The sequence below is a fragment of the Defluviitalea raffinosedens genome (genome assembly GCF_016908775.1).
Taxonomy (GTDB): Bacteria; Bacillota; Clostridia; order Lachnospirales; family Defluviitaleaceae; genus Defluviitalea; species Defluviitalea raffinosedens.
This window is the reverse complement of sequence record NZ_JAFBEP010000015.1, coordinates 1-57671: the sequence shown is the minus strand read 5'-3', so window position 1 is coordinate 57671 and position 57671 is coordinate 1. Positions and strand designations below refer to the sequence as shown.

Annotated in this window: 52 protein-coding genes and 1 tRNA gene (1 of these 53 running past the window's edge); 12 read left to right on the top strand and 41 right to left on the bottom strand. The window is 34.3% G+C overall.

What is annotated here, in order from left to right:
* The 7 genes from JOD07_RS10855 to JOD07_RS10825 all read right to left on the bottom strand — a co-directional run.
* Positions 1–519, bottom strand: the 5' portion of a protein-coding gene (locus JOD07_RS10855; RefSeq protein ID WP_158738819.1) for a lytic transglycosylase domain-containing protein. Its footprint begins 57 nt before the window's first position; only the first 519 of its 576 coding nucleotides appear in the window; the start codon lies at positions 517–519; its stop codon lies beyond the left edge, outside the window.
* 12 nt (positions 520–531) lie between these two features.
* A complete protein-coding gene (gene coaE, locus JOD07_RS10850; RefSeq protein WP_158738818.1) occupies positions 532–1137 on the bottom strand; it encodes a dephospho-CoA kinase in 606 nt (201 codons plus the stop codon).
* Between the two features lie 12 nt (positions 1138–1149).
* The gene (gene polA, locus JOD07_RS10845; protein ID WP_204613962.1) at positions 1150–3828 is read right to left on the bottom strand and encodes a DNA polymerase I; all 2679 of its coding nucleotides are present in this window, start codon (positions 3826–3828) and stop codon (positions 1150–1152) included.
* Between the two features lie 15 nt (positions 3829–3843).
* Positions 3844–4695 (bottom strand): ComEC/Rec2 family competence protein, encoded by an 852-nt coding sequence (locus tag JOD07_RS10840; RefSeq protein WP_158738816.1) that lies wholly within the window; start codon positions 4693–4695, stop codon positions 3844–3846.
* An 82-nt stretch (positions 4696–4777) separates the two neighbouring features.
* Positions 4778–5518, bottom strand: a complete 741-nt coding sequence (locus tag JOD07_RS10835; RefSeq protein WP_158738815.1) for an SIMPL domain-containing protein — start codon at positions 5516–5518, stop codon at positions 4778–4780.
* 1 nt (position 5519) lies between these two features.
* A complete protein-coding gene (locus JOD07_RS10830; protein ID WP_158739257.1) occupies positions 5520–6794 on the bottom strand; it encodes a DUF4349 domain-containing protein in 1275 nt (424 codons plus the stop codon).
* A complete protein-coding gene (locus JOD07_RS10825) occupies positions 6791–7411 on the bottom strand; it encodes an RNA polymerase sigma factor (protein WP_204613961.1) in 621 nt (206 codons plus the stop codon). The genes JOD07_RS10830 and JOD07_RS10825 overlap by 4 nt, the downstream gene beginning before the upstream one ends.
* A gap of 174 nt (positions 7412–7585) precedes the next feature.
* On the opposite strand from JOD07_RS10825, the gene JOD07_RS10820 reads away from it, so the two are divergent.
* Positions 7586–7669: transfer RNA gene (locus tag JOD07_RS10820), tRNA-Leu, on the top strand.
* Positions 7670–7913: 244 nt separating this feature from the next.
* Here JOD07_RS10820 and JOD07_RS10815 read toward each other — a convergent pair.
* The 14 genes from JOD07_RS10815 to JOD07_RS10750 all read right to left on the bottom strand — a co-directional run bounded on the left by JOD07_RS10815 (position 7914) and on the right by JOD07_RS10750 (position 20940).
* Entirely contained in the window at positions 7914–8381 is a 468-nt protein-coding gene (locus tag JOD07_RS10815; RefSeq protein ID WP_158738813.1) for an NUDIX hydrolase, read from the bottom strand.
* 158 nt (positions 8382–8539) lie between these two features.
* Positions 8540–9223 carry a PrsW family glutamic-type intramembrane protease gene (locus JOD07_RS10810; RefSeq protein ID WP_158738812.1) on the bottom strand — a complete coding sequence of 228 codons (684 nt, stop codon included), beginning with the start codon at positions 9221–9223 and terminating at the stop codon, positions 8540–8542.
* Between the two features lie 17 nt (positions 9224–9240).
* The gene (locus tag JOD07_RS10805; protein WP_158738811.1) at positions 9241–10638 is read right to left on the bottom strand and encodes a peptidoglycan D,D-transpeptidase FtsI family protein; all 1398 of its coding nucleotides are present in this window, start codon (positions 10636–10638) and stop codon (positions 9241–9243) included.
* Position 10639: 1 nt separating this feature from the next.
* Positions 10640–11992: an FtsW/RodA/SpoVE family cell cycle protein gene (locus JOD07_RS10800; protein WP_204613959.1), complete on the bottom strand. Its 1353-nt coding sequence runs from the start codon at positions 11990–11992 to the stop codon at positions 10640–10642.
* Positions 11993–12000: 8 nt separating this feature from the next.
* On the bottom strand, positions 12001–14397 hold the full coding sequence (locus tag JOD07_RS10795; protein WP_204613957.1) for a U32 family peptidase: 2397 nt from the start codon (positions 14395–14397) through the stop codon (positions 12001–12003).
* Positions 14398–14488: 91 nt separating this feature from the next.
* Positions 14489–14941, bottom strand: coding sequence for a cell division protein ZapA (locus tag JOD07_RS10790; RefSeq protein WP_158738808.1), 453 nt, complete (start codon positions 14939–14941; stop codon positions 14489–14491).
* Positions 14942–15012: 71 nt separating this feature from the next.
* Positions 15013–15606: a DUF1836 domain-containing protein gene (locus JOD07_RS10785; protein WP_204613955.1), complete on the bottom strand. Its 594-nt coding sequence runs from the start codon at positions 15604–15606 to the stop codon at positions 15013–15015.
* A 128-nt stretch (positions 15607–15734) separates the two neighbouring features.
* Positions 15735–16742, bottom strand: a complete 1008-nt coding sequence (gene ruvB, locus JOD07_RS10780; RefSeq protein WP_158739256.1) for a Holliday junction branch migration DNA helicase RuvB — start codon at positions 16740–16742, stop codon at positions 15735–15737.
* Positions 16743–16760: 18 nt separating this feature from the next.
* Entirely contained in the window at positions 16761–17369 is a 609-nt protein-coding gene (ruvA, locus tag JOD07_RS10775; RefSeq protein WP_334299658.1) for a Holliday junction branch migration protein RuvA, read from the bottom strand.
* 221 nt (positions 17370–17590) lie between these two features.
* Complete coding sequence (locus tag JOD07_RS10770) at positions 17591–18838, bottom strand: glutamate-5-semialdehyde dehydrogenase (RefSeq protein ID WP_158738805.1); 1248 nt, start codon at positions 18836–18838, stop codon at positions 17591–17593.
* 63 nt (positions 18839–18901) lie between these two features.
* Positions 18902–19468 (bottom strand): 5-formyltetrahydrofolate cyclo-ligase, encoded by a 567-nt coding sequence (locus JOD07_RS10765; RefSeq protein WP_158738804.1) that lies wholly within the window; start codon positions 19466–19468, stop codon positions 18902–18904.
* Positions 19469–19501: 33 nt separating this feature from the next.
* On the bottom strand, positions 19502–20152 hold the full coding sequence (locus tag JOD07_RS10760; RefSeq protein WP_204613949.1) for a DUF2085 domain-containing protein: 651 nt from the start codon (positions 20150–20152) through the stop codon (positions 19502–19504).
* A 21-nt stretch (positions 20153–20173) separates the two neighbouring features.
* Entirely contained in the window at positions 20174–20716 is a 543-nt protein-coding gene (locus tag JOD07_RS10755; protein ID WP_158738803.1) for a zinc-ribbon domain-containing protein, read from the bottom strand.
* Positions 20717–20739: 23 nt separating this feature from the next.
* Positions 20740–20940 (bottom strand): DUF896 domain-containing protein, encoded by a 201-nt coding sequence (locus JOD07_RS10750; RefSeq protein WP_158738802.1) that lies wholly within the window; start codon positions 20938–20940, stop codon positions 20740–20742.
* A 168-nt stretch (positions 20941–21108) separates the two neighbouring features.
* Here JOD07_RS10750 and JOD07_RS10745 point away from each other — a divergent pair, with 168 nt between their 5' ends.
* Positions 21109–22104: a hypothetical protein gene (locus JOD07_RS10745; RefSeq protein WP_158738801.1), complete on the top strand. Its 996-nt coding sequence runs from the start codon at positions 21109–21111 to the stop codon at positions 22102–22104.
* Positions 22105–22119: 15 nt separating this feature from the next.
* On the opposite strand, the gene proB is transcribed toward JOD07_RS10745, so the two are convergent.
* The 3 genes from proB to JOD07_RS10730 form a co-directional block, all read right to left on the bottom strand.
* Positions 22120–22932 carry a glutamate 5-kinase gene (gene proB / locus JOD07_RS10740; protein WP_158738800.1) on the bottom strand — a complete coding sequence of 271 codons (813 nt, stop codon included), beginning with the start codon at positions 22930–22932 and terminating at the stop codon, positions 22120–22122.
* A gap of 44 nt (positions 22933–22976) precedes the next feature.
* Positions 22977–23714 carry an HAD-IB family hydrolase gene (locus JOD07_RS10735; RefSeq protein WP_330576486.1) on the bottom strand — a complete coding sequence of 246 codons (738 nt, stop codon included), beginning with the start codon at positions 23712–23714 and terminating at the stop codon, positions 22977–22979.
* A gap of 113 nt (positions 23715–23827) precedes the next feature.
* Positions 23828–24691, bottom strand: a complete 864-nt coding sequence (locus tag JOD07_RS10730; RefSeq protein WP_158738799.1) for a DegV family protein — start codon at positions 24689–24691, stop codon at positions 23828–23830.
* Positions 24692–24977: 286 nt separating this feature from the next.
* On the opposite strand from JOD07_RS10730, the gene safA reads away from it, so the two are divergent.
* Entirely contained in the window at positions 24978–25586 is a 609-nt protein-coding gene (gene safA, locus JOD07_RS10725) for a SafA/ExsA family spore coat assembly protein (RefSeq protein ID WP_158738798.1), read from the top strand.
* A gap of 43 nt (positions 25587–25629) precedes the next feature.
* On the opposite strand, the gene JOD07_RS10720 is transcribed toward safA, so the two are convergent.
* Complete coding sequence (locus JOD07_RS10720) at positions 25630–26013, bottom strand: DUF1292 domain-containing protein (protein ID WP_204613948.1); 384 nt, start codon at positions 26011–26013, stop codon at positions 25630–25632.
* Positions 26014–26199: 186 nt separating this feature from the next.
* Here JOD07_RS10720 and JOD07_RS10715 point away from each other — a divergent pair, with 186 nt between their 5' ends.
* The gene (locus JOD07_RS10715) at positions 26200–27003 is read left to right on the top strand and encodes a histidinol-phosphatase HisJ family protein (RefSeq protein ID WP_204613947.1); all 804 of its coding nucleotides are present in this window, start codon (positions 26200–26202) and stop codon (positions 27001–27003) included.
* Positions 27004–27034: 31 nt separating this feature from the next.
* On the opposite strand, the gene JOD07_RS10710 is transcribed toward JOD07_RS10715, so the two are convergent.
* From JOD07_RS10710 to JOD07_RS10670, 9 genes are all read right to left on the bottom strand, one after another.
* Positions 27035–27862, bottom strand: coding sequence for a hypothetical protein (locus JOD07_RS10710; protein WP_204613946.1), 828 nt, complete (start codon positions 27860–27862; stop codon positions 27035–27037).
* A gap of 15 nt (positions 27863–27877) precedes the next feature.
* Positions 27878–28750, bottom strand: a complete 873-nt coding sequence (locus JOD07_RS10705) for a hypothetical protein (protein ID WP_158738794.1) — start codon at positions 28748–28750, stop codon at positions 27878–27880.
* Positions 28751–28820: 70 nt separating this feature from the next.
* Positions 28821–30518 carry an NAD(P)/FAD-dependent oxidoreductase gene (locus tag JOD07_RS10700; RefSeq protein WP_330636270.1) on the bottom strand — a complete coding sequence of 566 codons (1698 nt, stop codon included), beginning with the start codon at positions 30516–30518 and terminating at the stop codon, positions 28821–28823.
* Positions 30448–31689 (bottom strand): BaiN/RdsA family NAD(P)/FAD-dependent oxidoreductase, encoded by a 1242-nt coding sequence (locus JOD07_RS10695; RefSeq protein ID WP_158738792.1) that lies wholly within the window; start codon positions 31687–31689, stop codon positions 30448–30450. The genes JOD07_RS10700 and JOD07_RS10695 overlap by 71 nt, the downstream gene beginning before the upstream one ends.
* Before the next feature lie 238 nt (positions 31690–31927).
* Positions 31928–32557 (bottom strand): hypothetical protein, encoded by a 630-nt coding sequence (locus JOD07_RS10690; RefSeq protein ID WP_204613944.1) that lies wholly within the window; start codon positions 32555–32557, stop codon positions 31928–31930.
* Positions 32558–32637: 80 nt separating this feature from the next.
* Positions 32638–34251 (bottom strand): putative polysaccharide biosynthesis protein, encoded by a 1614-nt coding sequence (locus JOD07_RS10685; protein WP_204613942.1) that lies wholly within the window; start codon positions 34249–34251, stop codon positions 32638–32640.
* A 26-nt stretch (positions 34252–34277) separates the two neighbouring features.
* The gene (gene typA / locus JOD07_RS10680) at positions 34278–36107 is read right to left on the bottom strand and encodes a translational GTPase TypA (protein WP_204613940.1); all 1830 of its coding nucleotides are present in this window, start codon (positions 36105–36107) and stop codon (positions 34278–34280) included.
* A gap of 202 nt (positions 36108–36309) precedes the next feature.
* Entirely contained in the window at positions 36310–40620 is a 4311-nt protein-coding gene (locus JOD07_RS10675) for an acyl-CoA dehydratase activase (RefSeq protein ID WP_204613935.1), read from the bottom strand.
* Positions 40621–40720: 100 nt separating this feature from the next.
* Positions 40721–41209 (bottom strand): GAF domain-containing protein, encoded by a 489-nt coding sequence (locus JOD07_RS10670; RefSeq protein WP_158738787.1) that lies wholly within the window; start codon positions 41207–41209, stop codon positions 40721–40723.
* 154 nt (positions 41210–41363) lie between these two features.
* Between JOD07_RS10670 and JOD07_RS10665 the strand changes: the two genes are divergently transcribed.
* Complete coding sequence (locus tag JOD07_RS10665) at positions 41364–41603, top strand: hypothetical protein (protein ID WP_180322417.1); 240 nt, start codon at positions 41364–41366, stop codon at positions 41601–41603.
* 266 nt (positions 41604–41869) lie between these two features.
* On the top strand, positions 41870–42490 hold the full coding sequence (locus JOD07_RS10660) for an undecaprenyl diphosphate synthase family protein (RefSeq protein ID WP_158738786.1): 621 nt from the start codon (positions 41870–41872) through the stop codon (positions 42488–42490).
* Here the strand turns inward: JOD07_RS10660 and JOD07_RS10655 are convergent.
* Positions 42479–43609 carry a hypothetical protein gene (locus tag JOD07_RS10655; RefSeq protein ID WP_158738785.1) on the bottom strand — a complete coding sequence of 377 codons (1131 nt, stop codon included), beginning with the start codon at positions 43607–43609 and terminating at the stop codon, positions 42479–42481. The two genes, JOD07_RS10660 and JOD07_RS10655, sit on opposite strands and share 12 nt — an antisense overlap.
* 234 nt (positions 43610–43843) lie before the next feature.
* Between JOD07_RS10655 and JOD07_RS10650 the strand changes: the two genes are divergently transcribed.
* Both JOD07_RS10650 and JOD07_RS10645 read left to right on the top strand, forming a co-directional pair.
* Positions 43844–46150, top strand: coding sequence for an ATP-dependent Clp protease ATP-binding subunit (locus JOD07_RS10650; protein ID WP_204613934.1), 2307 nt, complete (start codon positions 43844–43846; stop codon positions 46148–46150).
* Between the two features lie 166 nt (positions 46151–46316).
* On the top strand, positions 46317–46763 hold the full coding sequence (locus JOD07_RS10645) for a hypothetical protein (protein ID WP_158738783.1): 447 nt from the start codon (positions 46317–46319) through the stop codon (positions 46761–46763).
* 81 nt (positions 46764–46844) lie between these two features.
* Here the strand turns inward: JOD07_RS10645 and JOD07_RS10640 are convergent, their stop codons facing one another.
* The 3 genes from JOD07_RS10640 to JOD07_RS10630 all read right to left on the bottom strand — a co-directional run bounded on the left by JOD07_RS10640 (position 46845) and on the right by JOD07_RS10630 (position 48883).
* On the bottom strand, positions 46845–47834 hold the full coding sequence (locus tag JOD07_RS10640) for a diaminopimelate dehydrogenase (RefSeq protein ID WP_204613933.1): 990 nt from the start codon (positions 47832–47834) through the stop codon (positions 46845–46847).
* 94 nt (positions 47835–47928) lie between these two features.
* Positions 47929–48399 (bottom strand): peptide-methionine (S)-S-oxide reductase MsrA, encoded by a 471-nt coding sequence (msrA, locus tag JOD07_RS10635; protein ID WP_158738781.1) that lies wholly within the window; start codon positions 48397–48399, stop codon positions 47929–47931.
* A gap of 58 nt (positions 48400–48457) precedes the next feature.
* Positions 48458–48883 carry a putative ABC transporter permease gene (locus JOD07_RS10630; protein ID WP_158738780.1) on the bottom strand — a complete coding sequence of 142 codons (426 nt, stop codon included), beginning with the start codon at positions 48881–48883 and terminating at the stop codon, positions 48458–48460.
* 205 nt (positions 48884–49088) lie between these two features.
* Between JOD07_RS10630 and JOD07_RS10625 the strand changes: the two genes are divergently transcribed.
* Positions 49089–49532, top strand: coding sequence for a hypothetical protein (locus JOD07_RS10625; protein WP_243144503.1), 444 nt, complete (start codon positions 49089–49091; stop codon positions 49530–49532).
* A gap of 142 nt (positions 49533–49674) precedes the next feature.
* Here JOD07_RS10625 and JOD07_RS10620 read toward each other — a convergent pair whose 3' ends face one another.
* Complete coding sequence (locus JOD07_RS10620) at positions 49675–50481, bottom strand: glycosyltransferase family 8 protein (protein WP_158738779.1); 807 nt, start codon at positions 50479–50481, stop codon at positions 49675–49677.
* 276 nt (positions 50482–50757) lie between these two features.
* Here JOD07_RS10620 and JOD07_RS10615 point away from each other — a divergent pair, with 276 nt between their 5' ends.
* From JOD07_RS10615 to JOD07_RS10605, 3 genes are all read left to right on the top strand, one after another.
* A complete protein-coding gene (locus JOD07_RS10615; RefSeq protein WP_158738778.1) occupies positions 50758–52263 on the top strand; it encodes a spore germination protein in 1506 nt (501 codons plus the stop codon).
* Between the two features lie 5 nt (positions 52264–52268).
* Complete coding sequence (locus tag JOD07_RS10610) at positions 52269–53375, top strand: Ger(x)C family spore germination protein (RefSeq protein WP_204613932.1); 1107 nt, start codon at positions 52269–52271, stop codon at positions 53373–53375.
* Positions 53376–53656: 281 nt separating this feature from the next.
* Positions 53657–54760, top strand: a complete 1104-nt coding sequence (locus JOD07_RS10605) for a GerAB/ArcD/ProY family transporter (protein ID WP_204613930.1) — start codon at positions 53657–53659, stop codon at positions 54758–54760.
* A gap of 34 nt (positions 54761–54794) precedes the next feature.
* On the opposite strand, the gene JOD07_RS10600 is transcribed toward JOD07_RS10605, so the two are convergent.
* On the bottom strand, positions 54795–56171 hold the full coding sequence (locus JOD07_RS10600) for a GntP family permease (RefSeq protein ID WP_158738775.1): 1377 nt from the start codon (positions 56169–56171) through the stop codon (positions 54795–54797).
* Between the two features lie 85 nt (positions 56172–56256).
* Positions 56257–57396 carry a glycerate kinase family protein gene (locus JOD07_RS10595; RefSeq protein WP_158738774.1) on the bottom strand — a complete coding sequence of 380 codons (1140 nt, stop codon included), beginning with the start codon at positions 57394–57396 and terminating at the stop codon, positions 56257–56259.
* Between the last annotated feature and the right edge of the window lie 275 nt (positions 57397–57671).

Below are 57671 nucleotides of genomic sequence, written 5' to 3'. Positions count from 1 at the left end.
TTCCCTTGTTTCCTTAAAAGGTATAAAACTGAGATTTTTCGCATCTTTGCTATATTTCTCATCTCCCAGCCATTTGGATACATTTCCACTTCCAGCATTATATGCTGCCAAGCTTGTTTCAAGATTATTTTTATACTGATGAATGAGTTTGCTAATATACCAACATCCTATTTGAATATTAATCTCTGGTTCATAAAGTCTGTCACTGTGATAATTTTCTATTCCTATCTCTTTTGCAGCCCATTCTCCTGTCTGGTCAGTAATCTGCATTAATCCTTTTGCACCTTTATGAGATGTGGCTTGGGGATTAAATTTACTTTCAGTCTTTATAATAGAAAACACCAAATATGCATCTAAGTTGTATCTCTCAGAATATTTGGTCACCAAATCTGCATATTTGATCGGAAACAGAAAAGTACGAAAGATAGTTAATGTAATCATATATGCAATAATACAAATGGCAATCACAGAGATCAGTAATCGTAATTTTCTCCCTCGAAGATCAATAACATAAAACATAGATTATCCCCTTTAGAAATTTATATCCTTTGACACAATGCATTTTAGCTGCTTAAGAGTAAATTCTTCATCTTTTCCATTGTCTATGATTTGATCTGCATATTTTTTCATTTCTTCCCATGGCATTTGAGCTTTGATACGATTTGCTGCTTGCTCCATGTTCAATCCGTCTCTTTTCATAATCCTTTGTATTCTTTTTTCTTCTTCCGCATAAACCACCCAAACTTCATCCACAATTTTATGAAGTTGTGCTTCAATTAAAAGTGCAGCATCAATAACTATATAATTATATGAAGAATAGCTCTTTTTTATTTGCTCGATTTTCTTAAGGATTTCTTCCTTAATCCGTGGATGGGTAATTTGATTCAGAATTTTCAAAGAGTTTTTATCAGAAAAGACAATTTTCCCTAAACACTTCCTATTGATTTCTCCGTCTTCTTTTAAAATTTCTCTCCCAAAATGTTGAATAATGTCATAATATGCAGGTTGTCCTTTTAAAATGATTTGATGTCCAATTTTATCTGCATCTATAATATATGCTTTTGTCAATTGAGACAGCAAAAGTACCACCGTACTTTTGCCGCTACCAGTGCCTCCTGTTAAGCCGATTATTTTCATGGGCGTCCTCCATTATTTAGTATCGAACCAAGTTTTACCAAGATGCATATCCACATCCAGAGGAACATCTAAACTTACTGCATGTTCCATTTCGTATTTTAGAATTTGCTTTACTTCCTCTATTTCATCTTTATGAACTTCTATGAGAAGTTCATCATGTACTTGAAGGATCAGACGAGATTTAAGATTTTTCTCTTTTAACTTATTGAAAACTTTAATCATAGCGATTTTAATAATGTCTGCTGCTGTTCCTTGAATCGGTGTATTCATTGCAACTCTTTCTCCAAAGGAACGTCGTGCAAAATTAGTAGAATTAATATCAGGAATCACTCTTCTTCTCCCAAATAAGGTAGTGACATATCCCAGCTCTCGCGCTTGTTTAATAGTTTCATCCATGTATTTTCTTACATTCGGATATTTTTCAAAATATCCTTCTATATAAGCTTCTGCTTCTTTTCTTGAAATATTTAAATCTTGGCTTAAACTAAATGCGCCAATGCCATAGACGATTCCAAAATTGACTGCTTTAGCATTGCTTCTTTGTCTGGGCGTAACCTCATCAAGAGGTACTTTAAATACTTGTGATGCAGTAAGTTTGTGTATATCTTCTCCAGTACGAAATGCACGAATCAAAGTTTCATCCTTGGCAATGTGTGCCAGTACGCGAAGTTCTATTTGTGAGTAATCTGCATCCAGCAATAAATACTCCTCATCACTGGGAATAAATACTTTTCTTATTTTTCTCCCCATCTCTAACTTAATAGGGATATTTTGAAGATTTGGTTCAGTACTACTGATTCTGCCGGTGGCAGTAATCGTTTGATTAAATGTTGAATGGATTTTCTGAGTCTCTTGATTGACCACAGCAAATAACCCATCTCCATAAGTAGTCTTTAATTTTACCAGTTGGCGGTATTCCAATATTTTTTCAATTATAATGTGTTCAGCCCTCAGCTTTTCTAGTACTTCCGCGGCAGTTGAGTAGCCGGTCTTTGTCTTTTTTCCCATGGGAAGCATAAGCTTTTCAAAAAGAATAACTCCCAATTGCTTCGGAGAATTAATATTAAACTCTTCTCCTGCGATTTCATATATTTCCTTTGTGAGAAGTTCAATTTTTTCTTCCAGCTCATCTACATATTCTTTTAACCTCTGAGTATCTATTTTAAATCCATATTCCTCCATGCTAAACAAAACTTCAATAAGCGGATGTTCTATTTCATAATAAAGCTGTTCTTGATTATTCTCTTTAAGTTTCTGCTTTATTTGCTTTTCCGCATGATATATGATATAGGCCTGTCCTGCAGTAAAGCTTGTTCTGTCTTTTTCTTCTAAATTCATAATGGACTTTTTGCTCTTACCTTTGCCTAAGATTTCTTCTTCGCTCGGAAAAGTCTGACCTAAGAATTCTTGAGCCAAGTCATCATATTCATAAGTTTCTTTAGTAGGATTTAAGACATATCCTCCAATCATTGTATCAAATACTAAATTCCTAAGGGTGATTCCAAAATGTTTTAGAATATGCATGGCATTTTTGGCATGATGAGCTATTTTTTCTGTTTCAATAGATTCAAAAAGAGGCTTTGCCAGAGCCATAATTTCTTCAATTGAAAACTCATCAGATGAACCAACCCATACGCCCTTGGTATCTGCGTAGCAAAAGCTTATTCCTATAGGCTTATGATTCCCAGAGAATATTATAAAAGAAAATTTTCCTGCTTCAAATATTTCTTCCACTACTTTTTCAAAGGCTTCTTTGGAATCAACAGCCCTGTATAAAACCTCGGACAAATGGGTGTTCATGGATACGCTATTGGTTTCCTGTAGCATACTAAATCTGTCTAAAAAACTCTTGAATTCTAATTGCTTAAAGATCTCATACACCCTGGGATTCATGATTGAATCAAGTTTGAATTGCTCCCAGTCAAATTCAATTGGTACTTGGGTACAGATGGTTGCAAGAAATTTACTTTGTCTGGCCTGCTCTTGATATGTCTTTAAATTCTCTGAAGCACGGCTTGGCTTAATTTCATCTGCATGGGCGATGGCATTTTCAATATTGTGATACTGCTGAATGATCTTGATCGCTGTTTTTTCTCCGATTCCAGGAACTCCGGGAATATTATCAGAAGAATCTCCCATAAGAGCTTTAACGTCAATATATTCAAGAGGAGTAACTCCTATTTTTTCTATTAAATCTTTTGCATAATAATCTTCAATTTCTGTTCCACCTTTTTTTGTTTTTGGAATTCTGATTTTGATCTGTTCTGTCGCTAATTGCAGCAAGTCTCTGTCTCCTGAAACGATAATAGGCTGCATTCCTTGTTCTTCTGCTCTTTTTGCAACAGTGCCCAGAATATCATCTGCTTCATATCCTTCTTTTTCAAGCCTCTTAATTCCCATTGCATCCAATATATCTTTTAATAATGGAATTTGTGGCTTAAGTTCTTCAGGCATTCCTTTTCTGTTTCCTTTATATTCTTGAAATACCTCATGTCTAAAGGTAGGTGCTTTTAAATCAAAGGCAACAGCTATGTAATCTGGTTGATCTTCCTCTAATAATTTAAATAGAATGTTTAAAAATCCATATACCCCATTCGTATAAATTCCCTCCGAATTGGATAACAAAGGTACGCCGTAAAATGCTCTATTTATAATGCTGTTACCATCCACTAACATGATCTTTTTTGACATACACATTCTCCTCTTTTACTGAATCCTTATATTCATCTTGCGTTTTGTCGTGATATTATATTTATTCCCTTTTCCATAAAACATAATATCCCCTTCCTTCTCAACAGAAAGAACCTCGGTATCAACATTCCATTCATAAATTCTCCTGAGCTCATTTTCATTAATTTTCCCTGAGTCCCCAAATATAATTGTCTTTGGCTGAACCACATCCAAAAAATCTTTGGCTAAAAAAATTTCCCTGTTATGACCTGAAACTTTGAGTATATCTGCTTTTAAAGCTTTGGAATCAAGCAATATATCCTTTTTATCCACTTCATTAAGATCTGGAAGCCATAAAACAGAATTTTGGGGGAAGTTAAACTTTATAATGGCTTTTCGCTCTGACTCAGGAATTGAACTATTTATTAAAGGTCTTAAAAACAAAAGAGTCCAGTGATTGATCTCCCATTTTTCTTTCCCATTGATTGGATAGATTGAAATATTTTTGTCTTTTGCTATTTTTAAAAATTCTTTTGTATCCACATCTAAATCCTCTGTCTGAGGAAAGTAAAGTTTATCTATTGATAGATCGTGCAGAACAGGGAAAAAACCAATGACATTATCTTTATCAGGATAAGTAATAATCAGTTCTGAAATATGATCTACTTTTTGATTAATTAAATAGTGTCTGATATGCTTCGAGTCCTTTTTACCTGCTTTTCCAATTATTATGTTTCGATCCAATGATTTAATTAAAGTACAATCTCCCGTGGGAAGTTTTAAAAAATGAATTTCTGTATAATATTTGCTTTTTAATATATTATTTATATAAACATAAATAATAAAAAAAATAAATACTAATAGAATAAATCGTCTCCGATTTTTCATTTTTACCCCCCTATCTTTAATATTATAACACAAAAAAGTTCCGAATCTGATTCGGAACTTCGAAATATTTTAAAGATATTATTTAGTATTGAAAACTTACTTCTACGATTGCGGTAATATCCAATTCTCCTGTGGAAATCGGTGTAGATGCCATCTGCAGAGATTCTTTCACGGCTGCTCGATCTGCATATATAATATTACCGCCACCACTGCTTTGTTCCACTATAGAGCTGGGATTTTTAAGAGTTACGCCAATGGCTTCTCCCATGGCTTCTGCTTTTCCCCTGGCATTTTTAACTGCTTGTTTTAATGCTTCCTGATAATATTTTTCCGTATCAGCAACGCTGAATTGTATTCCATTGGATACATTTGCTCCTTGTTCTACACCAATATCTAAAACATCTCCTACCTTCAATATATCTCTCACTGTAATTCTAACAGTGTTTTCAACAGTGTATCCAACAATCTTTTCGCCACCTTTGGCTTCATAATCATATTGAGGATAAACCGAGTAGTTTGAAGTTTGAATATCTTTTTCCTCAATACCCATCTTTTTTAAAGCGGCAATTACTTGATCCATCTTTTCAGCATTACTTGTTTGAGCCACTTTAGCATCTTTATTTTCTGTACGAACTCCCATTGTAATATATGCGATATCTGGTTTAACCTTAACAATACCTTCCCCCATTGCTGTAATGGTATTTACTTTAACAGAATCAGCCATTACGGGTTCTGCTTTAAATAACTCTCTTCCTGTAAACCCTATGGTCAATAATCCTGCAACAATAAGTGTGGTAGATAAAATTTTAGTAAATTTTTTCATATTATTTTTCCCTCCAGTTTTTTACTTTAATTAGTATTTTTTTCAATAAAGGTCGTCCGAGCAAAAACAGAATACCTAAAAAACATATAAAAAGGATAAATGGTATGATCCCATAAGCCAAAGCCACAGCTAATCTTTCAAATCCTTCTCGTAAATCATTTAATGATCTTATAAAGCTGGATTGAATCTTTGTCTTAAAGTTCGGATCAGGACTTTTTATATGTTCTACTTCTCTTACTTCTCGTATTTCTATTGTAAAAGTGGAGAAAGAAACAAGTTGATCCCAATTCTTTATTTTACTTTTATAAATTTCCAAATCTGTTCGTACTTCATTAAGATGTTCCTCTAGTTTAATTAAATCTTCTACTTTTTCAGCCTGCTTCATAATATCAAAAAGTCTTTCCTGTTCGACTTCCAGCATACGAATTCGGCTCTCTGTTTCAATATACTCTTCTGTAACATTCGTGCTTGTTTCTTCTTGATGAATCAAATGGCCCAAGTTACTGATTTGCCCTTGTATCTGACCATATTGCTCTACTGGAATACGAATTTTTATGGTCCCCTGTTTCAAATAAATATCCCGTTCAGGTTCAGAATAGTAAATATAGCTGGAAGAATTCTCAACATATCCACCACTTTGATTGGTCATTTCTTTAATTCGATCAATTGTATCATCAAATTCATCCACTTCTATGGACATAAAAGATTCGTAAATTATTTTTCTTTGATCAATAGTATTTTTCTCTGCCATCATAAGACTTTGACTATTTTCTTTAGAAAGAAATTCATCTCTATTTCTGGCGACTTCATTTACCAATGCAGATTCTTCGGTTAATGCCAATGATTTAGCTTCTGGTTCCTCAGATACTTCTGTATTATATATTTCTGCACTACCAGCGTTGGGCATTGCTGACTGTGTAGCAAAATCCTTTGAATCCATTCCCATATTCACAAGATTTCCAAGAACAAACATTAATACTATAAATCCTGCTGCTAAGGTTGAAAATACTTTCCAATTTTGAGAAAATCCTTTTCTATGCTGCTTTTTTTCTTCACTCTTTTGATAGAGCTTTAATAATAATTCTTGATGATAATAATCTGGTAACTCCATTTGCGGCAGATGATGAATCTCGTTCATTATAACTTTAAACTGTTCAAATTCCTCATTACAGTCTGGACAAGATTTTAAATGATCTTCAAACAACACTTTTTTATCATCTTCCAATAGTCCATCTATATAAGGAGACATTGCTTCTCTAAATTGTTCACAACTCATTTGCTCCCCTCCTTTCTGTTTTTTAGACGATGTTTATATTCAAATGGTTCCTGCTTTACAAGTAATTCTATTAATTGCCTTCTTGCTCTTGAAATTCTCGATTTAACCGTTCCAAGAGAGCATTCCAGTATTTCAGAAATCTCATTATATTCAAGTCCCTGTAAATCTCTTAAAATGATTGCTGTTTTATGTTCTTCTGACAAATGGTCCATAGCGTTTTGAATCTGTATACTTACTTCTTTATTGATTGCCATTTCTTCAGGATTAGGTTTTAGATCAGAGTACTCACGTTTCATATTTCCTTCATCTGTTTCCACTTCTGCATCGATGGAATAAGTTTCTTTCCCTTTACGCCGCCTTAATTCATCAATACATGTATTGGTTGCAATACGATACAACCATGTGGAAAAACTTGAATTGCCTTTGAATTTCCCAATGTTCTCAAACACTTTTATAAATATTTCCTGAGATAAGTCCTTGGCGTCTTCTTCATTGTGAAACATCCTGTATGCAATATTATATATTTTAACTTCATGGGCTGTAATTAATTCTTCAAAAGCAGCAATATTCCCATTTTTAGCCTTATTCACAAGTCTTTTTTCATCCTTGTTCTCCACCTGATTCACTCCTCCCCATAACCATTATCATTTGAATATATTTTAAAATGACACTACACTTTTTGACGATACAACTATTCAAATTGTTCCCAATTTATTTAAAGATTTTTGCTTGATTTTTAAAATGATTTATGTTAATATGATTAAGCGTTACACATTAAAATTAAATATTGGGCGGATGTGGCGGAATAGGCAGACGCAGCAGACTCAAAATCTGCCGATGGCAACATCGTGGGGGTTCGACTCCCTTCATCCGCATTAGTAAACAAAGAAACATGGATTTTTTCCATGTTTTTTTATTATATAAGATTTCTCTGAATTTCTTATATAGTAAAAAGTCTCTGTGGGATGCGCACTAGCGCGTATTACATTTTATCGACTTTGTCGACCGCGGTCCGCGCCAAAGTTTTGGGAGTGAAACTCTTTCTTGTTTATCCCAATCAATTTTACACGTCAATGATTTTGATTTATAAAAAAATCCAGCCATTGGGCTGAATTTTATTTAATAGAAATCATTTTTTGCTTTAGAGGGTCTAATCCATTGTTTATTCTTTCTAAGCTCTATATATGCATAATAAGCTTTTTTCATAATTTGGCGTTCATCATTGAACTTTAATAAATGATACGCTTCATGAAACTTATAGTATCCTGCATCTACAAAGTGCTCTTCTCTTTGTGGTTTACAGTAAAAACTGTTTGCTCTCATCAAATACCAATGGACCGTCTTGTTAACAATATCATCTCGTCCCTGAAATGTATACTGACTATGTCCAATGTATTTTACAATTTTTGCAGAAACAGAGGTTTCTTCTTCTACTTCTCTTAATGCCGTTTCTCTGTGCAGTTCACCTGGTTCAACCGTTCCTTTCGGAAGAACCCAGCCGACATATTTATGTTTATAATTTTTATACAATAATAGAATTTTACCTCTATGAATTACAACACCTCCACAGCTTATGGCTTCTATCATTCCTATTCCTCCTGACACACTGTTCAAATTTTACGCAAGACAAGAAAGTACATGTCACTTTATGTACAAATATGAAATGAGTATACATCTTTTTTCTATATTTTTCAACCTGTAGTATTCGAATTGCAAAAAAAGAAGACACTTTCGCATCTTCTTACCTATTCCCTGGGTTTGAAAGGCGAGCTTTGCACATGAATTTTGATCTTTCTCATGCCTTGTACCCATAAATACAGAACAAACGGAACAAATAAGAGCATAAGCATTGGAATTTTCGCAAGAAGAATAAAATCATATATACCATGGAAAATCCATGGTACTAAATAAGTTTTTAAAAGCATCGTTTTTTTCTGATTCGATTCAAACTTTGCTATTGCATAGTAATATCCCATCGTTACACCAAATAATGCATGACCAGGTACCGAAAATACTGCCCTGGCCAACCCTGTTTGGTATCCTCCTAAATAAGGATTAAAAACGTATAAAATATTTTCAATTCCTGAAAAACCTAAAGAAATAAAAGTTGAATATACAATTCCGTCAATAGGTTCATTAAAATTTCTATTTCTCCATACTAAAAAATATAAAACAATAAATTTAAAAAATTCCTCAGTACCAGCAGCAACAATAAAAGCTGTATATAGTGCTTCTTCAGTTTCTCCTCTGACAGGCGTAAAGGAAGATAAAAACATTTCAGCCCCCATAATAGGAGCAGCTATGATTAATCCAAAAAGCAAGCCCAAAGCTAATAATTTAATAGGTTCCTTCTCATACTTATCTCTTATATAAATATATATAGCGCCTGTTAATACGGGAGCCAAAGCTACTTGCAACAAAGCTGCCACCCATAAGCCACCTGCCTTTATTCGTTTAAAACTTTTTGGAGCAGTTTACGGGCGATTGGCCCTGCTACTTGCCCGCCTGAACCTCCATTTTCAATGATTACAGATACAACTGCTTTTGGTTTTTCCGCAGGAGCAAAGCCAACAAACCATGCATGATCTTCTCCTGAAGCATTTTGTGCCGTTCCTGTTTTACCGCTCACTGATACATTGGATATTTGAGCCTGTGTTCCTGTCCCTTTCTCCACCACTTCTGTCATCATCTTTGAAAGTTGACTGGCAATTTCAGGTTCAAATAATATACCATAACTTTGCGGTATTCTCTTATCTTTTATTCTCCCATAGTTTGTTTCTATATGATCAATAATATACGGCTGCATTAAAATTCCACCATTAGCAATTGCAGAAGTAATCATTGCCATATGTAAAGGAGAAACTAAGGTTTTTCCTTGGCCGATGGCTGTCTCTACAATTTCATTAATTTTTGAATCCTTTGTGATGCGAAATTGACTTTTTGAATATTCAAGCACATAAGGTAAATTTCGGTTAAAGAGGAGTCGATCCGCTACTTTCCCTAACAGTTCTCCTCCTGCCTCAATACCCAGAGTTGCAAAACCTGTATTGCACGAAAGATAAAAAGCACTTTCTAAATCAACTTCTCCATGGGCTTTAGAATTGTAACAGCGAATAACATTGCTATCGAAAATATCTTCCCCTGTGCAATTATAATTAAAATCCTTCCAATCTGCATTCTTTTCCAATACAGCAGCACTTGTAATAATTTTAAATATTGAACCTGGAGGATAAAGCCCCTGAGCTGCTCGATTGATCAGAGGGCTATTTTCCTCATCTTTATTTAATTGCTCCCAAGTATTATTCAATTCATTAGGATCAAAATCCGGATAAGAAACCATGGCCAGAATCTTACCAGTGGAGGGTTCCATTACAACAATTGCCCCTTTTTTCCCATTCAGAAGCTTCCTGGCTGTATGCTGAAGATCAGCATCCATCGTTAATATCACGTGATTTCCTTGAAGATTATTTCCAGAAAATATCCGATTAACAGTTTGCATCATTTTATTGCTTACTTCCAGCAGTTGAAAATTACTATAAGCCTCAATTCCCGTCTTTCCTTTCTGAACATACCCAACTACATGGGCAAAGTCTCTTCCTTTTGGATATTCCCTAATCCAGGCATCTCCATTCTTTTTTGTCCTTGCTAATACAGTTCCTTTACTGTCTCTGATTTCCCCTCTGATTATATTTTCTTCCAGAGCGCTTAATCTGGGATTATAAGCATTAATAATGACTGAAGAACTGTCAAATATTAAAAATTTGGCCAAGTATATGATTAAAGATGAAAACATAGCTACATAGAGCCAAAAGATTTTTTTTATATCTTTTCTAAGCTGATTCAAATTATCCCTCCACTTCTTCTTTCATTTCATAGAAGCTCTGAATCCATTGAAGAATCCCTATGATTAAAATACTGGCAACAACCGAACTACCTCCATAACTTATGAAAGGAAGTGTAACACCTGTTAAAGGTATAAATTTAATGACTCCTCCAATAATTAAAAAAGTTTGGATCGCTATTAAATTGGTTGCTCCAGCTGCAAGAAGAGAATAAAATACCCGATTGCATCTAAGTGCAATCATAATTCCGCGGAGTATAATCAGTAAGAATATGAGAATGATTCCAATGCTAAATAAATTTCCAAATTCTTCACATATCGCAGAAAAAATCAAATCCGTTGTTACCACTGGTATATATTTAGAATAGCCTCTTGTCAATCCACTGCCCATCCAGCCCCATGTTCCTATTCCGAATAAAGATTGAGTAATTTGATATCCTTTTGTGTCAATTTCTTTCCAAGGATTTAACCATGCTTCCACTCGGACTCTGACATGACTAAATAATTTATAAGCGATCACAGAAGCTATAGACGCTCCTCCAAGGCCTCCAAAGAAAAATAGATAACTGGAAGTGCTAAGATAGATTAGTATTAAAAACGTAAGAAAATATATTAATGCACCTCCTAAATCTCTTTGAAGTACTAAGACAAGAATATAGCCTCCACTCATGACAGTCGGTAAAATCACATCTTTTACTGTACGATACTTTCTAAGGGAACAGGCCAAGTAGAATATAAACAAAAACTTTACAATTTCAGAAGGCTGGAAGCTAAAACCTCCTATATTAATCCAGTTTCTGGCTCCAAATTGTTTTTTACCAAGTAAAAAAGGAGACACTAGTAAAATCCATCCACATACCAAATATAAAATTTCAAATTTCTCAAATTTTGGAATTACCTTGAAAATAAATGGGATAAAAAGCATCACAATCATACCAATGAGATACCTGATTATTTGTCCTTGTGCTGTTGCAGGTTCCAATCTTTGCAGCATGATCAATCCTACATCCATTAAAAAAAGCATACAGTTCCAAAGTATTGCATCTGACTTTTTATAAATAATAAAGGTTGAAATCATGCTGACTATAATAAATATAAGACCTACACTGCCGATCTTCGCGATTTGCCAAAGTTCTGCCATATCTTTGGAATTAATCATTAATATTATAAAACCCAAGATATGAAGTAATATGATAAGCCCTCGCTGCATAAATATTTTACTTGTATATGCTTCTATATCTTTTTTTCGCTCAAAAAGTACAGCCTTATATCCTGACCATATAAACATAAAAATAATGAATAGAAATATATATTTAGAAATCAATATGCAAATTTCAACAATTGATTCTTTCAGCATACTTTCACCTACTCTACTCCCCTAAAAAAATGTCCTTTCGTATATTCCTGGCCTTTTATTTTGGGAAACAATCCCTTATTGCAATTGCCATAGCTTTCTATAATGGTTTTTATATCTTGGACTGATTCAAATACAAAATCCAATCTTATATAATCTACAGGGAGAGATACTAATTTGTCTAATTCATTTAAAAGCAGAATAGGCTTCCCGTTATAAATCACAGCCAGGCAGGAAGAGCAGTCCTGAATAATTGGAAAAGCCTCTCCTTTACGATCGATGAGCTTATATGATTTCTGATCGTTCCTGTTTTTGCAAAATCCTTGAAGAGATTTTTCACCCACGGTATTCCCTATAATGCATTGCTGAGTTATCATCAATGGCAGATAACCATATCCAATAATTTCTATTCCATCTCCCCTAAAGTTTTTCAATTCCTCATAGTTTAATTCAGGAGAAAGAGTGACTCCTTCCATACCATATGTCATCCAGAATTGAGAAGTTAATGGATTAAAAAAATTAAAAGTATAATCCGCTATTCTTTTTTTACAAGTATTCTTAAGTTTATAGGCTTGTCCATAGGTTCTGATTAAATAACCATCTATCAATGTATTTTCTAAATTATACCATAGTTTTTCCTTTTTATAATTTACATCTATTCGTGGTAATGCTGCAAAAAACTCAATATTATTTTCATGGCAAGCTTCTGCTGCTTTTTGAAATTTTTCGATTGAATATTGATTCATTTCAAGATAAATTCTCTTAACTTTTGGATGAAAAGCAGCTTCAAGCTGATCAATGTCTCTTAATAATATTGAAAGACTTTTTTCTTTTATATCAGGAGTTCCTTCTTGATTCAAGACACCATCCACATTTTTAATATTTACGAAACTTCGTCTTGTATTGTTTATAATACTTTTCTCTAATTTTTCTACAGCTTTTCTTCTAAGAGCATTTAATTCACCTATAGGTAAATACCCATCTTCATCCATATCAACTGTTAATGATTCTATGTTAAAGGGGGTATTTCCTGTTTTTGAGATCTGGGATTTTAGCCTTTCTTCAGTTAATGCCTGATTTTGTGCTTCCTGAACGATGCTTCCTTCTACCTCAATAAAGTTATTTCTATCATCCCAAAGTTGAAGAAGGATTGGGATATATTTTTTAAATTTAATATGCCCAAAAACCGTACTTTTTCGTACATCTTTCTCATAAGTCTTTTTAAGTGCGTCCAAAAGAGGTTTATCTTTTGTCTTATATACCAGATCACCTTTCTGAACGGGATCTTTTATAAATACAGTAATTCGCTCTCCCCCTTTGCTCGATTTAGAAATGGCAACTCCTGTGTTTTCCTTTCCTTTTCGCCATATCTCAATGCCATCACCTGGTTCTAAAGGTTCCACTGTATCAATGACACATTTCTTCGTAGAAGAATTGTATTGAACCACTTTCCCTGCGTAGATTCCCCAGTGTTTCGGGCTTTCAAAGCTCATCATATCTCTGCCGCTATGTTGACCAAGATATCCTTTTGAAAAGCCTCCTCTATTAAAAACTTGGGCAAGATTTTTAATATCATTATAATCTACCGAATAGTCTTTTTGGTTTAAAAAATATTGATCAATATATTTTCTGTAAGTATTTACTACAGAAGCATTATATTCCGGTCTCTTCATTCTTCCTTCTATTTTAAAAGATGTTACCCCACTCTCTATCAATTGAGGAATATATTCCAGAGTCTGAATATCCTTAGGGCTAAGAAGATATCCAGAAGCAATATGTTTATTCTTTGCATCTGCCAGATTATAGGGAAGCCTGCAGGGTTGTGCACATCGGCCTCTGTTTCCGCTTCTTCCTCCGATCACACTGCTCATCAAACACTGACCGGAATAGCTAAAACACAAAGCTCCATGGACAAAAACTTCTATTTCCATAGATGTATTTTTTGCAATATAGGCAATTTCTTCAAGAGACATTTCTCTGCTTAATACAACTCTTTTGAATCCTAATTCTTCTAAAAATTTAACACCGTTTAAATCATGAATCGTCATCTGAGTGCTGCCATGAATATCGATATCAGGAAAGTACTCTTTAATCTTTACAGCGGTTCCAAGGTCCTGAACAATAAACGCATCCGCACCTAAACGATACAACTGATTTAAAAAATCAAATAGACTTTCCAATTCTTTTTCTTTATATAAAGTATTCACTGTTACATATACTTTTACATTCCTTAAATGACAATAATCAAGAACTTCTTCCATTTCTTCTACAGAGAAGTTTCCAGCATATTGCCTTGCGCTAAATGCTTTACCTCCTAAATATACTGCATCACAGCCATTATTTACAGCAGCTATAAGACTTTCCTTATTTCCAACAGGAGCAAGGAGTTCAATATTTCTGTTATTCATTATAGTATTTCCTTTCTTTAATAATAATCGGCATATAGAAAAGGGGATGTAATACAAACTATTACTCCCCTCTCAATACAAGCTTATTCATTTACTGATCATCCGAAAGTTTTTTGCTCTTTAAACCTGCATCAAAAATATTAATATATTCCTCTAATTCCATTTTACTTCGCATAATTTCCAATTGAAGCTCATCTATTTTATCCTTTAAAGCAATATTTTCCTGCTGCATATTCCCCAATTCATTTTGATACACTTCTAACTGCTTGTCCTTCTCATCCAATTGCTTTTGTAATGATTTTATTTCAGCAAAAGCATTTTCTAACACTTCTTTCATTTTAAATAAATCATCGGCCACATTTATTGAAGTCAAAATGGCAAGCATATTGGTACTTAACTTTCTAGAAGATTCAGCCTTTTTCACTTCATTCATCTTCTGATCAATATACAGGGCAACTCTTTGAATATATTCGTGACTCTCTTCTCCAACTAATGTATAGACTCTTCCACCTATTATGACTTCGATTTTATTTTTTTGACCCATATGACCGCTCCTTAGTTCATTAAAGAGTATTAACTTTATTATACCATATTGCCTGATCAAACAACAATAATTTATCCTTCTGCATTAGTAAAATACTTCTCTGATATCAAATGAATCAATCTTTTAATCGCTATTGTTTCAGCCATTAAAGTCAAGACAAGCATAAAAGCAGAAACTACATCTTTTTCATCACTTGAAACATGATCTTTTTGCAATAATTTGTTCACTTCTTCAAGCGTATGAGGCAAAAAACTTTCCCAATTTTTCAAGACATTTTTATGCAATAAAATATAATCCTCATATAAATTGGACACCTTAATGATATCATCATCAAAAGTTTCAGGATTCTTTAATATAGGAGCAAGTACAAGCTTTATTTCATCCAGAGAATATATTGCTTTCAAATTATCAATCAATGAAAGGAGAATCAAATGATTTCTTGTATAATATCTTCGGTCGAGGGGAGGAGGAAGCACTCCTACTCTTACATAGTTCTGAATCATTGTTTTTGTGAAATTCTTGCCTTGTTTATTAAAAAAACGAACTACTTGTGAAATCGTCATTTCATCATTGAATGTATTAAGTTGTATGAACTGACATTCATCAGACACTACTTTAGCTAATTTTAGCAGTTCCTGCTCAGTAAAATTTATTTTTTCACCCATTTTAACTTCCTTTCTCCTAAATTAGCGAAATCCTTTTTGCTTAAGTCTATATACATTATCTATATTAAGTAGAGTTTTACTCTATATAATTATAATAGACCAAATTGATCATTTTTGTCAATCGAAATTCATTTTTCAGTTTGAAGTGGTTCTATTCCAAAGTGTTTATAGCCTAAAGCTGTAACAACTCTGCCTCTGGGAGTTCTGTTGATCAATCCAAGTTGAATCAAAAATGGTTCATAAACATCTTCAATGGTGTCATTTTCTTCTCCAATTGCAGCGGCTAAGGTATCTATCCCTACCGGTCCTCCTCCGAATTTTTCAATCATTGCAAGAAGCATTTTTCTGTCGATTCTGTCAAGACCCATTTGATCAATCTCCAGTGATTCCAATGCTGCCGAAGCCACCAATTCATCGATATACCCCTCATATTTTACTTCTGCAAAATCTCTTACTCTTTTTAAAAGTCTGTTGGCTATTCTCGGAGTTCCTCTGGATCTTCGTGCTATTTCTTCTGCCCCAGCAGCAGTTATTTTTATTCCTAAAACTTTAGCTGAGCGCGCCACAATTTTAGTAAGCTCATCCGTATTATAGTATTCTAATCGCTGAATTACACCAAATCTGTCTCTTAATGGAGCAGTCAATAATCCTGCCCGCGTTGTCGCACCAATAAGGGTAAATTTAGGAAGATCCAGTCGTATGGATCTGGCGCCTGGTCCCTTTCCAATAACAATATCTATTGTAAAATCTTCCATGGCTGGATATAATATTTCTTCTACATGGCGGTTTAAACGATGAACTTCATCTATAAACAGAAGATCTCCCTCATTTAAATTATTAAGTATTGCTGCCATATCCCCAGGTTTTTCAATGGCTGGTCCTGATGTGATCTTAATATTAACCTGCATTTCATTGGCAATAATATTGGCTAATGTAGTTTTCCCCAATCCCGGAGGGCCATAGAGCAGTACATGGTCCAATGCTTCCTTTCTGTTTTTAGCTGCCTGAATAAACACTTTTAAATTTTCTTTTACTTTTTTTTGCCCAATATAATCCTCTAATGTTCTAGGACGTATATTGGCTTCTATTTCTAAATCTTCGTTTCTTAATTCAGCAGTTATGATACGATCTTTCATCAACTTCACCCATTTCATCTAAATTAATGCCAACTTTTTAAGGGCATCTTTAATCATTTCTTCAACAGACATATCTTCTTTGAAAACCTCCTTAACTGCTTTTGCAGCATCCACCCTGCTATATCCCAAAGCCGTCAGAGCAAAGATAGCTTCTTCAGCAGTACCGTTTTGCTGTACTTCTAAAACAGTTTCTCCTCCTAATCCTACAGCTTCCAGTGTATTTATTTTATCTTTTAACTCCAGAATCATTCTCTGTGCAGTCTTTTTTCCGATGCCCGGGGCACTACTTAAGGTTTTTATATCCTCTGTTATTACGGCCATGCATAAATCAGCAGGTGATAAGGTCGAAAGTATCCCCAGTGCTCCTTTTGGACCTATACCACTTACCGAGATAAGCCTTTCAAACATGTTAAGTTCATCTTGGGACATAAATCCGTATAAAGCCAATTCATCTTCTTTAACCTGAAGATGGGTAAAGATCTTAACTTCTTTTCCGACAGAAGGAAGTTTACTCACAGTAGATGAAGATATGTAGATTTTATATCCTATCCCATTCACATCTACGATGATCCACTCCTCCGTCATATAATCTAAAATTCCCTTAATAAATGAAATCAAAACTTTCATCCTTTCTGGACAATCCTTTTACAATGATCCAATCATAATCTCATTGCAAGAAGAACATTCGTTCTTTATTCATTCATTATACTGTAAGCATAAAAAAATAACAAGATTCAACAGAATATAGTGAAATGCTTCCCTGAATTAGGAAATCCAGAAGAATTTCCTATGCAATAAAAAAACCGCTGATGTAAATTATCTAAATCAGCGGTCTTAAAATTACATAGTTACTGACGGATTTGTCCGTTTCCATAGATGATATATTTTATTGTAGTCAATTCCTTTAAGCCCATAGGTCCTCTTGCATGAAGTTTTTGCGTACTGATTCCAATCTCAGCTCCAAAACCAAATTCAAAGCCATCTGTAAAACGGGTTGATGCATTCACATACACAGCAGCAGCATCGATTTCTTCCAAGAAACGTTGAGCATTCGTATAATCTTCCGTAATAATGGCTTCGGAATGTTTTGTGCCATACTTATTGATATGTCCAATAGCTTCATCAATGGAATCAACTACTTTGACAGAAATAATGTAATCCAGGTATTCCATTCCCCAATCCTCTTCTGTTGCTCTGTTAACATCAGGAAGGATTTCCAGGACCTTTTCATCCCCTCTGATTTCCACATTATATTTTTTAAGCTCATCATACACTTTAGGCAAGAAGATTTCTGCCACGTCTTTATGAACCAGTAAGCTTTCTGCTGCATTGCAGACACCCGGCCTTTGAACTTTTGCATTTACAGTAATAGAAACTGCTTCATCCAACTTAGCTTTATGGTCAACATATATATGACAGTTGCCTATCCCAGTTTCAATTACTGGGACTGTACTATTTTGGACTACCGTTTGAATAAGCCCGGCACCGCCTCTGGGAATTAAAACATCTAAATACTCATTTAATCGCATCATTTCTTTAGCTGTTTCCCTGCTGGTATCCTCAACCAATTGAACAGATTCTTTAGGAAGCCCTGCTTCATCCAAAGCATTCTTCAAGATTTTAACAATTTGAATATTAGAATGTATGGCTTCTTTCCCGCCTCTTAAAATCACTGCATTCCCTGTTTTAAGACATAAACCAAAAGCATCTGCGGTTACATTCGGTCTGGCCTCATAAATAATTCCTATTACACCCATAGGTACTCTTTTTTGTCCAATTACTAACCCGTTAGGGCGTTTTTTCATGGATAATACTTCTCCTACCGGATCTTCCAGCATAGCAATTTGTCTTAAACCTTCTGCCATAGATTCAATTCTTTTTTCATTCAATGTAAGTCTGTCAATTAATGATCCTTTTATGCCATTTTCTTTAGCGAACTGTAAATCAATTTCATTAGCTTTTATAATTTCATCTTTATATTGTAATAAAAAATCAGCAGCTTTAATGAGTCCCTTATTTTTCTCTTCTGAAGACTTTTTTGCAAGTATTATAGATGCTTCCTTTGCCAATGCGCCTTTCTGTTGCAACTCTTCCATTCCATCACCTCATTATTTGTAATGTTTCGATTATTTTATCACGAGGATATATTTTATGCAACTTTATTTTATCCATCCTTTGTCTGTAACAATGGTATCTAAAGGGACATCATAAGGATCTGAAGGAATTTTGTCAATGAGTTGAAAATCATATCCTAAACCTATAATCTTTAATGCTCCTTTAACAGAAGAAAGATAACGATCATAATAACCTCCCCCATAACCGATTCTGTTCTTATCTCTGCCAAATACTGCTCCCGGAACTAAAATCAAAGTCTCTTGATTACTCTCTATTGGTTGTATACAGTCCTCTCTGGGTTCAAGAACATTAAAATGGCCTGCTTCTAATTCATCCAAAGATTTTATTTTAGAAAAAATCATTTCTTTCTTTTTAGGATTGACTTTAGGAACTGCAATGATTTTTCTGTCCAATAATCCTCTAAGAATAACTTTTTTAGTATCCACTTCATTTCCCATACTTACATATGTAAAAATCATTTTACATTGATGATACAAGGATGAATGAATAAGTTTTTCATAAATGAATTGACTTTTATAATATATTTCCTCTTCCGGCATTTGAGCTCTCATATCAAGAAATATCTTTCTAAGTCTTTGCTTTTCAGTCATATTTAACAGCTCCTGTTGATTACAAATAAAATTTTATCTGTATTGAGCTAACAGAAAATCATTTAACCATGACAATCCGCTCATAATCATCATAGAAATAATAAATGATATAAAATATATAATTTTCTTATTCATCGATACTAATAAATTCCTTATTATGATGAAAATCATCTGAACATAAACATATATAAGTGTACCTACAGTAATCCCTGATATACTCCACCATACAACAATTGATTGCATCGAAAATATCCCTGCAAAAGGGATCAAAGCACAAATCATAATGATTAAATCCTTATAATTCTCAACAATACTTAAATTATTCCCTTTCATAACCTGATAGTTTTTAAGCAAAAGAATGAAAACAGGCCAAAAAACTCCAAATAAAAATCCAGTAATCAATCGCGCTATATTATTAGATGCCCTGAGTCCTATATAAGACGTTGCTCCATCAATCATCATAGGAATCCAGCTAAGTAAAATAAACAGCAGTATTTTTAAGGAAGGAGGCTTATTTCCTTTCCATCGCTTTCTAGAAAACAGATATAAAAAGCCCAGGAATACTCCCATGTATATTCCTGTACACCTCGCACAAAGAGGCAATTGGTGATTCCCAATAAAAAAAGAACGTTCAGGAATTTGATGGCATACTGAACGACCTATAAAATAAATCCATTGCATCATTTTATTTTCACCCAAGGGATTTTACTGATAATACTGAAAATTATTGAAGCCAAAAGCAAAGATCATACAGCAAGTACAGATGAAAATAAGATATATAATACTATAAGTAAGCAACGCATATCCAAAGGTTTTTCGATCCTCATCTTCTTTGGTCATAAAAATGATCGCTGCAATAATACCGATTAAAGAACCTATTCCTGGCAATGCAGAAATCAAAACAGAAAGCGTAACCTTTATCCAATTGTTAAGGGGCTGTGTATTCTTTTCAGGTATCTTCTGATTTGAACCAAATTTATTTTCTGTCACAGAAGGAGATTCTTCAAAATGTTTCGTCTTAATAGTTGGTTCTTCTTCAGGTGTAGTTTTAATAATGGGTTCATCTGATATAATCTTAATAATTGGCTCTTCTTCGTCTTTCTCTGATTTTACCTCAACATTTCGATTTTCTATATGATCTTCTATATGGTTTTCTATATTAATGGTGTCATTTACCTCTGTTCCACAGTAAGGACATTCTTTTTGACCGTCTTCAATAATTTTTCCGCATTCTCTGCAATAACTCACTGTAATCTCTCCTATCCAGTTTTCTATTTAGATTTTAAATCCCTTATGGTTCCGTCTTCATTTTGAATTTTCACATTTCCCATAGTTAACCTAAAATTTCTTTTTACCAGTTCGATATATTCTCTTCGCAGTTGCTCCTGCTCTATTTTTTCTTCTTGGGTAAGCCCAACGGATTTCTGCTTTTTATACAACTCATTGATTCTGTTTATTTTTTTCTCTTCCATTTTGTCCTCCGTAAATATCTAGTATTTTTTATTATTATAATATATTTTCCACGAAATATCAAAGATTGTAAAAATGTAAAAGTAAATTTGCATGTTGTCAAGAGTTCTGGCAAATACTATTTTCATTAGGAAAATTATTTTGCATTTTGCAATGGAAGGAGGAAGAATATGAAAAAAAGATTTAATATAGTATTGCTTTTTTTATTGGCTTTAATTCTACTTGTCGGATGTCAAAAAAAGCACGAGAATTCCAGTTCGGATTCATCAGAAAGTAATTCTCCTCCATCTGCATTAGAAGATTTACAAAAATTATCTGAAGAACTCATCACCACAGTCAGTAAAAAAGATTGGGCAGGCGGAGCAGAGCAAATTAAATCCATCCATTCAAAGTGGAACACCTTCTTTGCCGATGCACAGAAAAAAGGTATGACTGCTGAGAAAGCAGATGAATTCAATAAAGATCTTAATACACTAACTACCCTAATTATTTCAAAAGCAATGGATGATAGTAAAAGCAAAGCTGCTTTAGAATATAAAAAAGCAGCCTTGGAATTAGAACGAGCTATGTCTAAAGGCGCTGAAGATTCACAAGGACAATCTGGCGGTGGATCCAGTGGTAGCTCCGCTGGTGGCTCCGGAGGCGAATCCAGTAACTCTGGAGGAGGAGCTGGCAGTTCCGGGGGTGAATCTGGTCAATCCGGACAAAACGGAAATTCCGGTGTATCCGAAAAAGAACTGAAATTACCCGAGGAAATTCTTCCAGATTCATATCCTTTAATGACTGCAACTCCTGAAGAATTAGAAATTGTCCATGCAGCTGTAAAACTTACAAAGCACATACCTTATATGACTGAATTATTTGAGGCAAAATTACCATCCGAAGTCTTAATACTGAAATATCATATCAGAAATATCAAAATATCTTCAAAGCAAGGAAACTGGGATGAAATCAAAAAAGATTTGAAAGAAATTGATGAAATATGGCCAAAACTTCAACCAAAAGTAATGGAAAAAAAAGACACTTTAGCTATTCAATTTAATCAAAGTATAGTGGAATTAAAAAGTGTTGTGGATCAAAAAAGTTCTACTTTAACAACTATTAAATGTGATATAGCATTGGAAAACATAAAAAAAATATCCGATTTATTAGAAAATGAACGCTGATATCAGCGTTCATTTTTACTCTTGTGTACGTTTTTCAAACAGTGTTCCCACTATTTCTCCTTCTAATATTCTATGTATATTGGTTAAATTTTCACCATTTGCGATTACCATATTTACACCATTATTGTTTGCAATTTTGGCTGCGGAAATTTTTGTAATCATACCGCCAGTCCCTAAACTACTTCCTACTCCTCCAGCAAGGTTTTCTATTTCATCTGTAATTTCTGGAACTGTATCGATTAGCACTGCATCAGGACAATCACGTGGATCCTGTGTATATAACCCCTCTATATCAGACAGAAGAATAAGCAAATCTGCTTCAATTAATACGGCAACCATGGCCGATAAAGTATCATTATCACCAAAAATGCTTTCTTGCAGTTCTTCAGTAGCAACTGTATCGTTTTCATTAACAATGGGAATAACTCCCATTTTAAGTAATGTATTAAAAGTATTTTGTGCATTGATTTTTTTAATAGAATCTTCTAAAACATCTTTAGTTAATAGGATTTGTGCAATTACTTGATTATATTCGCTGAAAAATTTTTCGTAAATTTGCATGAGTATTGCTTGCCCTACAGCCGCAGCAGCTTGTTTCATTTCAACTTCTTTTGGACGTTCTTTACATCCCAGCCTTTCAGCACCAACGCCAATAGCTCCAGAAGAAACTAAGACTACCTCTTTACCTGAATTTCTTAAATCAGATAAAACTCTGGCTAGCTGCTCCATTCTAGCATAATGAAGCGATCCATTTGGATGAGTTAATGAAGAAGTTCCAATTTTAATAACAATTCTTTTGCTATTTTTAAGTTCGTTTCTTGTATCCATCTGTCTAAATCCCCTTATCTTAATTAATGTAGTATATAAGTCTTTTACTTTTTATTTTTAAAGTAATTAGAATCCAAGTAATAGATCATATCTTTTCTTTCAACAATTATTTTAATTCTTTGCTTTAAAGATTCATTGTTCATAACCAAATCTATTAATTCTCTTGTTGGATTGATACAATAGGGATTACCCACGCTTTCCAGCATAGATAAGTCGCCTGCAGTATCTCCATAGGCATAACTGCTTTCTAAATCAATGTTATATTTCTTAGCTAATTCATCTACCGCTTTTTTCTTGCTTCTGCTGTCCCACATAGGGATCACTTCACCGGTATATTTTTGATTATTGCAAATATAAATACTTCCTCTATAATCATCCATATCATATCTGGCTGACATTTCTTTTACCAGCTCAATAGGACTGCCTGATATCGTAATAACTTTATGGTTTTGCTGTTTATGCCATGAGATTCTGTCCCTTGTAAAAGTATAAACTCTTCCACCCTTTTGTTCAACCACTTGTTTTGCTATAAATTGAATGATTGCCGAATCGACTCCTTGTATAGCATTGATATAAATCTCTGCCATTTCTAAAAGATAGTCATCATATTCGCCTATTCTATTATCCCATTTAATAAATTTAGGTTTTACTTCTTCATGCCACCTTTTCGGCTCAACAATATCATATCGAATGAGTTTTTTAAACATCTCAGTTATAAGACCTTCTCTGTACAGCGTACCATCTATATCAAAAAAAGCAGCTATTGTTTTAATGATCCTCACCTCTTTTAATATTCATTATATTATCAATGTTATGAAAAAACTTATCTATAATTAAAAGCTTAAGGATTATTCATTCCTTAAGCTCTTTTAGTTTTTGAATTATTGTAATGTTTTTATGAATGGAACTCCTGATCTAAAAAGTAAATAGCCAGTGTTCCAGGACCTGAATGGGCACCTATAGCAGATCCAATAATATGAATGATGAAATCTTTACAGCCAAACTTTTCTGTCATCAAATTTTTAATTTCTTCTGCTTCGTCCAGTGAATCTCCATGACTGATTCCAATCAATTGGTTTGAAAGATTGACGCCTTTTTCTTCTACAATTTCAACAAGTCTTTTGATAGATTTTTTTCTTCCTCTGACTTTTTCTATAGGCACAAGCTTTCCATCTTTAACAACAAGAATAGGCTTAATATTTAAAATACCTCCGATAAAAGCAGAAGTACGACTTACCCTGCCTCCTCGATAAAGATACTCTAAATCATCTACTGTAAAAACATGCATCATATGCTCTGAGTAAAATTGAACTGCTTCAACAATTTCTTCTTGAGATTTTCCTTCTTTCGCCATCTGAGCTGCTTTATAAACAACAAGTCCAAAACCTAAAGAAGCACATTTGGTGTCAATAATATCTAACTGAAATTCCGGGTATTCTTCTAATACTTCTTCTCTGGCAACGAGAGAAGCTTGATATGTACCTGATAATGCCGAAGAAAAAGCAATGTATATACAGCTTTGATTCTGTTGTGCATATTTTATGAAAACTTCTTTAAAAATTTCAGGTGTAACCTGCGCCGTTTTATAAACTTTACCATTACGCATATCACTATATAGTTTATGTGGATCTATTGTTTCACCATCAAGAAATTCTTCTTCGCCTAAATAAACGTAGAATGGAATAACATGAATATCATATTGGTTCACTATTTCTTTAGGTAGATCGGAGCCACTATCAGTAATAATTTTAACAGACATTTCTATCATCTCCCAGTTCTATTATTTCCCAAATTTTACTCTGCATCAGATGATCATTCTTATGTTATGATAAATGGTCAATAAAAAATCATAGTATGAACAGTTTGGTTAGAAATATTTTGCTCTATTGGCTCAATAATATCAAATTTTCTTACAAGATTCAATTATAAATAATTATATCTAATTAATTTAAATCTACATTATATGATAATTATTCCATTAATGTAATAACATACAAGAAATAATAATCCAGTTTTTATTAAAACTAATAGTGGAGGTGTCATTTATGAAAAGAAAAATTGTACTCATAGCAACTTTGTTTATTTTATTTTCAGTACCAGCTTTTGCTCAATCTATTACCTACACTGTTCAACCAGGAGACAGTATGTGGAAAATTGCCGTAAAATATCAAATTGGGCTAAGTGAAATTATTTCAGCAAATCCTCAGATTAAAAATCCAGCACTTATTTATCCTAATCAAAAAATCACTATTCCAAATATTGATGATATAAAGGCAGAAGAAAATGAAGTCATTCGATTAGTAAATGCGGAAAGAGCTAAACAAGGTCTTCCTGCTCTGAAAGCTAACTGGGAACTCTCCAGAGTAGCAAGAATGAAATCTCAGGATATGATCAATAAAAACTACTTTTCTCATCAATCACCCACATATGGCTCACCATTTAATATGATGGAAAACTTCGGTATTAAATTTTCATCAGCCGGTGAAAATATTGCAAAAGGACAACAGTCCGCATCTGCAGTAATGAATGCCTGGATGAATTCTCCTGGACATAGAAGCAATATCTTAAGTGCTTCTTATACTGAAATCGGTGTAGGCTTAGCTAAAAGCAAAAATGGAACAAAATATTGGACACAAATGTTTATACGTCCTTAAAATAAATGAAACGCCGAATTTCTCTCGGCGTTTCATTTTTTAATTATTCTTCTTCATCTTCTTCAAAATCTTCATCGTCATAGTATTCGAAGTCTTCGCCATCTATAAATTCGGAAAACTCATCCATGAATGCTTCAGATACTCTATCAAATTCAGCATCATCGTCAATGTTTAAGATTTCTAGTCCTTCTTCATCTTCTCTGTATCCATAAAGTAAAACTTGATCTTCACCTTCTGGAAGAAGGGCTATATAATCCTTGTTGTCTACTTCAAAAGTTCCTACAACATCACATTTTAATTCAGTATCGTCATCAAGTGTTAAATAAATAACTTCTCCTTCATCATGAGTATGGTCGCAACCGCAATCATGATCGTGAGCATGATCGTGTTCGTGGTCGTGATTACATCCGCAATCGTGTTCTGACATAGTATCATTCTCCTTTTTCTTTTAGTGGGTACTTGCACCCATAAATATTATAACATTATTTTGTGATTTTAAAACCTATTTGTTTGATTTTTTTATAAAATATTTTGATATGTTTTCTATTTATTTTATTCAATATTTGATGTAAACTAGTTTATAAAATTACTATAAAATGAAAGAAGTGATCATATGTTCTATGCCGATTATCATGCTCACTCTTCCTTTTCCACAGACAGCAATGCAGAAATGGAAGATCTGATAAAAACTGCAATTACATTGGGCTTAAAACAAATAGCATTTACGGATCATATTGATTACGACTACCCTGATCCAGCATTTCCTTTTATGATTGATTATGATCATTATATAAAAGTATTTGATGCATTAAAAGAAAAATATAAGGATCAAATAGAAGTTGTTTTAGGCGTTGAAATAGGATTTCAACCCCATGTAGCAAAGCAAATTGAAGAAGTCCTTTCCCAATATCCATTCGATTTTGTTATATGTTCTACCCATGTATGCGATCGATTGGATTTATACAATGGAGACTTTTTTAAGGATAAGGATCAAAAAAATGCATATCTTAGGTACTTTGAATGTGTATTATATAATGTAAAGAACTTCTTTAACTATGATGTCTATGGTCACATAGACTATATTAATCGTTATGGGAATTATAAAAACAAAAGTCTTTCCTATGAAGATTATAAAGAAGTCATCGATTCTATTCTTAAAACAATTATAGAGTCAGGAAAAGGCATTGAAATCAATACTTCAGGATTTAGGTATGGACTTGGATATGCTCATCCTCAGCTTGCAATTCTAAAAAGATATAAAGAATTAGGAGGAAAAATCATCACCATTGGTTCTGATGCCCATTCATCGAAAGACCTAGCCTCTCATTTTGATGAAGCATACAAGCTTATAAAAGCAGCCGGTTTTTCAGAAATTACTTTATTCAAAAACAGAAAACCATATTTTATAAAATTATAATCTGATCATAAAAAGATAGAGACAAGTATCTCTATCTTTTATACAATATATGTTCCATAAGATCTTTTTTAAAAGATCTGACAGCTAAAAAACATAAATTTGCAGTATTGTTGTTATTTGTCTTCCATCGTCCTGCACATTGCTGCAAAAGCTGGTATCCTTCTTTACAATGGTCGGATTCAATTTTTTGAGCTGGAATAATCCCCCTCATTTTTTCAATACCTGATTCCATCAATTCATTTTCACAGAAAACCTGAAAATCAAAAATATCTTTTTCAACTTCTGCTTTAACAAACAGTTTCCCATCTTTTATATAAAGCTCTGTAACATATAAAACTCTTTCCACCGTGTCATGGTTGTCTTTATAACGAATTTTAAGAGGTTTTTCTAAAAGGCCTATAGGCAACTGCACATTTTGATCAATAAAAATATTAGATTTCTTCCCTTGTTTTACAATCCGTATATCTTCAATATTTTTTAAATTATATTGATCAGGCACTGGCTCAAAATCAATTCTGATTAAAGTTAACGCATTCTTTTTCAATAATTCTTTTATTTTTATGGATTGCAACATTTTATTCGCTTTAATTTGAGACTGCTCAAAATGTCTGAAAATAATATTTCTTATTCCACAGTGGTATCCATTAACATATAAATTATAAAATTCAATACTGGAATCAATATTCTTCATAAATTGAAGAATACTCTCTTTATATGTTTTTGGGGTCGAAGTAAATTCGCTTTTATCTTCTGTGATTAAATCACAAAAAATCCGTGTATTGGTAAATCCAAAAGATGAAACATAATAGCACGTCCCTTGTATTTCCATAAAATTATCAATTGGTACTTCAATAAACAAATTTCAACACCCCTCTCATCGTACATAGGGCTTATTCCAATGATCATATACAATTACTTTTTTATCAATTTTTCTTTTCACATCACTTGAAAAGACAACAACTGAAACTTTTCCTTCTGTTGAACGGATCATACCTACAAAATTATTCCTATATTGAAAACCTTTTTTTGCCTTTTGATTCTTTGCCGGGGCTTCAATTTGCTTAAGAGGGATGTTACTTAAAGTATCCTCGTGAGTATTTTTTTTGACAAAAAGATTTGCCTTTTCAATATCCTCTTCTACTTCAATTTGAGCAATAAGAGGAATCTGATTCGACAATTTCCCTCGCAGCCTTAAATGCGGTAAATGGGATATGTCTGCTGTATAAAGCTGATGAATGTATAGCTTTCTTGTTTTCCGCTCTATAGGATCTTCATAGCTTATTTCATAAGGTTTATAAAACTTGGCAATAGGTAATTGAAGTTCTTTTTGAATGAGAATCGTTCTTTCTTTTCTTTCCACAGCAAAATGAATTTGCATGATTTCATCCTTTAAATCAAAAGGCTCATATTCTTCCTCAACTAATACCAGTTCTTTCCCTTCCAGACATTTAGGTAAAGCTATATTTTGAAGAAAAAGATTATTATCTGAAGATATATAATGAATAAATCCTCCCTGCCACTGATAAGGTAAGCCATTTATGTATAAATTACATTCTTCCACTTTTCTGTTGGAACTTCTCCATTCCTGAATTACTCTACCTTTATGGTCTCTTAAATCTGGCGAATAAAACCGTTCTGCGTCTGTGATCAGTTCACACATCACTCTTTTGCTTGTAAAATATAAGCTTAAGATATAATAATAATGTTCGCCAAGTTCAATCAGTTGATTTATCTTTATTTCTTTCATCTCAGTATTTTACCTGCTTTCAAAAATTTATTATTTATAAATAATAATTATATATGAACGTAAATTTAATCTAATCAAAAATCTTATAAAGAGGAGAAAATTTGGATGCAATCACTTCCGCTGTCTTAATTCCATCCACTGCAGCTGAAACGATCCCTCCCGCATATCCTGCTCCTTCTCCAATCGGATAAACACCTTTTATATTGCTTTCATACTCATTGCTTCTTTCTATTCGAATAGGTGACGAACTTCTTGTTTCTACTCCTGTCATGACTGCATCTCCCATTGAAAATCCTTTTAATTTATGATCCAGCATAGGGATAGCTTCCTTTAAAGTCTCCACTACAAAATCTGGAAGGCAAAGTCTTAAATCCGTCAGTTTTATTCCCGGCAAATAGGAAGGCATAACAGTTCCCAGATCTGAAGAAGGTATATCCCTTAAGAAATCTTTCACCAGCTGTGCGGGAGCTGAATAATTGGATCCTCCTGCTTCAAAGGCCTTTTTTTCCCATTTTCTCTGAAATTCTATGCCGGCCAGTGGATGAGTATCACCAAAATCTTCCGGATGAATTCCTACAAGCAAAGCACTATTGGCATTTTCTTTATCTCGTTTATATTCACTCATTCCGTTCGTCACAAGATAGCCTTCCTCTGAAGCTGCCCCAACAACCACTCCTCCGGGACACATGCAAAAAGTATATGCAGAACGACCATTTGAGCAATGGTAAGCCAGCTTATAATCTGCAGCACCTAATCTCGGATGACCAGCATATTTTCCATACTGTACCTGATCAATCATTTTTTGTGGATGTTCAATACGGACTCCAATGGAAAAAGGTTTTTGATGTATGAGCATACCTTTTTCATATAACATCTTAAAGGTATCTCGTGCGCTATGTCCAAGGGCTAAAATAACAACATTACAAGGAATAAATTGATTATGATTAACGGTTACTCCCACGATTTGTCCATTTTCTACATTAAGGTCTGTGACTTTATTTTCGAAACGAACCTCTCCTCCAAGCTCTATGATTTTTTCTCTGATATTTTTTACAACGATTTTTAAAATATCAGTTCCTACATGGGGTTTACTCTTATAAATAATTTCTTGAGGAGCTCCTGACTTAACAAACTCTTCCAACACCTTTCTGCAGCGTGGATCCTTTATTTGAGTCGTAAGTTTCCCATCAGAAAATGTACCGGCTCCCCCTTCTCCAAATTGAACATTGGAATCAGGGAGTAATTTACGCTCTTTCCAAAACCTTTGAACATCTTTTGATCGATCGTCTACATTTTTCCCTCTTTCTAAGACAATAGGTGCATAACCCATTTGTGCCAAAATAAGAGCCGCAAATAATCCTGCAGGACCGCTTCCAACAACAATAGGGCGATAAGTCAATTTGCTCACTCCTGTACTAACATATTTATATTCTAAGTCCGGTGCTATGCTTATTTTTTGCGTACTCTTCTTTAAGATCTTTTTCTCTTCTTTAACCTTTACATCTATTGTATATACAAAATAAAGTTCTTCTTTTCTTGCATCAACAGACTGTTTATAAATCGAATATGAAATTAAATCTTTATTTAGTATTTTCAAAGCTTTTATTATAGCTTTTTGAATATCATCCTCTGTATGGTCTATAGGTAATTTTATTTCTGATAATCGAATCATAGTATTTTCCTTTCCTGTTAATCTATCATGCTTTAGCTGCGACTTCTCCCGCAATATATCCTGAAGACCATGCCCACTGCAGGTTAAAACCTCCACAATCTCCGTCTACATCCATAATTTCACCTGCAAAATAAAGTCCAGGTATTAATTTGGATTCCATTGTATTCGGATCAATATCTCTAACATCAATCCCTCCAGCCGTTACCTGAGATTGCATCCAGGATTGTGTTCCCTTAATAGGAATTTGCCAGTTTTTCAAGATGTTAACGATATTTTTTCTTTCTTTAGCATTAATCTGAGCACAAGATTTATTCAAATCCTCAATTCCTGCTTCTTTTAAAATGACAGGAATTAAGCGTTTATTCATCATTCCTACAAAACTAAATTCAATTGACTTTTCCGGATGATAGGAGAATCTGCTTAAAATCATGTTTTCGATTTGATCTTCTGATAAATCTGGAAATACATCTATAAAAATGTAAGGTCTTGATTTTTTTTGATGAAGTATTTCTCCAGCTTTTCTGCTAAGTTGTAAAATAGGAGGACCGGAAATCCCATACTCAGTAAAAAGTACTTCTCCAAACTCTGTTTGCAAAACATTATTATCTGCAACAGCAGATACCTTGCCATCGAATTTAACTCCTTTAAGTCTTTTTAAAAACCAGGCATCCAATACCAGCTGTACCAATGCCGGAAAGGGACTAATTAATTTATGTCCAAAGGGAATAACCAGTTCATATCCGCTTCCGTTTGAGCCCAAATTAGGAGACGATTTGCCTCCCGTGGCAAGAATCACTTTATCTCCTGTGATCTTTCTTCCATCTTTCAATGATAAAACGAATTGATTATTTTTTCTTTGAATTTTGATGACTTCTGCATTACATTCTTCTTGCACTTTAAGAAGTTGTAATTCGTAACGAAGAACGTCAAGTACACTGGATGCTTGTTCGGACATAGGAAATACTTTTCCGGCATCTTCTATTTTATAGGCAATCCCCATCTGTTCAAAAAAGTCAAGGGTCTGATGAAGATTAAATTGGTTTAAAACACCTTTAACAAATTTGGGATACGAGCTGTGATACCTTTTCAGATCTATATTAATATTTGTCAGATTGCATCTCCCATTTCCAGTCGCCAAAATCTTTTTGCCTACTCTGTCCATTCTTTCTAAAACTATGACTTCGGCACCGTTTCTGCCCGCTGCAACTGCAGCCACAAGACCCGCCGCACCTCCGCCAATAACCAATACCTTATGTGGTTTTTTCATATAAGAGACTCCTTCATATTATAATCATTCTTAATTTTAAAATATATCCCTTACTTTATCAAGAAGCAGAAAATTTCATCAACGAGAAAGTGTTTCGCAGGCACACCTCTCCCGCTATGTAGGGTCTGCAAAACCAACAAAGTTCAACACTCAAAAGTGTGTATCCTAAATTACAGATAAAATTCAAAAGGATTAAATATGTATAAAAAATAAAAAGCATGAGATCCTTTGCCTCATGCTAGCTGGTGTAATCTTCCAATATCCGTATTAAAGCTTCTTCTCCATAAACTTTAATACCTGCTTTTAATTTATTTTGCTCTTCTATAGGAAGAGAGGAAATAGGTGTTTCTGTAATCTCTTTTATTTCTAGTTCTCCGTCATTATTATAAAAAATAGTTATGTATCCGTTGTATTCTCCTACAACAAAATGATATGGACTTTTGGAAGATATATTCTTTTTCATAATCACTTTTTGACTGGAAAAATAGCTGATTTGCCAGTCAGAATATTTTTCTTGAAGTTCATCTCTTGTTAAATCAATTAAAAAATAAGGTGGTTCTATGATTTCTTCTACAGTTTTTCCATCTTCTTCATAATAATACTGATACACCATTTGGGTTGATTGGGTGATTCTTGGAACATTTGCCTGAGAGGTTGGAACTCCTTCAATTGTTTGTCCCATATTCTGATCTATATCGCTGATAACATTATTAATATTGTTACTTACATATTCTCCAACTATGTCTTTTGGATCAACTTTTTTTAAATCTGCTGATGGCAGTAAACTCATATAAAGCATATAAAAACCTGCTACACTTATTATAAATATTAAAACAGATAAAAACCATATTCTCTTTCGAATAAACATACAACCAACTCCAAACAATGATTTTGTAATATTATTTCCATTTTTTACGGAATTATACAAATCATTGCGAATTGGTTTGATCATTCTCTGATAATGCCTATCTCAATCAATTTTGATGCTATAATTTCTCCTTTAGGCAAAAGAAGAACCTCTTCTTTGCCTATGCCTCCTATGGCAAATAGTATACCAAGATATACAATAATGGATAATAATATAGAACCTAGAGTCGACACTGTATTATTAGCAGTTCCCCATAAAATAAGCTCATAAAACACAAAAGAGAATACCCCCATTCCTATTCCGGCACCAAGAGGTTTTATAAAAGTATTAATTATTTCAAGGTTGACTTTTGTTCGGCGAATTGCTTCTTTCATATCTAAATATGCAATGACCATATAGCAAACAATAGTGCTAATGATTGCGCCTTTAATATTTACTGATGGTATTGAAATTAAGAAAAAGTTAAGCAGGATCTTTATTATAACCCCTACACCAGCATTCATTGCTGGTATATTTGGCTTGCCAATACCCTGCAAAATGGCTGTTGCCACTTGAACTAACGATTGAAAAATAACTGCCAGGGCACCTAATCTAAGAAGATCTCCCCCTGCAGGATATTTAGGAAATAACATTTTTAGTATGGGATCACCCAAAACAAACAGACCAACAGCTGAAGGTGCCGCCAGCATCATTGCCACTCTCATTGCAAGATTAACTTTATTCATGACTACCTTTTTTTCTTTTAAAGCTACGGATGCTGCTATACTGGGAACAATGGCAGTAGCCAATGCAGTTGAAATAGAGATAGGGAGATTGGTCAAAGTAACATATTTTCCTGATAACTGCCCGTAAAGTTCATTGGCCTCTAGTTCTGTCATACCAATGGACTGTAGAATCGACATTACCATTTTTACATCAACTAAATTGGTGAAACTAAAAATAGTGCTTCCGATAATGATTGGAACAGACGTCAAAAGAAGCGTTTTTAATATACTCACAGACGACTCATTCACTTCATCATCGTTTTGCCTATTCACTCTTTTCATGATCCTGGGACGTGCCAATATATAAACAAAGACAAGAAATAGCAAGCCCATCAGTGCCCCGATTCCTGTCCCCATCGTACCTCCGGCCGCACCATATTCGACACCATATTTCAGTAAAAAACCTGCCAAGATAATACTAAATACTGCATTAAACACCTGTTCTATAATCTGAGAAATTGCCGTTGGCACCATCGTATTCATACCCTGATAGTACCCTCTAAAAGCACTCATAAGTGCAACAATTAATAATGTTGGTGCCAAAGCCATCATACTATACACGATTCGTGTATTGTCCATGAATTTTGCAATAGGCTTTGCTCCGAACCATAGAATTAAAGAACATATCAAACCTGATACGGACGCCAGTAATAAAGATACTTTAAATACTTTATGGGCATTTTTATACTGTTTTAATGCTATTCTTTCTGATACCATTTTAGAAATTGAAGCAGGCAATCCAGAAGACGAAATGATAAAAAATAAAAGATAGATATTAAAGGCTATGCCATAGAGACCGTTGCCATCGTCACCAATCATATTTGTCAATGGCCAGCGATAAATGAGTCCAATCACTCGTACAATTAAACTGGCAGCAGCCAAAATAGCGGCCTGTTTAACCAATGCCCCCCCGGCATTCTTTTTCTTCATATGCTACACCTCAACATATTCACTATTTACTGTTTCCTTCTTTTTGCTCTTTGTCGTTCTCCACTATTTAAAATTCTTTTTCTAATTCTCAAACTTAAAGGTGTTACTTCCAAAAGCTCATCATCTTCAATGAATTCAAGACATTCTTCTAAACTCATAATTTTGGGCGGAGATAATCTTAAGGCTTCGTCAGCAGTAGATGAGCGCATATTCGTTACATGTTTTTTCTTGCAAACATTCACTTCAATGTCTTCACCTTTTGGGTTTTGCCCTACAACCATACCTTCATATACTTTTGTCCCCGGTTGAATAAACAAAACGCCTCTTTCCTGTGCATTATAAAGCCCATAAGTCACAGCTTCTCCTGATTCAAAGGCTATAAGAGACCCTTGCGTTCTTCTTTCTATGTCCCCTTTATACGGTGCATATCCATCAAAAATTGTATTTAAAATACCATTACCCTTCGTATCTGTAAGGAATTCAGAACGATAACCAATCAATCCTCTTGAAGGAATAGAAAATTCCAAACGGGTATAACCACCCTTTGAGGATGTCATGTTAATCAGTTCTCCTTTTCTTCTTCCCAACTTTTCCATAACTGCTCCAACAAATTCTTCCGGAACATCAATTGTTGCTTTTTCCATGGGCTCATAACGTTTTCCATCCACATCTTTGTATAAAACTTCAGGCTTGGACACCTGAAACTCGTAGCCTTCTCTTCTCATGGTTTCAATCAAAATAGATAAATGTAATTCTCCTCTTCCGGATACTTTAAAAGAATCTGTGGAATCCGTTTCTTCTACTCTTAAACTTACATCCGTTTGAAGCTCTTTAAATAATCGATCTCTTAAATTTCTGGAAGTAACAAATTTACCTTCCTGCCCTGCAAAAGGACTATCATTAACTGAAAAAGTCATAGCTAAAGTCGGCTCGGATATTTTAACAAAAGGAACAGGTTCTGGATATTGTACGTCACAAACCGTGTCTCCAATATGAATACCTTCTATGCCTGAAACAGCAACAATATCACCTACTGAAGCACTTTCAACAGGAACTCTTTGTAATCCCTCAAACTGATAAATCTTTGTGATTTTTACCTTTTGATTTTTACTTTCATCCAATGCATTAACTATAACGACCTCTTGATTGACTTTAATCGTTCCTCTTTCAACTTTACCAATACCTATTCGGCCAACATACTCATTATAATCAATTGTGGATATAAGTAGTTGCAAAGGATCATCAGGGCTGCCAACCGGTGCAGGTATATATTCTACAATTGTTTCAAAAAGGGCCTGCATATTTTCCCCCTGAACAGAGCTGTCTAAAGAAGCCGTACCATTTTTAGCTGACGCAAATACAAAAGGACAATCCAGCTGACTTTCATCTGCCTCTAATTCAATAAATAACTCTAATACTTCATCAATCACTTCTTCAGGTCTTGCTTCTGGTCTGTCAATTTTATTAATACATACAATGACAGGTAATTCAAGATCTAATGCTTTCTTTAAAACGAATTTAGTTTGCGGCATTGGTCCTTCAAATGCATCCACAACAAGAATAACGCCGTTGACCATTTTAAGAACTCGTTCTACTTCTCCTCCAAAATCTGCATGTCCAGGTGTATCAACAATATTGATCTTAACATCCTTATAATAAACTGCTGTATTTTTAGATAAAATTGTAATACCTCTTTCTCTTTCCAAGTCATTGGAATCCATAACTCTATCTTTTACTTCCTGGTTAGCCCGAAATATACCACTTTGTTTTAAAAGTTCATCCACCAATGTGGTTTTACCATGATCTACGTGTGCAATAATCGCTATATTTCTTATATCATTTCTTTGCTGACTCACTTTTCTTTCCCACTTTCTTATTTAGCTAAATTATGTTATGACTAAAGGATATTGTATCATACAATCGACTATTGTCGCAATCAAAAGAAATTATTGATGCTATTCACTATTTTCTCCATTAATAACTCCATCATTCATCTTAAATTTTAATAAAAAGTAATCGCCTTTATTATCACAAATACGATAATAAAGGCGACTTAAATTAAACCACTTCATGAACTTCTTTGCGAATTTTTAATACAGTACTGTGCAATCGTTCAACTTGCAGGCAAAAGGTCTCAAGCCTAGCTTCAATGATTTGTGGGAAAACACTGCCGTCAGTTTCTATGGATAAAAACGGAAGAGCCGGATACTTCTCCATAACTTTTTCTATCAAGTTGCGATCTGATGCTATAACTAATTTGTGTTCGTTGATTTTCTCACTAATAATCGCTTCTGCAATTCTACTGGGCATACATCCAAAAGGACCTATTGAAATCACTCCGGACACTTCGTCCACTATTTCTGTAATTGCCGATCCTATCGTTAAAATGGCTTCACCGGTTAATCTGGGAGAAATTAAATCTTTTACATTGGATATGATTTTTTCAACATTAACCATTCTATACTCATAGAACCCTGATTTAGCAAAAATTTGTTTTATAATTTTTTCATACTGATTTTTGAAAAAACCTTGAATATATACAGAAATCCTGTCCTTTACAGTGGAATTGAGATTATATCGATACTTTTGAATATAGTCGCAATAATACATCCATTCTGCTATGGGGGCTGTTTTAACAATAATATTTTTCTTTGCCAAATTCTCTACAAGATTCTTTCTCGAGAAATTATCCTGTCTGACATAGATCTCCCCAACCAAAGCAATCTTTGCTGCCTGTTCTATTGGCATTTTGATCTCGATGGATTTTAATTTTTCTGCACAAATTTCCAAAGTATTTTTTAATTCTCTCCAAGAATCCTTTTCTACACTACTAATCAACATGTTGCATACTTCTTCAAAGACTTCCATACCTTTTTTCTGATCTTTTGCCAATACCAGAACTGCACTTCTTATTTCTTCTAATACATCTGATATGATTACTGAGTGCCATGCCCGAAGCAAGGAGTCTATTCCAAAACCAGCATAGCCGTTTTCAGATGTTAAGGAAATAACGGCTACATTTTCCAGTTGTAATTTTAAAATCAGCTTTTTGATTAAGACGCTATATTGTCCAAATCGACAAGGACCAGATGTCTTAGGCATAAAATATACCAAAACTTCGTCTTTGAATTTTCTTTCATTTAAATATCGCATTAAACTTCCAATAGTCAACTGCAAAGGCAGGCATTCCTTGCAGGAAGAATAACTCCTTCCTATCTTTAACTCTTCTTCTCCGGGTTCTGGAAGAGCTGAAGCTCGTATTCCTACATGCCTGAAAGTTGCAGCTAAAAGTTCCGATCCAATACCTCCCATAGAAGGGATAATAATATGCACCTTCTCATCCTTCAATGGGTGTTGGTCTCCATTAGAATCAATAACCCATACAGTTCCACTTCTTTTTTCTAAAGAAGCAGGTCTGAATTCTTTCTTAAGTTCTTCTGAATTTTGCTTTTCCAGTTGCTTATAACTTTTTACTACATCAATAAAAGCCTCTATACGTGTATCAATTCCGGCGTCTGCTGTATGACTGTCCAGTTCCAATGTAAGGGAAGGTTTTTTCCCCATAATATTTCTGAAATAGCCGGTTAAAAAAGAATCCGGTCCACAACTAAAATTGGTAATATATACGCCGAATAATTGAGGATGCTTTTGCACTTTCCGTGCTCCTTTTAAGATCAGTTGGCCCATTGCCCAATACATATTTTCTTCACTTTCTTCTTCATCAATAGGAAGAAAATCATATGGGATAATAGAATAATTTCTTGTAGCGAATTTATGAGGTATACCCATATTCGTCCATTGCGTAAAGGCATTATAAGGACGTCCAAACAGCACAAATCCCACACAATTACTATCTTCTTCAATTTGCTTTAAAAAACGCTTCCCTAATTCTTTACATTCATGATAGAAATCTTTTTGGGCCTGTATTCCAAGTTCAAATGCTGCTCTAGCACTGTTTGGATCTATATTAAGCTGTTTACACATTTTTACAAATGTGTTTTTTATATATTCATAACCTTTGGCAAAGTCTAAGACTGGACTTAAAACAATTTTATTCCTTAATTCATTAAAAGTAGATTTTATATAATAAGGTTCTCCCTGAACGAGAGGGCAAGTAACGCTGGCAGGCATTCCGTTTTTAACTTCCACAGATTTTACATGGGGTAAAAAGTAAATATCCGGATTCTTCTTGATCAAATTGCCCATTGATCCATGAGATACTTCAACTGGATAGCAAAAAGCAGCACCTTTTCTCTCTATGCTTTCTTGATCCATTGCATCGCTGCATATCACATCAAATCCAAGTCCATAAAAAAATTGATAATAAAGAGGAAAAAAGGTATTGCATAAGAGAGACCTGGGAATTCCTACAGTCTTATTTTGATACGATGCAATCCTGATACCTCTTTGCACACTATATTTCTCGAAGATCAATTTTTCCCTTAAATGAACCAAATCCATCTGACTGACATCCTGATCATTTTGCTCATAACTTATATTGTAATATTTGTTGCAGGCACCGCCAAAAGGATAGACCTTATTTTGAATTTGAATTCTCTGAATATGACATTTCCTGTCACACTTTTCTTTCCCGCCGGCACACACAAAGGGTTCCTTATACACAACTTCCCGCTTTGATAATTCGTCTAAATCAAAATGCATAGGCTCTATAAGATTTAAACGCAATTTTTCTTTTACATTCAATGCAACACCAAAAGCCCCTATTAATCCAGGATGTGGAGGAACGATAATCGTTTTTCCTGTTAATGCCGCCATTGCTATAGGAACAGCTTTATTGTAGCATACTCCACCCTGCATGAAGATTTTATTTCCAACTGCTCTATTTCCTTTTACACGATTGATATAGTTCATACATACAGAGTATACTAGCCCTGCTGCGATATCTTTTACATCAATTCCTTCTTGTATTGCACTTTTGATATCGCTGCTAATAAATGCCGCACACTGATCGCTAAAATTAGGTGGATTTTCACTTTTGAGTGCAATTTCTTCAATTTCAGTTGTATCGATGTATAAGGACTCCCTCGCAGCTTCTTCCAGAAATGATCCTGTTCCGGCCGAACAAGCTTCATTCATTGCATAGTCGGAGGGAACACCATTGGTAATATAAGTATATTTTGCATCCTGTCCTCCTATTTCAAAAATAGTATCAACTTCTGGGTCAAAATAGACGGCTCCATTGGCATGGGCAATAATTTCATTAACTACTGCGGGGGTAAGTGCATGAAGCGCAGCAATCTGTCTACCAGAACCAGTTACGCCCAAACCTATAATTTCAATATTGCAAGGTATTTGCTTCTTAAGATTTTCATAGCACTGTCTTGCGGCTTTGACTGGATCACCATTGGTACGAAGATAACAAGATGCAAGTATGACATTGTCTTCTTCACGCATGACAACAGCCTTAGTAGTGGTGGAGCCTACATCCAAGCCTACAATGCAGCGATCATTTGGTTTTGCTTCTTCAATGCTCATATTCTTAAAAATAACTTTATCTTCATACTTTTTTAACTGAGGAAGAAATGAAAAGGAGCTTTGATGACGGCAAAACCAATCTTGATCCATGTTTAAACGTTTGGTATCATGTTCCAATCCCCATAAGGCAGCTCCAAGTGCTTCAAAGGTTCTGGCATAGTCCGGTACAATCAAAAGAGGTATTTTCTCTTTTAAATAATGAAGCATCGTAATATTCTGAGACGTTCCTCCAATTAGTAAAACCTTGTTATATGAAGTTTTTTTAAGCAGCTCAATAATCTTGTCCGCCATCATTTTAGACAATCCGGCAACTACTTTTGACTTTTCAATTCCCTTGTTTAATGCATGGGTACAATCACTTTTACAGAATACAGAACATCTCCCTGCAACTTTGTAAGGGGCATTTAAATTTGCTCGTGATACGGTATCCTCTACATCAATATTCATTCTCTTGAGCTGCTGCAAAAAAAATTCTCCCGTACCCGAAGCACATTTATTCCCTGTATGTACATTAATTATTTTTCCATTCCTGTCTAATTCGTAAGCTAAAAATGTTTCTCCTCCGGCACTGATGACCACATTAGAATCTTTTAAATCCAGGTTTTGGTTTGAAATATATCTATAAGCATATTCAATCGCTTCAGGTTCTGAAATAGACGATGCATCCAGCAAATTTCTAAATTTTCTTCCTGTAACAGCGATTTGATCAGAAGATCTTAATGTATCTGAACGCATAATTTGCTTAATGATATGGCGGGGATTTCCTTCATGAGGTATTAAATTCTGTTCTAAAATATTAATACAGTCTCCGTCTTTTTCCAGTAAGACATAACCAACACTTGAAGAACCGATACATAATCCTAGTGATTTCAAAGTTTTCCCTCCGTTCCTTTACTTTCACATAGATTATGTCCATTTAAATGGGATTTAAAACAAAAAAGCAGACTTTTCTCTAGTCTGCTTTTTTCTTCATTTAAACATTAGACCCCTTTAATAGTATTGCTACGAATTTACTAAGATAATGTTCATCTTCTTCTGAAAATCTTGCTTTTACAGGACTATCGATATCCAATACCCCCAAAAACTTTTCGTCTTTAATCATAGGTATTACGATTTCTGATGCAGTAGCTTCATCACAGGCAATATGCCCTTCAAATTTATGAACATCTTCTACAATAATACTCTTTTGCTCCTTAGCTGCTGTTCCGCACACACCTTTACCTATCGGAATACGCACACAAGCCGGCTTTCCCTGAAAAGGCCCTAAAACCAGTTCATGATCTTTGTATAAATAAAAACCTGACCAATTCACATTTTCCAAATGATCAAACAAAATAGCCGATGCATTGGATAAATTTGCTATAAAATCAGTTTCTCCATCAATCAATCCACTAAACTGTAAAAACAACTGTTCATAAAATGCTTGCTTGGTCTGAGCTTTTATATCTTTATGGATATACATTTATATACTCCCCCGTATTCCCATTTGATATCTTTTAGAGAGTTTAATTTTATCATTCAAATATACCCATGTCAAATGGCTGATGATCGAAATTTGTCACATTTTAGAAATCTATTGAATAAGCTATATTATAAATTACTAAAGGAGGGATTCGATGGATCGATATGTAAGCAGACGACGCAGAATAGGCTATTATCCTGGTTACGGGAGACCCGGCTATGGATACAGTCCTGGCTATTGGCCTGGTTTTAATTATGGTCCTGGCTACGGATATTATCCTGGTTACAGTTACGGTCCCGGTTATGGATATGTTCCCGGATATACCCCCGGATATAATTACTATCCTGGTTATGGTTATTACTTTAGGGATGAAGATTCCGAAGAAAACAATTAATACATCGTATGAACCTTCCATTCGAAGGTTCATTTTTTTGCGCAGGAAATCCTTAAAGATCTCCTGATATATACTCACGCGTATTGCATTTTATCAAATTTGCCAACTGTGCTCGGCGTGAGCATGTCCCTAACGAAACACTTTCTTGCTGAATCTTCACTTATTCAAAAAGATAAGAATAATCCTCTCATTTCTTGGCAAATATTAAAATAAAAATATATCCAACACATCATCTTAAAATTTCCTCTCAAGAAAGAAGTGAAAAAATGGAAAAATTTACTTTCAAAAGATTACCTAAACATATTGGCATTATTCCTGACGGAAATCGTAGATGGGCCCAGGCCCATAATAAAGAGAAACATGAAGGATATCGCTACGGAATTAATCCAGGACTGGAACTTTATAAGCTGTGTATAGATTATGGAATTCAGGAAATGACTTTCTATGGCTATACCCAAGACAATACGAAACGTCCTGCCATTCAAACCAAAGCATTCCAGAGTGCTTGTGTAGAGGCAGTAATGAAATTGGCTCATAAAGACGCTAATTTGCTGGTAATTGGAAACGCAAATTCTCCTCTTTTTCCAAAAGAGTTACTTCCCTTTGCCAATAAAAGAGTTCAATTTGGAAAAGGACTAGTGAATATAAATTTTCTGGTAAATTACGGATGGCAGTGGGATTTGTCCTCAAACGCTTCAAAATCCATTCCCCGAATAGACCTTATTATCCGTTGGGGAGGAAGACGTCGTTTAAGCGGATTTCTGCCAATTCAGTCGGTGTATGCAGATTTTTATGTCATAGACGATTTATGGCCGGATTTTAAAAAAGATCATTTATATGAAGCTTTAGCATGGTATCAAGATCAAGATATTACTTTAGGAGGATAATTGCTTTTTGGGGACTATTTCTTCTAAAAACTGAATCGTAATCGATTTTAAATTCATTGTTCTAGAATCAAATTGCTTTTGAACCAAATACTCAAAGTATTCATGATCATAAGGCCTGATTGACTTAATCTCCTTTGCCCTATTCCCTTTTGCCTTATAATCCAAATACATTGCAAAACCTTCTACCAGGATATCTTCACACCATGCCTCCCATGTGTAAAATTGGTTATAATAATTATTATTCCAGGCATCATATATAGTTGAATTACTTTTTAATTCCTCTGTTAGATTCTTAAATTCATTGGTATGGGTTATGGTTTTAAAGATTTTATGGGAATATTCATGATACAAAATATAAAAAAAATCTTCATATTCATTTTTCTTAAAAGGAATAAGTGCTATATACAAATCCTTATAGGGGAAACCCCATGCATTTCCAGGTCGCAGCGTATAATATAATACAGGTTTGTACCGTCTGTCGTATTTAATTCCCGAAATTCTTTCTATAAACCCTAACAAATCAAATTGCTCCTTTTGAATTTTTTGATTAAGTTCAGCAAAGTAATCATTGTATGTATTTCGTTTCAAAACTATATAATCTTTTAAATAATTTTCATAAAAATACGGATAAAACTTTTGTGATGCTTTTTTAATTTCTATTGGCAATGTACTGGATTGGATTCTGGAATTGATTTGATGAATTCCCGCTTCATCGCCAAGTTCTGCAACAATATAGATCAACTTCCCTTCATTGGTCCCATCTGAATATATCGTATTTAAATAAGTTTTCATTTCGTCGTCCATATCTAAATAAGTCTTTTGAATCCATTTATAATGATTATACAGATCATCACCATAAAATTTATACAATGAAGCCTGATCCTCTTTTATCCTGACATTTACATCATACATTTCACCCGCTACTGAAATTAATAGATACTTTAAGCTAAGTCCCCTGATCTCCAATGTATAATCCGATTCCATCATAGCATTGCTTATTGTATAATTAGAAATAAATCTGAATATAAAACTTAGAAGAGCAATTACAAATATCAATGCTGAAAAATATTCTTTTCTTTGCTTTTTAATTATGTCAATACACTCTTCATTAATATACATATAACCACCGTTCTTATATGTATTAACTGTAATTATTTACTTTTTTTGTAATTATGCGATATAAATATAATATAACATTTTTTGCAAAAAATCTATAATGAATTACTCAAATGCTTATTTTTATTGATTATTTAATCCTTTAGATTAATTTCTCTCCTACCTTAATATTTAAAATAATGATATACTATTGGAAGCTCAAATTATTTTAGACAATGGGATATGGAGTGGTTATGAATGTCAAAATGTTCTATATGTAAAAAAAATGTTGCGGTAATATTTATGCCTAAAATTATAAATGGCAAACAAGAAATGATAGGATTATGCATGCCCTGTGCAAAAAAGCAAGGCATCGGACCTCTTAATCAGATTTTACAACAAACAGGTCTCTCTTCTGAGGATATTGAAAATCTAAATGAGCAAATGGGCAGCTTATTCGAAGATATAAATCTGGATCAATTAGATATCGGGGAGCTTGATCATGAGCAGAACCCATTTATAAGTTTTCTTAATAATGCATTTTCAGGATTAAAAGGGGCACAAGATAAACAATATCAACCTTCGGATTCAAATTCAGATACATCTAATGCATCATCCTCCCATGTAGATGAAAATCCTAAAGAGAAGAAGAAAAAGAAGAAAAAGTATTTAGATCTCTATGGAATTAATCTGACAGATAAGGCTAAAAAACATGAAGTGGATCGAATTATTGGAAGATATCGAGAAATAGACAGGGTCATTCAGATTCTTAATCGCCGAACTAAAAATAATCCTGTTCTCATTGGGGAACCTGGTGTAGGTAAGACAGCCATTGCAGAAGGTTTGGCCGTAAGAATTGCCGAAAAACAAGTCCCGCTTAAATTATATAATACCGAAATATATCTTCTTGATTTAACCGCTATTGTTGCAGGAACGCAGTTCAGAGGACAATTTGAAGGGAGAATGCAGGCAATTATCAAAGAAGCAAAGGAATGCGGAAATGTCATTTTAGTAATTGACGAACTTCATAATATCATTGGTGCAGGCACTGCCGAAGGTGGTGCAATGAATGCAGCTAACATTTTAAAACCAGCCCTTGCAAGAGGAGAAATTCAAGTTATTGGTGCAACAACTCTGGACGAATATCGAAAACACATCGAAAAGGATGCAGCTTTAGAAAGACGTTTTCAACCAGTTATTGTAGATGAACCTTCCGTTGAAGAAACCATAGAAATTATTAAAGGTATAAAAGATTATTACGAAAACTATCATAAAGTATCGATATCGGATGAAGTCATTGAAGAAGCGGTTAAATTATCCAAAAGATATATTACTGATCGATTTTTGCCTGATAAAGCCATTGATGTAATAGACGAAGCGGGCTCAAGAGCAAACCTCAAAAATCAAGGATTAGTTGAATTAGAAGCTTTAAAAGAAGAATTAAGTTCTGTGCAAGCTAAGAAAGAAGAAGCGGCTTTTAGAGATGATTATGAAAAAGCAGCCGAATATAAAATGGAAGAATGCAGATTACAGGAGAGAATAGCGCAACTGGAAAATCAAAGTAATAACGTCTCAATCACTGTAGATGATGTTGCTTCTATTATAGAAGCCTGGACAAAAATTCCGGTTCAAAAAATTACTGAAATAGAAGCAGAAAAACTTTTAAATCTGGAAAATCGCCTTCACAGACGTGTCATCGGCCAACACAAAGCTGTAGTTAGTGTGTCAAAAACAATCAGGAGAAATCGTTCTGGTTTCAAAAAAATAAATAAACCTTCTTCTTTCATATTCGTTGGGCCAACAGGAGTTGGAAAAACCGAATTGGTAAAAACCCTTGCAGTAGAACTATTTGGAAGTGAAGAAGCATTAATACGCATTGATATGTCCGAATATATGGAAAAACATACTGTGTCCAAATTAATCGGTTCTCCTCCGGGATATATTGGATATGAGGAAGGTGGACAGCTCACTGAAAAAATAAGAAGACAACCTTATTCCGTAATATTATTGGATGAAATTGAAAAAGCCCATCCGGATGTATTTAACATGCTTCTGCAAATACTGGAAGACGGGCGACTAACTGATAGCCATGGACGTACTGTCCATTTTGAAAATACGGTCATTATCATGACCTCCAATGCAGGAACCAGCTTAAAAGCTCACGGAATCGGCTTTGAAAGAAATAATTATACCGCATTGGAAAGTAAAGTTCATGATGCATTAAAAGAAATATTCCGCCCTGAATTTCTCAATCGAATTGATGAAATCATTGTATTCACAGAGTTAAGCAAAGAAGAACTCAAGCAAATCGTAGACTTAATGCTTAAAGAAGTGATCAGCGAAGCAAGAGAAAAAAATATAACTCTGCATATTGATGATGAAGTTAAAGATTTAATTTTAGAAAAAGGGTATGACCCCAAATACGGCGCTCGTCCTTTAAGAAGAACGATTCAAAAGCTTATAGAAGATGAACTTGCAGAGCTATTCCTTTGTGGAAAAATAAAGGAATCAAATCACGTGTATATAAAAATAAATGAAGACAAAAAAATATCATTCGAATATTAAAAATCGGCAGCCTTTTAGGCTGCCAATTTTATTATATAATAAAGATTAACTTGTATTTTTCTCTGATTAAAAATGTACTGGCTCATACCAACACACTTTCTGGCCAAATGAATATTATATAGAGTAGATAAATTAAAAATTCAACCTTAAAAAGGAGGAAATAATTATGCCAGATGGTATTGGGGCTGGAGTATTTACAGGAGGAAATTTTGCAGCATTGCTTGCAAACTATATCGGCGAAACAGTAACTATTTTCACAAGTAGTGGAGGACAGTCCGGTGCTGGTTTTACTGGAGTCATTTTATCCGTTAACAACTGCTTTGTTCGTCTTATTACCAGAATAGGTCCCCCTCCAGGATGTTCTTTAGGAAATGCATGTACAGGATTTAATGTAGGTCCATGGGATTATGGTATTGGCGGTGCTGGATATGGTTGCGGATGTTCAACTGGATATGGATACGGTGACAGTTATGGACCTGGTCCTATTCTTCCTGCCAGCGAAAATGGAGCAATTACAGCAGGAGGATGGAATGGATATCCCGTATACACAGTAGGTTCTGTAACCGATATTCCTATTGATCGCATAGTATCCTTCGTTCATAATGCTGTATAGCATTATAAAAAACTTTTTTGAAATGTATTATTTACGTTTTTACGTCAAAAGACCCGCATAAAATAATGCGGGTTTTTTTGTTTAAAGCAATTCTTTTCTTAATTCTTCTCCTGATTTTGGTGACAAATAGGCCAAAGGAATATCGAAAACTGTCATTGCTCCACTTTGTCCTTCTTTATTTAATCTGTATACTGCACGGGCATAAGCCACTAAAACACTACCAGTAAATTCTGGATTACTGTCTAATTTCAATGAAAATTCTATGATATGATTGATGTTTCCATCCCCTGTCTTTCCACTTCTTATCACAAAACCTCCATGAGGCATTGCAGAATGATTTTGCTTCAACTCTTCTTCAGAAACAAAATGAACTATTGTATCGTAATCCGCAAAATAATTTGGCATTGATTTAATTTCGTTTTCAATAGCTTTCTTATCAGCATTTTCTTCAGCTACAACATAGCATTCTCTGATATGCTTTTCTCTTACAGTCAAATCTGGATTGAAGCCTGAACGTACTTTCTCAATTGCTTCTTCTATCGGAATAGTATACTGAACAGCATTTTTTACACCTTTAATACGTCTGATAGCATCGGAATGTCCTTGACTAACACCTCTTCCCCAAAAGGTATAATGTTTTCCTTCTGGCAAAACAGCTTCAGCTAAAACACGATTCATTGAGAATAAACCTGGATCCCACCCAACAGATATTGCACCAACTTTACTTCCTTCTTTAGCTGCCTGATCTACTGCTGCAAAATGTTCTGGAATTTTTGCATGGGTGTCAAAACTATCTACTATATTAAACCATCTCGCAATAGCCGGACTTTGCTCTGGTAAATCCGTAGCAGAACCGCCACATAAAATCATTACATCTATTTCATCCTTATATTTTTCTATATCATTTATATGTAGTGCCTGAATATTGGCATCTTTAAGAACTATGTCCTTAGGATTTCTCCTTGTAAAAATCGCTTTTAACTCCATATCTGGATTTTGCTTTAATGCAGACTCTACTCCCCGTCCTAAATTGCCATAACCAACAATTCCAACTCTTATCTTATCACTCATTATTATACCTCCTATAGTAATGAAGTCATTCATTGGAATTAAATTCTAACACTCTTTTATGAAAATTGCAAGCTACACAAAAAATCTTTCAATTTTACAATTTAATATGGCAATACCCATTTGAATTCTTTTTTAAATACTTTTGATGATACTCCTCTGCCGGGTAGAATGACTTCAAAGGCTTTATTTCCGTTACAATGGGTTGATCATATTTTTTCTGTTCTTCATTTTTTGATTTTTTTATGATTTCCTCATCATCCGGATGGATAAAAAATATACCTGTTCTATATTGTGATCCTATATCAGGACCTTGTCGATTCAGAAGCGTAGGATCAATAATTTCCCAGTATTTCTCTAAAATTTCTTCAAGATTAATTTTATGCTCATCATATTGAATATAAACGGATTCTGCATGACCGGTTGTGGATGTTTTAACTTGTTCGTAAGTAGGATTTGGAACTGTTCCATTGGCATAACCCACCTTTGTCTCAACCACTCCTGGAATTCTAGAAAAATACTCTTCAACACCCCAAAAACATCCTCCAGCTAATACGATTTCTTTCATCAATCTCCACTCCAATCAAATTTTAAAATGATTTAAACAACATAAAAACTCATCCATTTTAGCTGAATGAGCTTTTTGATTCATGTATACCGGATTTTACAAGAAAGTGATACAAACTTTCAAAAATCAAGCCAGCTACAAACCACGCCGGTGCATAATCTAACCGAATCAAACCTTTTACAGAAAAACGTCTTTTCCCATAATCCCAAGGACATACTCCTAATAATTTTTTCAGCAGCGAACCAGTAGCATATTCAATGATAAAAATGCAAACCGTGTACACACCTCCTCTAAATGCTATATGCCGCTGCTTAAGCTTTACACAAAGAGGTTCCAAAAAAACCGTCAGTCCATAAATCGGGAACATCCAGATGGAAGTTTTTCCTACAAGTTTTACATCCCTTTGCAGTAAAGATTGAAGTCCTGTCCAAATAATCTCCATGCACCATCCGATTAAGCCATATACAACAAATCTTCTTCTCATACAAGTAGTATTTTCCACATCGACAATGATTATTCATCTTTATAACTGGTTGTACCACTGTAATCCTTTTATTTCTATACCCATTTACTCCATTTTATTGCAGGATAAAATAAATTTCAACTATTTATAAGGAATATCTCAATATATTGTCGCATTTTTACATTGCAGAGAATATAATGCAGTAAAATGTAAAAGGAGTGATGTTATGAATTATTATAATTATTATGACGATACAAACACCAGACAACGACCTCGCCCCCAAAGACCCAGACCACCTTTTGATCAAACCTCTCCAGGTCCTGGGAGACCTCCATTTTTTCAACAGCCCGGTTTCCCTCAAATGCCCCCCTTTGAACAACCTTCGGATTTTACGCCATCTGGTTCTCCATCAGGACCACCAACAGGAGCGCCTCCATCTTTTGAACCACAGGCATCTCCTACATCACCTGGTTTACTCAATATTGATCCTGGAGCAATTCGTCCATGCACATATCAATATGTATACCTCTGGCTTAGAGATGGCAGAAGCTTCTGGGCATGGCTTACCTTTGTAGGAAGAAGATCTGTAGCTGGATGGAGATGGGACAGATTCCGATGGACGTATTTTGGAACAGATCTGAATAACATTTCCAGCTTCCAATGCTTCTAATATAATACTGCTTAATTTTCCTATTGCCTATAAAACTAAAAAAGCTTTCAACTACAGTTGAAAGCTTTTTTATATTTTACAAAATAATGTTTTTTAAATTATTAAATTATTCTTCTCTTGCTAAAATCTTTTGGCATTCAGCTTAACATAATGCTAATTTTTCATAATGTTTATATAAAGAGTGAAATTTTCCACTATAATTTTTAGTCCATGGCTTTTTCTTCCCGCAAAAATGAAGAATCACTGTATTTTTTATAATATAATCCATATCACACATGCCACCACTCATAATTTTATAATACCTGTAAAATCTCGCATCATAATTATATAGTTTCTCGTCCAGGCTTTTTATTTTCTTTGAATATAAAGCATTTAAAATATCCTGATCCGGCATAATCAGCTTAGAACGATTTTTTTCTACAAATTGGTAAATAATATTCTCATCAATATACTGTCTTTGATACTCTAGATTCATTAATAATACTCCTGAATTGTAGTATGCTTCAATATCATAAGGGTTTAATCTGATCTTATTAATTTCTTTTATGGAAATCTTATCATGATATGCTGCAGCATACAAATATCCATTAAGATCTGTCTCATACAGTGCTCTGATCGGATTAATAATCAAAATATCAGGATCTAAATATAAAATACGATCAATGTCCTGTGGTAAAAATTTAAATGCCAGAAGCCGATAATACATCTCTTTCGTATAGTGAAGAAGCACTGGAGCATTTTCGAAAAAATAATCCTCAATATATATAACTTCCATGTGGCTATTATGCATGGTTATAAATTCTTTTAAATCATCAAGCTCCTCAGCTTTAAGACTGGAATGCATAATATAAACGGTGAATTTTTCTTTTTCATTGCTTAAAAAAAGTGATTTAAGCATTACTTTTAATGGAGTAATATAGTTAGAATTTAATGTAACTAGTATATTCATGCCAACATCACCCCTCAATGACACCAATCACTATAAGTCTTATAATTTTACCTATATATACGTCTTCCAGCAGATATTATATTACTTTTTTGTAATAAAGACAATGACCTTCAAAAAACACACCGAATTGGCTGACTATCGATAGTACAGTATTTTTTTAGCTTTTATGAGTATCTAATCTTTATATTCATTGATATTCACAAAAAATTCAACATGATAATATGTAAAATAATGATTATATTTCATTAAAATGTTAATAATATTAATGGTGATTTTATGTATAATAGTTGCTCTTCAGATATTTTATTAACTACCTCCTTAGAAGATAATATTTCAGTATTTAACCAAATTTTTCGCAACGATTTTACCTTTATTACAAGAAAATTTCAAAACAATTATTCTCCCTCTGTTAAATGTTGCATCCTTTACTTTGAAGGAATGGCAGATACTAAAGTATTAAATGAAAATGTAATTGAACCTATTTTGTCAAATCATTTCATGGGAGAAATATCTTCATCCAATTTGATAGATGAATTGCAATATAAAATCATTCTCTCCAGTGATATTAAATCTTCCAACGATTTACAAACTATTTTAAATGCTTTAATGGATGGTGATACTATTCTTCTTGCAGAAGGATATGATCAAGCTTTAATAATCAGTTCTAAAGCCTGGCCATCCCGATCGATTGATGAACCAGAATCGGCTCAAGTTGTTCGTGGTCCCAGAGAAGGTTTTGTAGAATCTATTCTGACCAATATTTCATTAGTCCGTCGAAAAATCAAAAACCCTAATCTGAAATTTATTGTGAGAGAACTAGGTGCGCAAACACATACGAAAATCTGCATCTCTTATATTGAAGGCATTGCTGACGAAAATGTATTAAATGAGCTTGGAAGACGATTAGATCAGATAGAAATTGATGGCATTCTGGATTCCGGATACATACAGGAATTTATTAAAGATGCACCATACTCCCCCTTTGAAACTGTAGGGAGCAGTGAAAGACCAGATATTATTGCAGGAAAATTATTGGAAGGAAGAGTTGCCATATTCGTAGACGGCAGCCCCTTTGTCTTAACAGTCCCATATATTATGATTGAATCATTTCAAGCCAATGAAGATTACTATAATAACTATTTATTTTCATCTTTCAACAGATTATTAAGAGCAGTATCCGGGTTATTATCCATAAGTATTCCGGGACTATATCTGGCTATTTCCACTTATCATCAGGAAATGTTGCCAACATCCTTATTAATCAGTATCGCTGCTTCTCGGCAAAAAGTTCCATTTCCAACTGTTGTATCTTTATTTGTTATGCTTACTATTTTTGATATATTAAGGGAAGTTGGAACCCGAATCCCTACCCCCATCGGTCAGACCATAAATATTGTCGGAACTTTGGTTTTAGGAGAAGCTGCAGTAGATGCTAATCTGGTCAGTGCACCAGTAATTATCGTCACTGCCTTAACCAGTATTACGAAATTAATCAATATACACCTGCTTGGGCCGATCATACTCTTACGAACTTTGCTATTGTTTGCAGCTTCTTTCCTAGGTATTTATGGATTTATTCTGGGATATCTGGCGATCATCCTTCATCTTATGAGCCTTCGGTCTTTTGGCGTACCTTATATGTTAAATACTACAAGAATTAAAGATCAAAATGGTAAAGACGCTTGGATTCGTGCTCCTTGGTGGATCATGTCGCTAAGACCTAAAATCATTGGAAAAAAGAATTTAAGACGACAACCCTTGAAAAATAGTAGAAGGAAGTAATTATGATGAAATCTATAAAAATCTTTTTTCTTACTTCCATCCTGTTGATCAGCATTTTTCTTTTCGTAGGCTGTTGGAATTATCGAGAAGTTGATGACATAAATATCGTAGCTGGCACTGCCATTGATAAAGGAATTCATAAAGAATACATGATTTCCATAGAAATTCTGGAATCCAGTATTGGAAAAGAATCACCCACAACATCGAAACTGATTGTCGCAGAAGGTGAGTCCATATTTGATGCTGTAAGAAATGCCATAGCCATTTCAGGGAAAAAGTTATATTGGAGTCATAATAAAATTCTAATCCTGAGTAAAGAAGTAGCCCAGGAAGGCATTACAGAAGTAATCGACTGGTTTCTTCGAGATGCAGAAACCAGATCTGACGTATATATTTTAGTTTCTAAAGGAACCTCTGCAAAAGAAATATTAGAAAAAAAGCAAAAAGATGAAAAAATAGAACAGGTTGTTTCTTTTAATCTGCACGATATTCTGGTTAATCAAAAAGTTCTCTCCAAAGCACCTAACATTCAAATATGGCAATTGACCAATGACATTGTAGATGAAGGAATTATGGCTATTGCTCCATCTGTAGAATTGGCAAAAGTGGATCATAATGATTGCCCTGAAATCTTGGGTACTGCTTTTTTTAAAAACGATCAGCTAATTGGATTTCTTAGCGAAAATGAGACAAAATACTTACTTTTCTTACGCAATCAGATTAAAGGAGGACTTCTTAATCTAAGTCCTGAAGATAACAAAAAAAACCCAACAATCACATTTGAAATTTTTGATAACAAAACGAAGCTTCAACCTGTAACTAAAGATAAAGAAATTGCTATGAACATTAATATTGACACACATCTTGCTGTTGGCACAATAAAAGGTACAAAAAATTATCTAACCGATAAAGAAATTATTCAATTAGAAAAAGATGTTGCTGATATGATTAAAACAAATTGTGAAAATTTGATTAAAAAAATGCAATCTGAATACAAGGCCGATATTTTTGGTTTCGGTGCAAAAATCCGTGCACACAAACCAGCTTTTTGGAAAGATATGGAAAAAATTGGGAAAATGTTTTTGAAAATTTGGAAGTTCATATCAACGTAAATGTGGGCATTATCAATGGTTCAACAACAGCAAAACCTTTGGAAGTAGGCGATTAAAATGTTTGTAGTGGTAATCATTGTTTATATTGCTTTGCTTACTTTGGAGTTTATTTCTTTATATCAAAAAAAATACTGGAAAGATTTGTGGGTCAACTTAACTTTAGGGAGTATTTCCTTTATTATTGCTCTGATGATCTCTTTTCATTTATATATCCCAAGTCCTGCAGACCCTATTAAAAAAATAGTCCTATCATTATTTAAAATTTAAGGAATGATGTAATGATGCCCAAGGAAGAAATTACTCAAAAAGAAGCCATTTGTCTATTAATTAACTTTATAATGGGAAGCACACTTATCGTAGGAATTGGAACCAATGCCAAGAATGATGCCTGGCTTGCCAGTCTTTTTGGAATTCTTATGGCTATACCTGCAATCATAATCTACTCACGAATTCTGCAGCTGTTTCCCGGTGCAAATTTATATGATATTGTTAACCTGCTATTTGGAAAATATCTTGGTTCTGTAGTGACTATATTATATATTTGGTATTCTTTTCATTTGGGGGCACTGGTTGTTCGTGACTTCGGTGAATTTTTAAACACTATTACAATGCCTGAAACTCCAATGCTTGTACCTATGTTTTCTCTGATCATCATCTGTATTTTTGCAGTACGGCTTGGAATAGAAGTGATATCCAGAACGTCTGCTTATTTTTTCCCCATCATGTTATTCATTATCATTATTGTACAACTGTTGTCCATATCTAAAATGGATTTCGAATATATCTTTCCAATTCTTTATTATGGACTATCTCCCATAATAAAAGAAGGATTCAGCGCTTTTGCATTTCCATTTGCTGAAACAGTTATTTTTCTAGGTGTTTTAGGTAGTTTGCAGCCTAAGAAATCTCCCTATAAGGTATATTTTACAGGAGTATTAGTAGCAGGAATAATCCTAACTTTCATAGTACTAAGAAATATTTTTGTATTAGGAAATCAGCTCTCAAACTTTTATTTCCCATCCCATGTAGCAATTAGCAGAATACATATAGGAGATTTTCTTCAAAGAATGGAAGTGACCGTTGCTTTTATATTTGTAGTAGGTGTATTTATTAAAGTCAGTCTATGTCTTTTATTGACCTGCAAAGGAATCGCTAAACTTTTTCATTTAAATGATTATCGCTCTATAACAATGCAAACCGGTATATTAATGGTTTACTTAGCCTATATCCTTTATGATAATATTGTAGATATGCACTTTTGGACATTTTATGTTTATAAATACTATGCTTTCCCCTTTCAAGTAATTCTTCCTTTGATCATTTTTATTACTGCAGAATTTAAAAAAAGAAAAACACCAAAAGAATACAATAAAAGCTCGGTATAACAACCGAGCCTTTGTCTGCATTTATATCAAATATTTATAATAAAAATAATGAAAGCAAGAAAATAAATAGAATGGATACAATCCCCATAATCAACGTAACCATGGTCTGTGTCTTATAACCATCCTGAGGCTTCATTTCTCCCAAATTCGTAACAACCCAGAAATAACTGTCATTTGCATGGGATACTGTCATTGCCCCTGCTCCTATCGCCATAACAGTCAAAGCTGCTGCCACAGGCGTTGTAAGCCCTAGAGCTGACATCATAGTACCGGATTCTGAATATGCACCCATAATCGCTGCGGTTGTTGTAATAGCAACAGTGGAAGATCCCTGAGCAGTTTTAAGGATTGCTGCAATTAAAAATGGGAAAAATATACCAACTGATGAAAGGAAGGAAGCATTTTCTTGAATATAGGTGACAAAGCCAGCTGTTGTAATAACTTTACCTAATACGCCTCCCGCCGCAGTAATAAATAAAATTGGTCCCACAGTTTTAAGAGTATTCTCTGTTAGCTCATTAAATACATTCATCTTTTTAATTGAAGCCAGCAAACCAATGCCGCATAACAATCCAACGGTCAAAGCGATAATTGGTGTCCCAAGAAAAGTTAATAAACTTGCAAAAGCTCCTTCCCAACCTGCCATAGCAGATATTGAACTTAGGGCCATCAATAGAATAGGCACTAAGATTGGAGCTATGGATGCCATTCCACCAGGAAGTTCTCCATATTCTTTTACGAGTTCTTCATAAGTTTTTACAATCTCATCATTCGTTACTTCATCGGAAGCTTTAACCTTAGTTCCTATATATTTCGCATAAAAATAAGCTGCAATTAAACAAGGAATAGAAACTAAAATACCCATTCCTATAATGAGTAATAAGTTTGACCCAAGTCCAACACTCCCTGCTGCTGCGATAGGCCCTGGAGTAGGTGGAATAAACACATGGGAAGTATAAAGTCCTGCTGATAAAGCTACTGTCATTGCAACACTGGATGTCATTGTTTTTTTCCTCATTGCTTTACGAATCGGATTTAAAATAACAAATCCACTATCACAAAATACCGGCACAGATACAATCCATCCCATTAACATAATTGCTAATTCTGGTCTTTTCTTACCAACTAATTCCACAACCATATCTGCCAATTTTATTGCTGCACCCGTTTTTTCCAAAATAATTCCTATAACAGCCCCCAAAATAATTACAATACCTATACTGGAAAAAGTCCCACTAAAACCTGCACCAATTGTCCCTGGAATGTCGCCTAGCGGAATTCCCACCACAATAGCTAAGAGCAATGAAATGCCCATAATAGCCATAAATGGATGAACTCTGAACTTTGAGATTGCTACAATCATTATTGCCACTGCAATAATAAATGTAATCATTAATGCTACACCGCTCATAATGATCCCCCCATATTGATTATTTTTTGCCTATGAGTAACACCTCATAGATATATATTTCATACTGCGTAAGCAGTACAAAATTTTAACGAATGCTGTTGACTAGTCTAAAAACCTGCTCAACTGTAGCTATCATATTTTTCTTGGCATTATCCTTGTTCATAGCTTCTGAAAGAGACACGGGCCCAGGAACTATGGTAAAATACGCATCTATTCCTTCTTCATTACATTTTTTTGCACCTTCAGTTATACATCCCGCAAATGCAATCACTTTTTTGCCATATTTCTTGGCTAATTTTGCCACGCCTGTAGGAGCTTTTCCCATGGCCGTCTGAAAATCCAACTTACCTTCCCCCGTAATAACCAAATCTGCATCCTTAATATCTTTTTCCAAATGAGTCTCTTCTAAAACAATCTGAATACCAGATTCTAGCTTAGCATTTAAGAAAGCTAAAAACCCATATCCTAAGCCTCCTGCTGCCCCTGCTCCCGGTACCTTATCAACATCTTTGCCCAGCTGCTCTTTTACTACTTTGGCATAATTCATTAATCCTTGATCCAATATCTCAACCATTTTAGGATCCGCACCCTTTTGGGGACCATATACATATGCTGCCCCATTAACGCCGTACAAGGGATTGGTTACATCACAAGCAATTTTAAAATGGCATTCATCCAGTTCTGACAAATGATTTTCAGTATTGATATACCTTATATCCCCTAAAACTTTTCCTCCCCTTCCAACAGGCATTCTATTCTCATCTAAAAACTCAAATCCAAGTGCCTGTAACATGCCTACTCCACCATCGTTAGTGGCACTGCCACCAATACCTATAATAAAGTTTCTGCACCCTTCTTTGATCGCTGCTTTGATTACCTCTCCTACCCCATAGGTGGTAGTATTCATAGGATTCTTTAGATGCTCAGGAACCAAAGTAATTCCTGCCGCTCCTGACATTTCTATAATGGCTGTTTTGCTATCATCCAAAATACCATAAGAACAAACTAATTTTTCAGACAAAGGACCCGTAACTTCTATTTTTTCCTCCCGTCCGTTCATACCAGCAACTAGGGCTTCTACAGTTCCTTCTCCTCCATCGGCCAAAGGCTTTACAATGACTTCTATATTTTCTGATACAGAACGAATACCCTGTTTAATGGCAAATCCTGCTTCCATTGAAGTTAGACTGCCTTTGAAAGAATCTATTGCTACAACTACTTTCATATAAACCCCCCTCATATTCTCTACCATTTGAACACCTATCTTATATATTCAATATTATAGAAAATTCGACAAAAAATCAAGATTATTTGATATAATTGTACAAATTCTTAAGTGTTCATATTCAAAGCATCCTGCCTGGAGGGCTTTTTATCGTATAGGAAATTTCATCGGATTTCCTATACAATAAAAAAACTCCTGAACGAATTCAGGAGATTGATTTCACGATCTATGCATTCAAAAAGCGGGTGATGGGAATCGAACCCACGTATCCAGCT

Coding starts and splice junctions, on each gene's coding strand:
- coaE (WP_158738818.1), bottom strand. CDS start 1,137: ATGAAAATAATCGGCTTAACAGGAGGCACTGGTAGCGGCAAAAGTACG.
- polA (WP_204613962.1), bottom strand. CDS start 3,828: ATGTCAAAAAAGATCATGTTAGTGGATGGTAACAGCATTATAAATAGA.
- JOD07_RS10840 (WP_158738816.1), bottom strand. CDS start 4,695: ATGAAAAATCGGAGACGATTTATTCTATTAGTATTTATTTTTTTTATT.
- JOD07_RS10835 (WP_158738815.1), bottom strand. CDS start 5,518: ATGAAAAAATTTACTAAAATTTTATCTACCACACTTATTGTTGCAGGA.
- JOD07_RS10830 (WP_158739257.1), bottom strand. CDS start 6,794: ATGAGTTGTGAACAATTTAGAGAAGCAATGTCTCCTTATATAGATGGA.
- JOD07_RS10815 (WP_158738813.1), bottom strand. CDS start 8,381: ATGATAGAAGCCATAAGCTGTGGAGGTGTTGTAATTCATAGAGGTAAA.
- JOD07_RS10800 (WP_204613959.1), bottom strand. CDS start 11,992: ATGCTGAAAGAATCAATTGTTGAAATTTGCATATTGATTTCTAAATAT.
- JOD07_RS10795 (WP_204613957.1), bottom strand. CDS start 14,397: ATGAATAACAGAAATATTGAACTCCTTGCTCCTGTTGGAAATAAGGAA.
- JOD07_RS10790 (WP_158738808.1), bottom strand. CDS start 14,941: ATGGGTCAAAAAAATAAAATCGAAGTCATAATAGGTGGAAGAGTCTAT.
- JOD07_RS10785 (WP_204613955.1), bottom strand. CDS start 15,606: ATGGGTGAAAAAATAAATTTTACTGAGCAGGAACTGCTAAAATTAGCT.
- ruvB (WP_158739256.1), bottom strand. CDS start 16,742: ATGAAAGATCGTATCATAACTGCTGAATTAAGAAACGAAGATTTAGAA.
- ruvA (WP_334299658.1), bottom strand. CDS start 17,369: ATGAAAGTTTTGATTTCATTTATTAAGGGAATTTTAGATTATATGACG.
- JOD07_RS10770 (WP_158738805.1), bottom strand. CDS start 18,838: ATGGAAGAGTTGCAACAGAAAGGCGCATTGGCAAAGGAAGCATCTATA.
- JOD07_RS10765 (WP_158738804.1), bottom strand. CDS start 19,468: ATGACTGAAAAGCAAAGACTTAGAAAGATATTTCTTGATATGAGAGCT.
- JOD07_RS10760 (WP_204613949.1), bottom strand. CDS start 20,152: ATGATGCAATGGATTTATTTTATAGGTCGTTCAGTATGCCATCAAATT.
- JOD07_RS10750 (WP_158738802.1), bottom strand. CDS start 20,940: ATGGAAGAGAAAAAAATAAACAGAATCAATGAGTTGTATAAAAAGCAG.
- JOD07_RS10745 (WP_158738801.1), top strand. CDS start 21,109: ATGAAAAAAAGATTTAATATAGTATTGCTTTTTTTATTGGCTTTAATT.
- proB (WP_158738800.1), bottom strand. CDS start 22,932: ATGGATACAAGAAACGAACTTAAAAATAGCAAAAGAATTGTTATTAAA.
- JOD07_RS10730 (WP_158738799.1), bottom strand. CDS start 24,691: ATGTCTGTTAAAATTATTACTGATAGTGGCTCCGATCTACCTAAAGAA.
- safA (WP_158738798.1), top strand. CDS start 24,978: ATGAAAAGAAAAATTGTACTCATAGCAACTTTGTTTATTTTATTTTCA.
- JOD07_RS10720 (WP_204613948.1), bottom strand. CDS start 26,013: ATGTCAGAACACGATTGCGGATGTAATCACGACCACGAACACGATCAT.
- JOD07_RS10715 (WP_204613947.1), top strand. CDS start 26,200: ATGTTCTATGCCGATTATCATGCTCACTCTTCCTTTTCCACAGACAGC.
- JOD07_RS10705 (WP_158738794.1), bottom strand. CDS start 28,750: ATGAAAGAAATAAAGATAAATCAACTGATTGAACTTGGCGAACATTAT.
- JOD07_RS10695 (WP_158738792.1), bottom strand. CDS start 31,689: ATGAAAAAACCACATAAGGTATTGGTTATTGGCGGAGGTGCGGCGGGT.
- JOD07_RS10690 (WP_204613944.1), bottom strand. CDS start 32,557: ATGTTTATTCGAAAGAGAATATGGTTTTTATCTGTTTTAATATTTATA.
- JOD07_RS10685 (WP_204613942.1), bottom strand. CDS start 34,251: ATGAAGAAAAAGAATGCCGGGGGGGCATTGGTTAAACAGGCCGCTATT.
- JOD07_RS10670 (WP_158738787.1), bottom strand. CDS start 41,209: ATGTATATCCATAAAGATATAAAAGCTCAGACCAAGCAAGCATTTTAT.
- JOD07_RS10665 (WP_180322417.1), top strand. CDS start 41,364: ATGGATCGATATGTAAGCAGACGACGCAGAATAGGCTATTATCCTGGT.
- JOD07_RS10660 (WP_158738786.1), top strand. CDS start 41,870: ATGGAAAAATTTACTTTCAAAAGATTACCTAAACATATTGGCATTATT.
- JOD07_RS10655 (WP_158738785.1), bottom strand. CDS start 43,609: ATGTATATTAATGAAGAGTGTATTGACATAATTAAAAAGCAAAGAAAA.
- JOD07_RS10650 (WP_204613934.1), top strand. CDS start 43,844: ATGTCAAAATGTTCTATATGTAAAAAAAATGTTGCGGTAATATTTATG.
- JOD07_RS10645 (WP_158738783.1), top strand. CDS start 46,317: ATGCCAGATGGTATTGGGGCTGGAGTATTTACAGGAGGAAATTTTGCA.
- JOD07_RS10640 (WP_204613933.1), bottom strand. CDS start 47,834: ATGAGTGATAAGATAAGAGTTGGAATTGTTGGTTATGGCAATTTAGGA.
- msrA (WP_158738781.1), bottom strand. CDS start 48,399: ATGAAAGAAATCGTATTAGCTGGAGGATGTTTTTGGGGTGTTGAAGAG.
- JOD07_RS10630 (WP_158738780.1), bottom strand. CDS start 48,883: ATGAGAAGAAGATTTGTTGTATATGGCTTAATCGGATGGTGCATGGAG.
- JOD07_RS10625 (WP_243144503.1), top strand. CDS start 49,089: ATGAATTATTATAATTATTATGACGATACAAACACCAGACAACGACCT.
- JOD07_RS10620 (WP_158738779.1), bottom strand. CDS start 50,481: ATGAATATACTAGTTACATTAAATTCTAACTATATTACTCCATTAAAA.
- JOD07_RS10615 (WP_158738778.1), top strand. CDS start 50,758: ATGTATAATAGTTGCTCTTCAGATATTTTATTAACTACCTCCTTAGAA.
- JOD07_RS10610 (WP_204613932.1), top strand. CDS start 52,269: ATGAAATCTATAAAAATCTTTTTTCTTACTTCCATCCTGTTGATCAGC.
- JOD07_RS10605 (WP_204613930.1), top strand. CDS start 53,657: ATGCCCAAGGAAGAAATTACTCAAAAAGAAGCCATTTGTCTATTAATT.
- JOD07_RS10600 (WP_158738775.1), bottom strand. CDS start 56,171: ATGAGCGGTGTAGCATTAATGATTACATTTATTATTGCAGTGGCAATA.
- JOD07_RS10595 (WP_158738774.1), bottom strand. CDS start 57,396: ATGAAAGTAGTTGTAGCAATAGATTCTTTCAAAGGCAGTCTAACTTCA.